Source organism: Kitasatospora sp. NPDC051702 (genome assembly GCF_040681575.1).
Lineage (GTDB): Bacteria > Actinomycetota > Actinomycetes > Streptomycetales > Streptomycetaceae > Kitasatospora.
The window spans coordinates 57,672-106,884 of record NZ_JBFAZB010000031.1; the positions used below are offsets into that span (position 1 = coordinate 57,672).

Below are 49,213 nucleotides of genomic sequence, written 5' to 3' on the forward strand. Positions count from 1 at the left end.
TGCTTGTTCTGCACCAGCTCGGCCAGGTTGCCGGAGTTCAGCCGCTTGCGGCTGAGGTCGTCCAGCCAGATCGCCACGCCTTCGTCGCTGAGGCGCTTCAGTGCGTCAGTCATGGTGCTCAGTCCTTCGTCTTCTTCTGCTTCGTGGGGTAGTCAGAGGGGCCGGGCCTTCGACGTGCGGGTCTCGGGCCCGGCCCGGAACGCGTCAGCGGTTGACGGCCTCGAGGGAGCGCAGGGCGTTGTGCGCCTCGGCCACCACGCGCTCGGCGGTCAGGCCGAACTCCTCGAACAGCACCTTGTAGTCGGCGGAGGCGCCGAAGTGCTCCAGCGAGACGATCCGGCCGTGGTCGCCGACCAGCTCGCGCCAGCCCTGGGCGATGCCGGCCTCGACCGACACGCGGGCCTTGACCGACGGCGGCAGCACGCTGTCGCGGTAGGCCTGGTCCTGCTCCTGGAACCACTCGAACGACGGGACCGAGACGACCCGGGTGGCGATGCCCTCGGCCTCCAGCACCTCGCGGGCGTTGACCGCCAGCTGGACCTCCGAACCGGTGCCCAGCAGGATCACCTGCGGGTCGCCGGTGGACGCCTCGGCCAGGACGTACGCGCCCTTCGCGGTGCCCTCGGCGGAGCCGAAGACCTCGCGGTCGAAGGTCGGGACGTTCTGGCGGGTGAGCGCCAGGCCGACCGGGCCGGGGTGGCTGGTCTGCCGCTCGATCACGGTGCGCCAGGCGACGGCGGTCTCGTTGGCGTCGGCCGGGCGGACCATGGCCAGGCCCGGGATGGCGCGCAGCGAGGCCAGGTGCTCGACCGGCTGGTGGGTCGGGCCGTCCTCGCCCAGGCCGATCGAGTCGTGCGTCCAGACGTAGGTGACCGGCAGCTTCATCAGCGCGGCCAGGCGCACGGCCGGGCGCATGTAGTCGGCGAAGACCAGGAAGGTGCCGCCGTACACGCGGGTCTTCCCGTGCAGCGCGATGCCGTTCATGGTGGAGCCCATGGCGTGCTCGCGGATGCCGAAGTGGATCGTCCGGCCGTACGGGCTCGCGCTCTTCAGCGGGTTGCCCTCGGGCAGGAACGAGCTCTCCTCGTCGATGGTGGTGAGGTTGGACTCCGCGAGGTCGGCCGAGCCGCCCCACAGCTCCGGGATCACCGCGCCGATCGCCTTGAGGGTCTCGCCGGAGGCCTTGCGGGTGGCGACCTCCTTGCCGGCGGGGAAGGACGGGACGGTCTTCTTCCAGCCCTCGGGCAGTTCGCCGGCCTGGATGCGGTCGAACTCGGCGGCGCGGTGCGGGTTGGCGGCGCGCCACGCCTCGAAGGACTGCTGCCACTGGTCGCGGGCGGCCTTGCCGCGCTTGATGACCAGGCGGGCGTGCTCGATCACCTTGTCGGCGACCTCGAAGGTCTTCTCCGGGTCGAAGCCCAGGACCTTCTTGGTGGCGGCGATCTCGGCGGCGCCGAGCGCGGAGCCGTGGGCCTTGGCGGTGTTCTGGGCGTCCGGGGCCGGCCAGGCGATGATCGTGCGCATAGCGATCATCGACGGGCGGGAGGTCTCGGCCTTCGCGGCGTCCAGCGCCTCGGCCAGGGCGGCGACGTCGATGTCGCCGTTGGCCTTCGGGACGACCCGCTGGACGTGCCAGCCGTACGCCTCGTAGCGCTTGAGGACGTCCTCGGAGAAGGCGGTCTCGGTGTCGCCCTCGATCGAGATGTGGTTGTCGTCGTACAGGGCGACCAGGTTGCCCAGCTTCTGGTGGCCGGCCAGCGAGGAGGCCTCGGCGGAGATGCCCTCCTCCAGGTCGCCGTCGGAGACGATGGCCCAGATCGTGTGGTCGAAGGGGCTCTCGCCGGCGGCGGCGTCCGGGTCGAACAGGCCGCGCTCGTAGCGGGCGGCCATCGCCATGCCCACCGCGTTCGCGATGCCCTGGCCGAGGGGGCCGGTGGTGGTCTCCACACCCGCGGTGTGGCCGTGCTCCGGGTGCCCCGGAGTGCGGCTGCCCGCGACGCGGAAGGCCTTGAGGTCGTCCAGCTCCAGGCCGTAGCCGGACAGGTAGAGCTGGGTGTAGAGGGTCAGGCTGGTGTGCCCGGGGGAGAGGACGAACCGGTCGCGGCCGACCCAGGACGGGTCGGTCGGGTCGTGGCGCAGGAACCGCTGGAAGATCAGGTACGCGGCCGGGGCCAGCGACATGGCCGTCCCGGGGTGTCCGTTGCCGACCTTCTGGACGGCGTCCATGGCCAGGACCCGCGCGGTGTCAACCGTGCGCTCATCCAGCTCGGACCACTCGAATGCGTTCGTCGGCGTCGTGCTCACCCTGTCTCAGGGCTCCTTCCATTGAAGAGTGACCCCGTGAATGGGGACCGGGTCGGCCACGGCGCTGTGGTCTCGACACTGGATGGTGCCGGTCACGGAGGGTAGATCCCGCTTCTGCGTGCGAGCCTACCGCCCGGGCCGGGGCTCACCCTCCGTGCTGAGACAACCGGGAATTCCGTATGGTGATTCCCACCAGGGCGTTCTGCCTGCTTATGTCCAAGGGTCTCCTGGTTTGTCGGCCACTGCCGCCCAGGTGGTCAGGACGGGGGACCGCGGGCGCGCCGGAGCGGGTTCGTCGGTTCACCCAGTCGGTTCACCCGGGGGTGTGCGTTCGGCCTCGCCGGGGGACCCCGGAGCCGGTGGGGAGATATGGAACGTCTATGGTGTCGTGGTACGCGCAGAGCGGACGATTTCGGGACCCTTCGTTCCTGTGGACGCCTGCGAGGATTCATCTTCAGTTGGGGTGTTAGTGACCGCCGTCGAAACCCGTCCCGCCGGGGTCACCGGGGCGACGCCTGCGCACCGGCCGATCGGGGCCCGTGTCGGCGCGTTCGTCGCACTGACCAAGCCCCGGATCATCGAGCTGCTGCTGATGAGCACCGTGCCGGTGATGTTCCTGGCCCAGCAGGGCGTCCCGAACATGCTGCTGGTGCTCAAGGTCGTGGTCGGCGGCTACCTCTCGGCGGGCGGCGCCAACGCCCTCAACATGTACATCGACCGTGACATCGACGCGGTGATGTCGCGCACCGAGCGCCGTCCGATCGTCACCGGCATGGTGTCGCCGCGCGAGGCGCTGGTGTTCGGCGTCGTCCTCGCCGTCGTGTCGACCCTGCTGCTGGGCTTCGGCGTCAACTGGCTCTCGTCCGGCCTGGCGCTGGGCGCCCTGCTGTTCTACGTCTTCGTCTACACGCTCGGGCTGAAGCGGCGCACCTCGCAGAACATCGTCTGGGGCGGCATCGCCGGCTGCATGCCGGTGCTGGTCGGCTGGTCCTCCGTCACCAACTCGGTGTCCTGGGCGGCGGTCGTGCTGTTCCTGGTGGTGTTCTTCTGGACGCCGCCGCACACCTGGGTGCTGTCGATGAAGGTGCGCGACGACTACCTGCGGGCCGGCGTGCCGATGCTGCCGGTGGTCAAGGGGAACGTGGCCGTCGGCAAGCAGGTCGTCGCCTACTCCTGGGTGATGGTGGCCGTCTCGCTGGCCCTGTGGCCGCTCGGGCACATGAGCTGGCTGTACCCGGTGGCGGCGGTCGTGCTGGGCGCGGCGTGGCTGCGCGAGGCGCACGCCCTGTACGCCCGGGCCAAGGCCGGGGTGGTGGGTGCCAAGCTCAAGGAGATGCGGCTGTTCCACTGGTCGATCACCTACCTGTCGCTGCTGTTCGTGGTCTGCGCGATCGACCCGTTCGTGAAGTAGCGCGCGCAGCGCGGAGGAGCCCCGGTCCGGTGGACCGGGGCTCCTCGGCGTTCGGGGGGTCTCGCGTTTCGGCGGCTCGCACGTTCGGGGGGCTCTCGCGTTTCGGTGGCTCTCGCGTTTCAGCGGGCGGGCAGCCCGGAGGGGCCGACGCGCTCGTCCAGCCAGTCCTTCAGCGGCTGGGAGGCGCGCAGGAAGGCGGTGATCCGGGTGTAGGCGGAGCGGGTGCCCAGCCACTTCGCCGGCTCCCACTCCTGCCAGGCCACCAGGCCCTTGTGGCGCAGCAGCTCGATCCTCGGGTGGTCCTTGGGGTAGCCGCGCGGGGCGGACTTGAGGCTGTCCCGGCCGAACACCTGCGGGCCGTCCTTCTCCACCGCGGCGATCACCCGCTCCAGGTCGGCGCCGCTCACGTCCTCGGCGACGGCGGCGCGGTAGCGCTCCAGCTGGTCGGAGGCGAGCTGGTACATCCCGTTGCCGCAGGCGAGGCCGTCGGCGGAGAGCTGGACGTAGCCGCCGGCCTCCAGGTGCGCGCCGATGTGCGTCTTGTACGGGGACTTGTCGGCGCTGAACCGGACGTCCCGGTTGGGGCGGAAGATCTTCGCGGGCCCGAACTCGGGCTCCAGGTCGGCGAGCAGCAGCTCCATCGGGGCCCGCACGGCGTCCTCGTACCGGTCCTTGTGGGCCTGCCAGTAGGTCTTCGAGTTGTCGGCCTCCAGGTGCTCGTAGAACTCGAGCGCCTCGGCGGGCCAGCCTTGGAACGTCACCCCTCCAGTATGTGGCCCGGTGCACAGGCCGCTCCCGTCGCCAGCGCCACTACCGGTGGGTAGCATGCGGGCATGAGCAGCGCAGAGACCGCCACCGCCGCCGCGCCGGACGCCCGCACCGAGCGCCGCGCCAAGCGCATCGCCAAGAACCTGACCAGCTTCGCCCGGCAGCACGGCGGCAGCGCCGACGCGGTCGTCGAGTACGTCGGCGCCGTGGCCACCCGGATCGCCGTGGTCGGCGCGGACGGCGCCTGGGGCGACCAGGTCGCCCCCAGCTACGCCGTCGGCCGCCGGGCCGTCGAGATCGCGGGCCTGACCCTGCACGACTCCTTCGAGGGCGAGCTGGGCCTCAGGGTGAAGACCGGCTCCTACGAGTGGAAGCGGATGGCCGGCATCCAGCTCGGCGGCTGAGCCCCGCCCCCACGACACCGGCGGCCCGGTTCCCCCACCCGGGGGAACCGGGCCGCCGCGCGCGGTGCCCGGGCCTGGCCGGACACCGCCCGCCACGCCCGGCCGGACCGGTGCTCCGGCATCGCTCAGATCAGGCTCGGCAGGACTCCTCGGGGCCATCGGCCGAGCCAGAACGCCGCGGTGGACGGCTCCGGCTGGTCCTCGGTGGAGCCGTCGTGTGGCATGAGCTCGGTCGGGGCGATGTAGCCCTCGCCGGGTGCGAGGCGGATGCGGAAACATCGCAGCGGCTCGTGGCGGGCGACGTAGCTTCGAAGATCGTCGGTGTGCGGGTACTGACGTTCGTGGTCGTCGTGGACGGTGCGACAGATGGCCTGGATGTCGACATCGCCGAGCAGGATGTACCGGGTGCCCGGGCCGAGGTTGAGGCAGAGTCGTCGCCGGCCCCGGTGCTTCTCGCGGTACGGCAGCTTGTCCCAGTTGTCGACGTGCAGGCCGATCCGTCGGCCGTCCTGGTGATGATCCCCTCGGCCTCCTCGATGTTGATGCCGATGCTGTGACATCCGAGCCCGGCGAGGAATTCGAGGAGTTCCTCGGGGTGGCCGATGCTGTCCGTCGTGACCACGGCGATCACCGAGAAGGCGATGCCTGCCGCACGCAGTCGGGCGATGCCTTTCACGATGCGGTCGAAGGCAGCCTTGCCCCTGCGGTCGATGCGTTGGGCGTTGAGGGTGGCCGGGCCGTCGATGCTGACGCCCACGCGGAACCGGTGTGCGGTGAGGAAGTCGCACCAGGCGTCGGTGACCAGCGTGGCGTTGGTCTGTACGTAGTGATGCACCAGGCCGGCCCGTCGCAACGGCTCGAACGGGGCGAGCAGCTCGGCGAAGCGGCGCACGCCCAGAGTCAGCGGCTCACCGGCATGCCAGACGACGTCCAGGGGCCGGTCCGGGTCGCGGCCGGCGAACTCGGCGAGCGAGTCGGCCACGGCGCTCGCGACCTCGACGGTCATGTGGTTCCGCCGGTCACGGTGCGGCAGGTAGCAATAGGTGCAGTCGAGGTTGCAGAAGCTGGTCGGCTGGAGCATGGCCGAGGTCTATGCCGTCCGGGTCCTGGATGCGCTTCGGGACGACGCGGCGGAGATGATCCGTACCCATGACGGCCGACGGCTGCTGTGATGACGGCGAAGGCCCCCATCCCGCTCGGATGGGGGCCTTCGGCGTGGGTCCTGCTTCTGCTCAGGCGGTGGCGGTCTCGGGGGTCCGCGGGGCCGGGGTGGCGGCCGCGGTCTCCTCGGCCTCCCGCACGCGCAGGGCGAGGGGGATCCTCAGGGCGGCGATCCAGGTGAGGCTCGCGCCGAGCATGTGGAGGCCGACCATGAGCTCGGGGGCGTCGGTGAAGTACTGGACGAAGCCCAGCACACCCTGGAGCAGCAGTACCGCCAGCAGTTCCTTCGTGCGGGCCTTGGCCGCGGGCGGGGCCTTGACGGCGGCGAGGACGAAGATCAGCGCGATGGTCAGGCCCACCGACACGAAGGCGAAGTCGGCGTGGAACTGGGCCAGCCTGTCGTAGTCGATCGGGATCCGCGGGACGATCTTGTTGTCCTTCGGCGTGCCCGGGTGGTGGCCGGCGCCGGTGACCAGGGTGCCGGCGGCGACCAGCAGGCCGACGACCGCCACCAGGACGTAGGACAGCCGGTGGATCGGGCGGGCGACCGACAGCTTCGCCGGGCCGTCGCCCTCCTTGCTCCGCTCCCACATCAGCAGTGCGACCCAGACCAGCGCCATCGCGGCGATCATGTGCAGCGCCACCGTGTACGGGTTCAGGCCCGTCAGCACGGTGATGCCGCCGAGCACCGCGTTGCTCATCACCAGCCAGAACTGCGCCCAGCCGAGCCTGGTCAGGCTGCTCCGCCAGGGCTTGGAGGTCCCCCCGGCCGAAGGCCAGGGGAGGCAGCGGGCGGCCAGGATGGCCCAGCCGACCGCGGCGCTCAGCACGTAGGTGAGCATCCGGTTGGTGAACTCGACGACGCCGTGGAAGCCCATCTCGGCGGTCGGCGTCAGGCTCTCGTCGGTGCAGCGGGGCCAGGTGGTACAGCCGAGGCCGGAGGCGGTGAGGCGGACGGCGCCGCCGGTGACGACGATCACCACGCTCATCACCAGCGCGGCGAACGCGGCGCGCCGGACCATCGCGGCGGAGGGCTGCCAGCGGTCGGCGAGCAGGGAGAAGGGGTTAGGCACGGGGTCAATCGTAGGCGGCCTTACAGGCGATCTTGGGGCGGGGCGGGGGCGGCGCGCGGCGTCGGTGGGGTGCCGTGTCGGGCGGGGCCGGCGACACGCAGACCGAGACACGCGGGACAGAAGGTGCATTCCGGTCACGGCGTGCAATGGTCTTGACCAATTGCGGTCGGGGTCGAGAGAGTGCGGCTTTGGTCCATACCATTTCGGGCCTCTCCCATCGACGCCCGCACGCAAGCGGAGATTCTGCACATGCGCATACCCACGTCCGCCGCCGCGCTCGCGGTCGGCGGTTCGCTCGCCCTGGCCGGTCTCGCCGCCCCGGCCGCCCACGCCGCCGGCCCCGCCCCCGCCCAGGAGTGCCGCAGCCTCGGCGTCGCCAACCTCTACGGCGAGTTCGTCGAGGGCGACGACACCCACACCCCCGACGCCGAGGGCGCCGTCGCGGTCGGCGGCAACGCCGACTTCACCGGCGGCTTCTCGGTCGGTCAGGAGCTCTCCGCCGCCGAGGTGGACGCCCTGCCCGGCAAGAACGCGCTGGTCGTCGCCGGCCGGATCACCGGCCACAACACCCAGGTCATGAAGGGCAACGGCGTCTACGGTGCCAAGGCCGAGGGCGCCGTCGTCCAGGCGCACCAGGGCGCTATCACCCAGGGCGCCTCGCCGATCGACTTCAAGGCCGAGTTCGCCAAGCTGCGCGCCGCCTCGACCGCGCTGGCCGCCGCCCCGCAGACCGCCGGTGCCACCGTGCGGGCCGAGGGCGTCAAGCTCACCCTCACCGGCGCCGACGCCGCGTACAACGCCTTCACCGTCGACGCCGCGAAGCTGCAGGGCGCCAAGGAGGTCTACGTCAAGGTGCCCGTCGGCTCGGTGGCCGTCGTCAACGTGACCGGTGGCTCCTACGACATGGCGGCCGCCGGGACGAGCGGGTTCTTCCTCTGGGACGAGGGCAAGTCGGCCTTCGTCCTGGACGACAAGAGCCAGAGCGCGGCCGGCGGCGCGATCCGGGCCAAGCTGCTCTGGAACTTCCCCACCGCGACCAAGGTGACCAAGAAGGGCGACACCGCCTGGGCCGGTACCGTCCTGGCGCCGAACGCCGCGCTCTCCCTGAACACCCCCGGGGTCAACGGGGGGAAGCCGTCCGGCGGGGCCCCGGTCAACGGGTCGGTCATCGTCGCCTCGCTGACCGGCACGGCGGGCGCGGAGACGCACCACTACCCCTTCACCGGCTGCCTGCCGGCCGTCCTCCCGACGCCGACCGCCACGCCCACCGTGCCGCCGGTGGTGCCGAGCGGGTCGCCGTCGGCGACCACCGCGCCGAGCGCGAGCGCCACCCCCGGCGCGTCGGGCACCCCGACCGCCCCCGGCGGCTCGGCGAGCCCCTCGGCCACGTCGTCCGCCCCGGCGGGCGGCAAGCCCGGTGCGAGCGGCAGCCCGGCCGCCCCGTCGGCCACGGGTACGGCGGGTGCGCCGGCCGTCCAGGCCTCCGCGTCGGGCAGCCCGTCCCCGCGGACCGACGCGGGCGGCAACCTCGCGCACACCGGCTCCGGCCCGGTCCTTCCGCTGGCGATCGGCGGTGCGCTGGTGCTCGCGGCCGGCGGCGGGATCGTCGTCGCCACCCGGCGGCGGGCGGCCCGGAAGGCCTGACCGTTCGTCGACCGGCACCAGGGCCCCGGAATCCCCGCCCGCGGGGATTCCGGAGCGGTCCCGGCCCGGCGCCCGCGGTGACTGAACCCGATCACCGCGGGCGCCGTTCTGTCTGGAGGTGACGAAGTTCATTCAAGTCCGCCGATTCCGCGTTCTGCGAGGTGGCGGCTGTGATGGGCTGGTCATGCACATCAGGGATCGGACCGACAGACGAAATCCGGTCGTGCGGCGGGGTGTGGTGAGGTGCGGAAGTGCCGGTAGAGTCCCCCGGACAGTCGTAGCGGGCCACCGCGATCCACTCAACACGCCTGCTGCACAAGACCGTTCGGAGGGGAACAGCGTAATGGCGCGACAGCGGCGGCACATCGGGATCGGGGCGGCGGCACTCGCCGGTACGGCGACGGCCGGTTTTCTCCTGCCCCTGGCTCTGGCCGGCAACGCCTCGGCCCACGTGCCGACTTGGAAGGTGACCTGCGACAAGGTCGTGGTCGACCTGATCAACTACAGCGACAAGGCCGGCGTGACGAACACCGTCAGCCTCACCATCGACGGCGAGAAGGTGCTGGACAAGACGTTCCCCAAGGAGTTCCACGGCACCTTCCCGGTGAAGGACCACTCCGCCCCGATCAAGGCGACCCTCGTGGTGAAGACCACGGAGACGCCCAACGAGAAGGGTTGGAACCTCGACGAGACCAAGACGATCGAGCCGTGCCACACGCCGACGCCGACGCCGACGCCGACTCCCACGCCGACGCCCACGCCCACCAAGACCACCACCCCGACGCCGACCCCGACGCCGACGGTGACCCCCACGCCGACCCCGACGCCGACCGTGCCGCCCACCACCCCGAGCAGCAGCCCGTCGGCCACCCCGAGCCCGTCGGCCACGCCGACCCCGAGCCGGACCACCACCGCGGCCCCCGTCCCGGTGCCCACCACCAACGGCCCGGTGCTCGCGCAGACCGGTAGCAGCGACGCCACCCCGATGATCGCGGCGGCCGGCGGCGGCGTGCTGCTGGTCGGCGGCGCGCTCGTCCTGCTGGCCCGCAAGCGCCGCAACGGCAGCCAGGGCTGACGCCCTCGCGAACCGCTCACTGCTGACGGCTCACCGCTGACGGCGGACAGCGGACCGCCCCCCGGCCAGCCTGGCCGGGGGGCGGTCGCGTGTCGTCGCGGGGGAGGCGGGCGGACCCTGCTCCCCGCCGGAGAAGCGGGCCCTACTCCCAGCGGAAGAACCGGGCGGCGGCGGCCAGTCCGAGCACCGACCAGCCGGCCAGCAGCCCGAGGTCCGACCACGGCACCCCGGCCCCGTGCTGCAGCACCGAGCGCAGGCCGTCCGAGAGCGCGGAGATCGGCAGCAGCTCCAGCACCGACCGCACGGCGTCCGGGAACCGGCTCAGCGGCACGACCACCCCGCCGGCCAGCAGCAGCAGGACGAACACCAGGTTCGCGGCGGCCAGGGTGGCCTCGGCCTTCAGCGTGCCGGCCATCAGCAGCCCGAGCCCGGAGAAGGCGGCGGTGCCGAGGACCAGCAGCGCGGCGACGCTCAGCGGGTCGCCCTGCGGGGACCAGCCGAGCGCCAGCGCGATCACCGACAGCAGCGCGACCTGCAGCGCCTCGGTGACCAGCACGCAACCGGTCTTCGCGGTCAGCAGCGCCCAGCGCGGCAGCGGGCTGGCGCCGAGCCGCTTCAGCACGCCGTAGCGGCGCTCGAACCCGGTGGCGATGGCCTGGCCGGTGAAGGCCGTGGACATCACGGCGAGCGCCAGCAGGCCGGGGGCCAGGAAGTCGACCCGCTCGCCGGGGCCCTCCACCGCGACGATGTCCACGGCCGAGAACAGCACCAGCAGCACGGTCGGGATGACCACGGTGAGCAGCAGCTGCTCACCGTTGCGCAGCAGCATCCTGGTCTCGAAGGCGGTCTGGGCGAGCAGCATCCGGCCGACCGGGGCCGGACCGGGCGCGGGGGAGTAGTCGGTGGCGGCCGCGCGGGCGCCGGTCACGTCGGTCGTGCTCACGAGCGGAGGTCCCGTCCGGTCAGGTCGAGGAAGACGTCTTCGAGGCTGCGGCGCCGCACGGACAGCCGCTCGGGCAGGATGCCGGAGGCCGCGCACCAGCCGGTGACGGTGGCCAGCAGCTGGGGGTCGACGGCCGCCTCGACGCGGTAGGCGCCGGGGCCGGTCTCGACGGCGGTGGCGCCTTCGGGCAGCTCCTTGAGCAGCGGGCCGAGGTCGAGCCCGGGCGGGCCGTCGAAGCAGAGCGCGTTCTCGGAGCCGCCGCGGCACAGTTCGTCGGGGCTGCCGGTGGCGATCACCCGGCCGCGGTCGACGACGGCCACCTGGTCGGCGAGCTGCTCGGCCTCGTCCATGTGGTGGGTGGTCACGACCACGGTGACGCCGTCCCGGCGCAGGTCGCGGACCAGCTCCCAGGTGGCGTGCCGGGCCTGCGGGTCGAGGCCGGCGGTGGGCTCGTCGAGGAAGACCAGTTCGGGGCGGCCGACCACGGCCATGGCCAGCGCGAGCCGCTGCTGCTGGCCGCCGGACAGCCGGCGGTAGGTGGTGCGGCCGCAGGAGCCCAGGCCGAGCCGTTCGACCAGCGCGTCGACGTCCAGCGGGTGGGCGTGCAGCCTGGCGGTGTGCCGCAGCATCTCGACGGCGCGCGCGCCCGCGTACACGCCGCCGGACTGCAGCATGACGCCGATCCGCGGGCGCAGGGCGGCGTTCTGGGCGACCGGGTCGAGGCCGAGGACGCGGACGGTGCCGGCGTCGGGCCGGCGGTAGCCCTCGCAGGTCTCGATGGTGGTGGTCTTGCCGGCGCCGTTGGGGCCGAGGACGGCGGTGATCGCGCCGGCCGCGATGGTGAGGTCGAGGCCGTCCACCGCGGCCTTGTCACCGTAGCGCTTGACCAGCCCGGCGATCTGGACCGCGGGTTCGGAATGCATACCGGCGAGTGTAAGAGGGCCGAACGCCCGGCCCCCACGCCGCCCTCGGTGATCGTTTTCCCAGGTCAGGTAAGGCTTACCTGCGTGACAGATGACACGGGTGAGGCCTGGATCACGGCTTGTCCTGTCGGAAGTAATTACGCAACACTGGTGTTGTGAAAAACATGCGCGAGCACGCCACCCAGCAGGAGGCCGAGTCGGCCCCCGGCTGTGACGTGCCCGTGACGGCCGCCGAGGTGCTGCTGGACGGCCACCGGGCCACCCGCGACCGGGTCGCCCGGTCGATCCTGGACCACGGCCCCTCCTCGGCCGCCGACCTGGCGAGCCGCCTCGGCCTCACCGCCGCCGCCGTCCGCCGTCACCTGGACGGGCTCGCCGCCGCCGGCCTGGTCGAGTCCCGCGAACAGCGGGTCTACGGCAGCCGCGGCCGGGGCCGTCCGGCCAAGGTCTTCGCCCTCACCGACGGCGGCCGGGACGCCTTCTACCAGGCGTACGACCAGCTGGCCGCCGACGCCCTGCGCTGGATCTCCGACTCGGTCGGCGGCGGCACCGCCGGCGAGGAGGCGGTCGCCGCCTTCGCCCGGGCCCGGTTCGGCAAGCAGGGCGAGAGGTACCTGGAGGCCGTGCGGAGCGCCGGGGCCGGGGAGCGGGCCGAGGCCCTCGCCCAGGCCCTGAGCGCCGACGGGTACGCTGCCACGGTGCGGCGGGTCCCGTCGGCCGTGGCGAAGGCCCCGGCGGGCACCCAGCTCTGCCAGCACCACTGCCCGGTCGCGCACATCGCCGAGCAGTTCCCGCAGCTCTGCGAGGCGGAGACCGAGGTCTTCTCCCAGCTCCTGGGCACCCATGTGCAACGGCTGGCCACCATCGCCCACGGCGACGGGGTCTGCACCACCTATGTGCCGGCACCCGGTGCCGCATCGTCGCCCGCCCAGCGTTCCGCGGGCCACGGCTCCGATGCAGCGCCGACTGCCGGTACGTCCACCGAAGATTCAGCGTCCGCGCGTTAGGAAGCTCGCATGACTGACACCGTTTCGCACCCCGAGCTCGAAGGCCTCGGCAATTACGAGTACGGCTGGGCCGACCCGGACACCGCCGGTGCCGCGGCCAAGCGCGGGCTCAGCGAGGACGTCGTCCGCGACATCTCGGCGAAGAAGAACGAGTCCGAGTGGATGCTCAACCTGCGCCTCAAGGGCCTGAAGCTCTTCGGCAAGAAGCCCATGCCGACCTGGGGCTCCGACCTCACCGGCATCGACTTCGACAACATCAAGTACTTCGTCCGCTCCACCGAGAAGCAGGCCGAGTCCTGGGAGGACCTGCCCGCCGACATCAAGGCCACCTACGACAAGCTGGGCATCCCGGAGGCCGAGAAGCAGCGCCTCGTCGCCGGTGTCGCCGCCCAGTACGAGTCCGAGGTCGTCTACCACCAGATCCGTGAGGACCTGGAGGAGCAGGGCGTCATCTTCCTGGACACCGACACCGCGCTGCGCGAGCACCCGGAGCTGTTCCACGAGTACTTCGGCACCGTCATCCCGGCCGGCGACAACAAGTTCGCCGCGCTGAACACCGCGGTGTGGTCCGGCGGCTCGTTCATCTACGTGCCGAAGGGCGTGCGGGTCGACATCCCGCTGCAGGCCTACTTCCGGATCAACACCGAGAACATGGGCCAGTTCGAGCGGACGCTGATCATCGTCGACGAGGACGCCTACGTCCACTACGTCGAGGGCTGCACCGCGCCGATCTACTCCTCCGACTCGCTGCACTCCGCGGTCGTGGAGATCATCGTCAAGAAGGGCGGCCGCTGCCGCTACACGACGATCCAGAACTGGTCGAACAACGTCTACAACCTGGTCACCAAGCGCGCCGTGGCGTACGAGGGCGCGACCATGGAGTGGATCGACGGCAACATCGGCTCCAAGGTCACCATGAAGTACCCGGCCGTCTACCTGATGGGCGAGCACGCCAAGGGCGAGACCCTGTCGATCGCCTTCGCGGGCGAGGGCCAGCACCAGGACGCCGGCGCCAAGATGGTGCACATGGCGCCGAACACCTCCTCGCACATCGTCTCCAAGTCGGTGGCGCGCGGCGGCGGCCGGACCTCCTACCGCGGCCTGATCGAGATCGGCGAGGGCTCGCACGGCGCCAAGTCCAACGTGCTGTGCGACGCGCTGCTCGTCGACACCGTCTCCCGCTCGGACACCTACCCGTACGTGGACGTCCGCGAGGACGACGTGTCCATGGGCCACGAGGCGACGGTCTCCAAGGTCAGCGAGGACCAGCTGTTCTACCTGATGAGCCGCGGCCTCACCGAGACCGAGGCGATGGCCATGATCGTGCGCGGCTTCGTCGAGCCGATCGCGCGCGAGCTGCCGATGGAGTACGCGCTGGAGCTCAACCGGCTGATCGAGCTGCAGATGGAGGGTGCGGTCGGCTGACGTCCGCCGCAGACCGCCCCACCGACTTTTCGAGGAAGAGAGCACGACGAACAGCCATGGCTGACACGCCCCTGAATGTCCCCGCGAACACCCCCGGCTCCACCACCGCCGGCTCGATCGAGGTCGGCACCGCCGGCGCCGGCGCGCAGCTCGCCGGCCCGGGCACCGGCCGCAGCACGGTCAAGCAGCCGATCGACGCGCGCGTCGCGGTCAAGCCGTCCTTCGACGTCAACGACTTCCCGGTGCCCACCGGCCGCGAGGAGGACTGGCGGTTCACCCCGCTGCACCGCCTCGGCGGGCTGCACGACGGCACCGCGGCCCAGGCCGAGCAGGGCAGCGACAAGGTCGAGTTCGTGCTCCCGGACGGCGTCACCGCCGAGACCGTCGGGCGCGACGACGCCCGCCTGGGCAAGGCCGGCACCCCGGTCGACCGGGTCGCCGCGCAGGCGTTCAGCGGGTTCGAGCAGGCGCTCGTGGTCACCGTCCCCAAGGACGCGGTGCTCACCGAGCCGGTCAAGATCGACGTCCGCGGCGAGGGCGGCGTCCGCTTCGCCCACGTGGTGATCGACGTCAAGCCGTTCGCCGAGGCCGTCGTGGTGATCAACCACGCCGGCACCGGCACCCGGGCCGCCAACGTCGAGCTGCTGGTCGGCGACGGCGCCAAGCTCACCTTCGTCTCGGTCCAGGACTGGGACCGCGACGCCGTCCACGTCGCCCAGCACAACGCGCTGGTCGGCCGGGACGCCTCGTACAAGTCCGTCGTGGTGACCTTCGGCGGGGACCTCGTCCGCCTCCACCCGCGGGTCAACTACGCGGCCCCCGGCGGCGAGGCCGAGCTGTTCGGCCTCTACTTCGCCGACGCCGGCCAGCACCTGGAGCACCGCCTGGTGATCGACCACGACACGCCGCACTGCCGGTCGAACGTGGCCTACAAGGGCGCGCTGCAGGGCCAGGACGCGCACGCCGTCTGGGTCGGCGACGTGCTGATCCGTGCCGCCGCGCTCGGCACCGACACCTACGAGCTCAACCGGAACCTGGTGCTCACCGACGGCGCCCGGGTCGACTCGATCCCGAACCTGGAGATCGAGACCGGCGAGATCGTCGGCGCCGGCCACGCCTCGGCGACCGGCCGCTTCGACGACGAGCAGCTCTTCTACCTGCAGGCCCGCGGCATCCCGGCCGACGAGGCCCGCCGCCTGGTGGTGCGCGGCTTCTTCGCCGAGCTGCTCCAGCAGATCGGCGTCGCCGAGGTGCAGGAGCAGCTCATGGAGAAGATCGAGTCCGAGCTGGAATCGGCGGTCTGACACCCATGACGTTTCTCCGTGCCTGCGCGCTGAACGACCTCCAGGAGGACGTGCCCAAGCGCGTGGACCTCAACGGCGTGCCGGTGTCCATCGTCCGCACCGACGAGGGGGTGTTCGCGATCAACGACACCTGCTCGCACGCGAACGTCTCGCTCGCCGAGGGTGAGGTCGAGGACTGCATGATCGAGTGCTGGCTGCACGGCTCCAGCTTCGACCTGCGCACCGGCAAGCCCTCCGGCCTGCCCGCCACCAAGCCGGTCGCTGTCTACCCCGTAAAGATCGAAGGGGACGATGTGCTCGTCTCCGTCAACCAGGAGTCCTGAGTACACATGGCAACCCTTGAAATCCGCGACCTGCACGTCTCCGTCGACGCCGAGAACGGCCCGCGCGAGATCCTGAAGGGCGTCGACCTGACCGTGAAGCAGGGCGAGACCCACGCCATCATGGGTCCGAACGGCTCCGGCAAGTCCACCCTCGCCTACTCGCTGGCCGGCCACCCCAAGTACACCGTCACCGGCGGCACCGTGCTGCTGGACGGCGAGGACGTCCTCGAGATGTCCGTCGACGAGCGCGCCAAGGCCGGCGTCTTCCTGGCCATGCAGTACCCGGTCGAGGTCCCCGGCGTCTCGGTCAGCAACTTCCTGCGCACCGCCGCCACCGCCGTCCGCGGCGAGGCCCCCAAGCTGCGGCTGTGGGTCAAGGAGGTCAAGGAGGCGATGTCGGCCCTCCAGATGGACCCGGCGTTCGCCGAGCGCAACGTCAACGAGGGCTTCTCCGGCGGCGAGAAGAAGCGCCACGAGATCCTCCAGCTGGAGCTCCTCAAGCCGAAGATCGCGATCCTCGACGAGACCGACTCCGGCCTCGACGTCGACGCGCTGCGGATCGTCTCCGAGGGCATCAACCGGGTCCGCTCGACCGGCGAGGTCGGCACCCTGCTGGTGACCCACTACACCCGCATCCTGCGGTACATCAAGCCCGACTACGTCCACGTCTTCGCGGGCGGCCGCATCGTCGAGTCCGGCGGTGCCGAGCTGGCCGACAAGCTGGAGAACGAGGGCTACGAGGCTTATGTGAAGGGGGGCGCGTCCGCGTGACGCACGCGTTCACGGGTCTGCTCGACACCGACGCGATCCGGAAGGACTTCCCGGTCCTGCAGCGGCTGCTGCACGACGACAAGCCGCTGGTCTACCTGGACAACGCGGCGACGTCGCAGAAGCCGCGCCAGGTGCTGGAGGCGCTCAACGCCTACTACGAGCGGCACAACGCCAACGTCCACCGCGGCGTGCACGTGCTCGCCGAGGAGGCCACCGCGCTGTACGAGGGCGCCCGGGACAAGGTCGCGGCCTTCGTCAACGCGCCGAGCCGCAACGAGGTGATCTTCACCAAGAACGCCTCGGAGTCGCTCAACCTCGTCGCCAACATGCTGGCCTGGGCCGACGAGCCGTACCGGGTGGACGCCGACTCCGAGATCGTCATCACGGAGATGGAGCACCACTCCAACATCGTCCCGTGGCAGCTGCTCTCGCAGCGCAGCGGCGCGAAGCTGAAGTGGTTCGGGCTCACCGACGAGGGCCGGCTCGACCTGTCGAACATCGACGAGCTGATCACCGAGAAGACCAAGGTGGTCTCCTTCACCCTGGTCTCCAACCTGCTCGGCACCGTCAACCCGGTCGAGACGATCGTCCGCAAGGCCCAGTCGGTCGGCGCGCTGGTCGTCATCGACGCCTCGCAGGCCGCGCCGCACATGGTGCTCGACGTCCAGGCGCTGGAGGCCGACTTCGTCGCCTTCACCGGCCACAAGATGCTGGCCCCGACCGGCATCGGCGTGCTCTGGGGCCGCCAGGAGCTGCTGGAGGACCTCCCGCCGTTCCTCGGCGGCGGCGAGATGATCGAGACCGTCACCATGGGCTCGTCCACCTACGCCCCGGCGCCGCACAAGTTCGAGGCCGGCACCCCGCCGATCGCCCAGGCGGTCGGGCTCGGCGCGGCCATCGACTACCTGTCCGGCATCGGCATGGAGAAGATCGCCGCCCACGAGCACGCGATCACCGAGTACGCCGTCGAGCGCCTGCTCGAGGTCCCCGACCTGCGGATCATCGGCCCGCGCACGGCCGTCGACCGCGGTGCGGCGATCTCCTTCACGCTCGGGGACATCCACCCGCACGACGTGGGCCAGGTGCTGGACGAGCAGGGCATCGCCGTGCGCGTCGGCCACCACTGCGCGCGGCCGGTCTGCCTGCGGTACGGAATTCCGGCGACCACGCGGGCGTCGTTCTACCTGTACTCGACGCCGGGCGAGGTCGACGCGCTGATCGACGGCCTGCACCACGTCCGGAACTTCTTCGGCTGACGGGACGGCCCAGGACATGAAGCTCGACTCGATGTACCAGGACATCATCCTGGACCACTACCGCAACCCCCACGGCAAGGGGCTGCGGGACGGCGACGCCGAGGTGCACCACGTCAACCCGACCTGCGGTGACGAGATCACCCTGCGGGTGAAGCTGGACGGCTCGACCGTCGTCGACGTCTCCTACGAGTCCCAGGGCTGCTCGATCAGCCAGGCCAGCGCCTCGGTGCTGAACGACCTGGTCGTCGGCCGGACCGTCGGCGAGGCGCAGGCCGTCCAGGAGGCCTTCCTGGAGCTGATGCAGAGCAAGGGCCAGGGTGAGGGAGACGAGGAGGTGCTGGAGGACGCGGTCGCGTTCGCCGGCGTCTCCAAGTACCCGGCCCGGGTCAAGTGCGCCCTGCTCAGCTGGATGGCCTGGAAGGACGCCACCGCCCAGGCGCTCGCCCAGCACCCCGCCGTGAACGACTGAACCCGCAGAGGAGGACAGACCATGAGTGACGAAACCACCGGCGCCCCGGCCCCCGCTGCGGAGGAGGCCCAGGGCGGCATCGTCGGCACCACCGCCGGCACCGTCTCCGTCGAGGACCTGACCGAGGCCCTGATGGACGTCGTCGACCCCGAACTGGGCATCGACGTCGTCAACCTGGGCCTGATCTACGGCGTCCACATCGACGAGGACGACGTGGCCACCATCGACATGACGCTCACCTCGGCGGCCTGCCCGCTGACCGACGTCATCGAGGACCAGGCCCGGACCGCCACCGACGGCCTGGTGAAGGACCTGCGCATCAACTGGGTCTGGATGCCGCCGTGGGGCCCCGACAAGATCACCGACGACGGCCGCGAGCAGCTCCGCGCCCTCGGCTTCAACGTCTGAGGTCACCGGTCGATCGTCGTTCCGCTGCCGCGCGAACCCCCCCGGGGTTCGCGCGGCAGCGGCGTTTCCGGGGTGAACACCCGCGCGTGATCTGCTTCGTTGAGCAGGTTCACCGCCGTTCCCCACCGGCCACCCCCCACCCGCCTGTCGGCGGGTGCCCGCCCCGGGCCTCGCCGCGTGCTCCTGCGGGTGCCCCTTCGGGCCGGTGGGACAGCGTGTCTCAGGCGGCGATGTGTGCAGGTCGGCTGCCGGTCATCGCGGAGTGCAGGGCAGCTCGGACTCGGGCGGCACCTGCTGTGGCCACGTCCGTGCCCTTGTGGGCCGTGAGGGTTCGGGTGGTCAGACCGGCGCACGGGCGGCAGACGCCCGGTCGTGGCACTGGGTCGTGGCACTCGGCGCACTCGACGTACCGGGCCGGTGGCCGTCCAACGGGCCGGGCGGGCGGCACCTTGTGCTCCAGGCGGTAGCGGAGCACGGCGGCCGCCGAGTGCACCGGGGTGGGCAGGCCCGGCAGCAGGGCGTGGGCGAGGTCGGCGTGGGTCGCGCCGCGTTGCAGCCACTGTGCGACGAGGGGCGCGAGTTCGGCGGCTTCGGCCTCGCCCAGGCGCAGTCGGGGCTCGGGGCGGATCACCCGGAACAGGGTGGCGACCGCCTCGCGGATCTCGGGCGGTTCCTCCCCTCCTCCTCGGTCGCTTTCGTCTGCCGGGCCTGCGGGGAGGGAGGGTTCTTGCTGCCGGTTCTTTACAACAGGGCTGCCAGCAGGGCCGGTTGCCGCTTCACCGGGCGCCGGACGGGTGGTACCCGGCGGCGCCATGGGGTGTGGGGTGTCGTAGACGTGGGTTTCGGTGATGATCGTGCCGTCGGGCATGCGGATCTTCTCGACCCGGTAGTACCCGGCCTCGGTCAGCTCCTTCAGGGCCTTGCGGACGGCGCCACGCCCCTGCGGACTGCTGTCGGCCATGTGTCGTCCGTCCTCGCGCCAGCCGTCGGGGCGGGAGAGGAGGTCCGCGAGCAGGCCTCGGGCGGTGTAGCTCAACCGCCGGTACTGGAGCACGGCGTTGGGTAGCACGGTGAAGTTGCGCACGTGGGCGCTACGATGGACGCGCATCGGGAGTGTCAGCTCCTGTTGCCGGACCCCGGAGCGTTGGCGCGCTGCCGGGGTCGCCTATTTTCTGTTCGGTTGCAGAACGTACCACAGCCGCCAGGTAGGAAAGCCGCCTTCGGGAAAGCCTGCTTGACGGGTAATCAGTCACCGGCGTTGTCGGGTGGAACCGTGTCCGATGGCTGTTCGGGTCTGACATGCTGAAGGTCCGTCGAGAGGGGCCGCAGCGATGCAGTGGAAGATCCATGGGGAACGTCCGATCTACGAAAACCCCTGGGTGAACGTGTGGCTGGTCGATGTCGAGCAACCGGACGGGCATCGCTGGGAGCACCATGTGCTCAAGCTGCGGCACCTGGCGGTGGCGGCAGTGGTGAACGACCGGAAGCAGGTGCTGATGATGTGGCGGCACCGGTTCATCACCGACTCGTGGGCGTGGGAGTTGCCCATGGGCCTGATCGAGGCAGGCGAGTCGCCCGCCGAGGCCGCTGCTCGTGAGGTACTGGAGGAGACCGGCTGGACGGTCGGGAAGGTCAAGTCGCTGATTTACGCTCAGCCGGCGAACGGGATCACCGACTCGGAGCACTTTGTCTTCCGAGCCGACGCCATCGAGTGCGTCGGGCCGCCGACTGAGCGCAACGAGTCCGACCGGATCGAGTGGATCCCGCTCTCCGAGCTGCGCGGCATGATCGATCGCCGGGAGATCGTCAGCAGCGGCTCGCTGGTCGGGGTGTTGTACCTGCTGCTCGACGAGGCTGGCTCGTAGCTCAGTCGCGCATCTCCTGGATTCGCGCCGATATCTCGGCGGCCGGCCGGGTGCTGCGGTAGGGCGCCAGTAGATGACGGAACTCCTGAAGGTGCGCGGCCACTCGCGGAGACCCCGCCCTGGTTGCCGAGCTGAGCGCTTCACTGGCCGTATTGCACGCCAACTCGACTGCTCCGCGTTGAAGTTGGATGCGCGCTAGCCAGTAGGCGTGGAACGCCCGTCCGCGTTGGTTGGTGCTCACTTCGGTTCTCAGGGCTTCCTCGATGAGTGGTTCGGCGGCTGCGGCGTCGCCGAGCTGTCCCAGTGCGATGCCCGCATCGACGGTGAGCTTCGTCCGATCGAAGTACTGGACCCATGCCGGATCGTCGTCTGCTGGATCGATTCGATCGAAGTGGCGCCCCGCATCCTCGATCGCGCGGTGGGCGGCTTCCTGGTCGTGTGCGCTGGCGTGGCCGAAGGCTTCCCGCATGGACAGCATCGCCATCAACCGCGGCGTGCCGCCGTCAAGTCGTGCGCTGTCCTGGGCGGCCCTGGCCAGGATGATCGCTTCGCGTGTCTTGTCCTCGTAAGTGGCCTGAAGGCTGAGGCAGGAGAGCACGTTGGCGATGAACGGCCGGTCGTCAATCTCGCGCGCCAGGCGCAGCGCCTCGGTGAAGTAGCTTCGGGCCGTGCTGTACTGGCAGGCATCGAAGTACGTCCAGCCGGTGAGGCGCGCGAGTTCGGCCGCGATCCCGCGCAAGCTGCGCTGGTGGCTCGGATCGGCCGTGTCGCGCAGAACACTCAGAACGTATCGCAGTTGACCCATGACGGCGGGCCGGAGGGCTTCGCCACCGTGCTCGTCGTCGCGTCGCCAGTAGTCCTCGATCGAGGCTTGGAGGGACCGGAGAACCGTTGGCGTGACTCGGGCGCTGGCCGCTATGGCGAGGATGTCGTCCAGCTCTCGGCCTGGCAGCACCGAATCCGCGGGTGGGGTCGCTGACAGTCCGGCCAGTGGTACGGGGTGAACCGCGGCCTCTCGGCGTTCCCAGGCGCGGGGAGCAAGGCCGACCATGTGCCCCGGGATTCGGAGACCGTCCGCGATGCGCTCGACGACGTTCATGTTGGTGATCTCTCGGCGTCCCGCGATGACCTCGCCGACGCGGCTGGGGGTCAACTCACAGGCCCTGGCGATGCGGGACGGGTGGAAGCCACCTCTGGCCTTGGCCAGTCGAAAGATCTCGGTGAAGTTCCGGGACCGGCAGGCTGCCGCCATCTCGGGGTCGGCCAGCAGTCGGCTCGACAGGCCGGGTCCTGGTGTCGAGTGGGTCATGTCCGGTACCCCCAGCACCGCGAAAATCATCACTCCGTGTCACGCACCTTAACTGAATGCGAGTTTACCCACGGTGGGTAATCATCTGGCCCTTATCGCGGAACTGCTCGACCGGAAATCCTGGGAGTCCTCCGGGGCAAGCCCGGGGACCTGGGGGAGCCAGAGGGGGTGGTCCGTGTTGGTGGACGTGGGCTGATCCGGATCGAAGGACTCTCGGACTCGTGGGGATGGCAGCCGCTCGGGACAGGCAGGGTCATGTGGTTCGAGTCCGCCGCTGACCAGCTGGTGACGACGCCGCCCGGCCCATCTGACCCACTTCAAGCTCCACCTGGCCACGTCCGGAATCTCGGCCAGGAGGATCGGCGGCGCCGACCGCGTCATCCCCCGCGGTCGGTGTCGTCGACAGCCCCACGCTCAAGTATCCGAACGATTCACCTCGGATTTTCCGCTCAGGGAGGCGGAAGCCATGACGGAAGGAGCACCACATGGAGAACCGCACGGATCGGCCGGCGCCTGAGGAGAACGGACTCTTGGTCGCGGTCGAGGAGTTGACCGCGGTCCAGGACAGGTACGACAGCCTCCGTTCCGACAACGCCGGTTCCTCGGGCGACGCGCCGTGGCCCGGCGGTGACGGCAACCTGACCGACGTCGCGTAGGCCCCGGTCATCCCAGGGGCGGGGGTGCGCACCGAGCGGGCTCCCGCCCCGCGTCCAGAACTCTCCACGGAGGTAGCAGTGGAACACCGCTTGGTCACCGCCATCGAGACGGCCCTGCGCTGGGACAGCTCCGAACCGATCGGCACGGGTTTCGCGCTTGGCCGGATCGAGGACTGTGCGCTGCTGTCGCGCATCCTCACCCCGAACAAGCTCCTCGACATCGCCATGCGGCGCAGCCTCAACCGGCCGCAGTTCCGGGCCTTTCAGAAGGGCGAGGAAGTACATCCGGCCGTGTACTTCACCGACACTGTCAGCCCGCGCGGGCAGTCCGTTCCCATGGCCAACATGCACCGCCTCGGCGACCTGCTCCGCGACGGCGCGACGCTGATCATGGACCAGGTCAACGTCTTCGATCCCACGATGGAAGTCACCTGCCGCGCCTTGCAGTGGTGGGCGCGCGAGCGCGTGCAGGTGAACGCCTACCTCACCACCAACAGCGCCGCCGGCTTCCCGCTCCACTGGGACGACCACGACGTGATCGTCGTGCAGCTCTCGGGGGAGAAGGACTGGGAGGTTCGGACCGCCTCGCGCACTGCGCCCATGTACCGCGACGCTGATCCCAACAACACTCCCAGCGACACCGTGCTCTTCAAAGGGACTCTCCGGGTCGGCGACGTCATGCACATCCCGCGCGGCCACTGGCACCAGGCCACCCGCACCGGGAGCGGTACCGGCCACAGCCTCCATGTCACCTTCGGCATCACGAAGCGCACCGGCGCCTCCTGGATGGCCTGGCTGGGCGACTGGTGCCGCGAGCAGGAGGTCTTCCGCTGCGACCTCGACCGCACCGACACCGACACCACGCCCTTGGTGGAGGCCGCCACCCGACTCGTCGGCCGGCGTGGCCCGGAGGAGTTCCTGACCGCCTGCGAGCAGCAGGCCGCCCCCGGCCGCCAGGTGCCGTTCCTGGAGATCTTCGGTGGGCTCGACGCCGTGGTGTGCACCACCCACTTCGCACCCCGGATCACGGAGCACGGGGACACCGTAGGCGTCACAGCGGCTGGGAGGCAGCTCACCTTCGCGGCAAAGGCGGTGACCGCCCTGCGACTGCTGCTCAGTGGCCAGCCCGTCGTGCTCGAGCAGGCGGCGGCGAGTGTCGGGGATGAAGTTCGTGAGGTGGCCGCGATCTTGATCAAGGAGGAACTGTGCGCGCCGCTGACCGACGAGTTGTCCTCGGGCTACACCGGTCTCGTCACCGCCGTGACATCCTGACCGGCGCACTGGACCTCGGCGTCACCGCGATCGACACCGCCTCGAACTACCTCCACCACCGATCCCACCGTGTTCTCGGTGAGGTGGCTGGTGACCTGCTCACGGAGTTCGTGATCTCCACCAAGGTCGGCTACTTCAAGGACGGACACAGCCTTGCCCCGACGCGGTTGCGGAAGGCGCTCGACGCGGCGTTGGCCGAGCTTGGCTGCGAACCGGACACGGTCCTCCTGCACAACCCCGAGCACTCCGCTCCGGACAGCGAGGTTCTCTCGCATGCATGCGCGGTCCTGGCCGGTGCGGCGGAGCAGGGGCGCTGCGCTTCGTGGGGGATCTCCACCTGGGACCCGCGCCCGTTGGTCGGCCTCGACACGCCTTGCCCGGACGTCCTCATGGTCCGCTCCGGCCTGCTGGTCAGCAGCAGTGTCCTCGACGCCGCCGAAGCACTGGTGGCCGCGTGGGGGCCGACCCAGGTACGGGGGATGAGCCCCTTCGGTGGCAGCGCCACCGACCCCGTGTGGCAGAAGATCGATCCGACGATGTTCCTGAGGTCATCCGACGCCACACCGGTGCAGGCGGCATTTCGTGTCGCCTTCGCGCTGCCGGGGGCCGAGGCGGTGGCGGTCGGCAGCGACGACGCCGAGCACCTGCGGGAACTGTGCGGCGGCCTGGGGCACGAGATCGACACCGATGTCCTCCAGACCTACCGGCAGCTCCTGCGTCAGTCGGTCTGAAGGTCCTTCGCCACCTGCTCAGCCAGGACGCGGGCGCGCTCAAGGCGAGGGTCCTCGGGATGCGCGTGCGGCCCGAGGATCTTCGCCGCGACGAACAGCGTCATCAGCTTTCCGTCCCGGCTCGCGAAGTCGGCGCTCCGCTCGGTGCGGACGCGATCGGCCAGCGTCGGCACGGCGAGCGACGCACCCCACAGCGTGGCCGCGTCCAGGCCGCGCGGGGCCATTCCCCAGTCCTCCCAGTCGAAGACGCAGAACTCCGGTGCCGTCACGTTCGCCCAGTTGAGATCGGCATGCGCCGGACACCACCGGCTCACCGTCGCGTCGAGGGCCGGGAACACCCGGTGGATGGTCCGGTTCACCAGTTCCTGCGTGATGGTCTCCGTGTCGGGCGTAGCGATCCGGTTCGTCCGTTGCCGAGAGAGCGCGTCGAGCGAAGCGTTCAACTGCGACCACCAGCCGGGAGGCAGCTCGGGTTCGTCCGCCAAGACCGCCGATCCCACGGGTTCGGCCGGCAGGAGCCCGGTTTCGTCGGCCCGCCACATCACCGGCTCGGCCGCGTCCCGCCATGCGATGCCCGCCAGCCACGCGGGCTTCGCGATGCCGTTCAGCGCCTCGGCTGCGGGTGTGCCGTCCCCGCCCTGGACACCGATCCGATCCAACCCGCGCCGCTCGATCCGCACCCACGTGCCGCGCTCGGTGCGAGTGCCTACGGACCGGCGTTTGCGGACCACCGACGCACGATCGAGGTGGGTTCCCAACGCGGACTCGACCCGTTCCAGCACCCCGTCAACCGGTACCCGGCGCAGATCTGTCATGGGACAACGGTAGCGAGAAGCGGGCGAGTTGGAGGTGCATCGCCGGTTCGCTCAGCCCCGGTCCACTCTCGTGGCGCCGGGGCTGGAGCGGCCGCCGTCAGCTGACCCTGTGGGCCGCCTGCGGAGCCGGCGGCCCACAGGGTCAGGAGGCCAGGCCAGGGGCGGGCACCCGCCGCTTGGCGGGTGGGGGGTGGATGGTGGGGAACGGTGGTGGAACCATTCGACGGAGCGGCTGGTGCGCGGGTGTTCAGCCCGGCGCCGGAAACGCCGCTGCCCGGGACGTCCGAAGGGGAAGTCCCGGGCAGCGGCGTTCTGGTGTGCGGGTCAGGCCGCCCTGGGCTTGCGGGCGACGGCCACGGCGAGGCCGGCGCAGAGGAGGGCGGCGAGGGTGGCGAAGCCGCTGACGGCGGGGAGGAGGCCGTAGCTCCTGACCAGGGCGCCGACGGCGACGATGGGGAGGGAGCTGCCGAGGTAGACGATGACCCAGAGGGCCGAGAGCTCGGAGCCCCGGCGTTCCGGGTCGAGTGCGGCGACGGCGGTGGTGAAGAGGGAGCGGAAGGCCACGCCCTGGCAGATGCCGCCGAGGACGCTGCCGATGAAGAGTAGCGCCGGGGTGCCGGTGTAGCCGGCGGCGACGACCAGGGCGAGGCCGGCGGCCAGTCCGGTCATGCCGAGGGCGATGACCTTGCGGTCGGCGGTCGGCGGGACGATCAGCTGGGCGGCGGCCGAGGAGCCGAGCAGCAGGGCCGCGACCACCGCGCCGGTCAGGTGCGAGGGGGTGTTCAACACCTTGGCGGCGAAGGCCGGGGCCAGGCTGAGGTAGACGCCGAAGACCGCGTAGGAGATGAAGCCGGCCGAGGCGGCGAGCAGGAACTCGCGGCGGCCGGTGCGCGGCAGCCGCAGGCGCTGCGGGCGCAGGTGGGCCGGGGTGGTGATGCGCGGCGGGGAGGCCGGCGGGCGGTTGCGGCCGGGCATCCGGGGGTGGACGAGGGCCAGCGGCACGCAGAGCGCGAGCAGGGCGACGGCGTGCAGCAGGAAGGGCGTCAGCAGGGGGTCGGAGCCGTTCGCCAGCAGGGCGCCGACGATCGGGCCGAGCGCGACGCCCCCGGCGGAGCAGGCCAGGGTGAGCTTGGCGGCCAGGGTGGGGTGGTCGGGCAGCAGGTCGCCGAGGGCGGCCCCGGCTGCGCCGGTGGACAGACCGACGGCGATGCCCTGGACGGCCCGGCCGATCGCCAGCTGCCAGAAGCTGCCGGAGGTGGCGAACACGACGTCGCCCGCGGCGGCCAGCCCGACGGCGGGCAGGATCAGGGCGCGGCGGCCGAGGTGGTCCGACCAGTGACCGACCACGGCCAGCACGGGGACCAGCGCGAACACGTAGATCGTGAAGAGGATCGTGGTGTCGAGGGGGCCGAGCCCGAGGCGCTGCTGGAGCAGGGGGTAGATCGGCGTCGCCAGGTTGGCACCGATGAGCATGAACAGCAGGGCGGCGGCCACCAGGCCGACGCGTACGCCGCGCAGCGCGTTCCAGCGGCTGATCGCGGAGAGCTGGAGCTGGGCGCGTGGAGCGAGCTCCAGGGGGAGCAGGGCCTCCGACAGTCGGCGTCCGTCGAGCTGCGCGGTGCGCAGGCCGGGGCCGGCGGGGGAGAGGTCCGCCATGAAAGGGATCTCCTGTGGCAGGGCACCACCGGGTCGGCGGGGTGTGCCGGCGCGCCCGTCCTGAGGCGCTGTGGTGGTGGCCGCGGTGCGGGGCTCCCTGGTGGAGCGGATGAGCTGAGGATTCGGGCTTCGTTGCCCGGCGGCCCGCGCGGGGTTGTGCACGGCGCCACTGCGAAGGATAAGGGGTGGGCGCACGGATTCGGCGCGCGCCCCTGCGTGCGCCCCTTGAGGCCGGGCATCGGGGGTGTCGCACCTATACGCTGAGGTCGTGGATCGGGACGCTGAGCTGATGGGCGGACCGCTGGCTGAGGGAGAGCGCACAACGATGGCCGGACGACGTCGGAAGAACGCCGGGGCTTCGGCGGGAGAGAGTGCGGCCGAGGCGGTCCTGCCCGCCGACCTGGAGCTCCAGGACCTCTACGGGGCGTTCGCCGCGCACGGGCTGGACGACGAGGACCTGGACGACGCGGCCGTGCTGGTGCCGCCGGTGCGGCTGCCGGGCGAGGAGGAGTTGACCGCCCAGGCGAAGGCCGTGCCGATGTTCGGGTACGCGCTGGCGCTGGCCCGCTGGGCCGCCCCGCACCGGGCGGTGGACGAGTTCGGCGACCTCGTGGAGGAGGACCGGGCACCCGCGGCGCGGCTGCTGGGCCTGGCCCCCGCCGAGGGCGAGGTGCCGGAGGAGGCCGAGATCGAGGCGATGCGGGCCTGGTCGCTGGCCTGCGACCTGGACCTGGTGGAGATCGGGACGACCGCGGCCGGCGAGCACGTGGCCGTCCCGGGCCCCGACCTGGAGCCGGCCGAGCAGGGTGACCCGGAGACCGTCCTGGAGCTGTGGCTGACCGCCGCCGGGATCGTCCGGGAGCTGGCCGTGGAGGCCGACTCGCTGCCGGAGGAGGAGCCCGGCGAGGGGGCCGCGGACGAGGAGGGCGAGGAGGACGAGGACGGCCTGAACGAGGTCGAGGAGGCCAGGGACGCAGCCGCCGAGCTGCTGGACGAGGCGCTGCAGGTGCTCTACGAGACCACCGCCTTCGCCGACCCGGGCCAGGAGACCGTGCCGCTGGGCGTGCTGGCGGCACTGCTGGTGGTGCCGGAGGGCGAGGAGCCGAGCGAGGAGCTGCTGGGCGACATCACCGACGTGATGGTCTCCCTCGACCCGATGCTGGGCGACCTGGCCGAGCTGGGCCTGCTGGAGTACCGGCCGATCGACCCGGAGCTGTTCGACGAGGAGGAGGGCGCCGGGGACGAGGCGCCCGCGCTGGTCGGCGAGGCGCCGCTGGACGAGGAGGAGTCGGCCCGCTTCGGGCTGGTCCGGCTCACCCCGCTCGGCCAGTACGGCATCCGGCAGTGGCTGCTGGAGGACGGCTACGACGCGCCGCTGGTCGGCGAGCTGGCCCAGGGCGACGCGGCGGAGCTGCTGCGCGCCGTGTGCGAGTCGGCCAACGTGCTGCCGGAGGAGGAGCTGCGGGTCTGGATCACCGGCCGGGAGCCGGTCGCGGCGGCGCGCGAGCTGCTGGCGGCGGCCCGCGGCGGTGACGCCTACGGCCCGATGCGGCGGATGCTCTGCGTCACGGCGCTCGACATGCTGGGGGCGCCTGCGGAGCCGGCCGTCCGGGACGTGCTGGACGACCCCGAGCTGGGGGGCGCCGGACGGGCCTGGCTGACCTCGCTGGGTGCCGCGGACGTGCCGGCGCCGGAGCGGTCGATGGCGCTGTGGGCGGTGGTCGACACCTTCGCCGCCCAGCTGCTGGACAGCGGCGGCGACGCCGGGCAGCTGCGCGAGCTGATCGCGGACCTGCCGGTGACCGGCGATCCGGCGTCGTACTTCGGCGAGCTGTGGCGGGTCGACCACCCGTACACGGCGGACGTCCTGGAGGCCGTCGGGGAGCTGCACCTGGACCGGGCGGTGGCCAAGGAGGCGCGCAAGGCGGCCTTCAAGGCGCGGTCCAGGGGCTGAGGCCCCGGGCCGGGCGGGGCCGACGGTCCGCACGCGGGCACCGTCGGACCCGCCTCAGGGCAGGTCCAGCGAGCCGTCCTCGGCGAACGGGAAGAAAGGGTTGTGGGCCAGCTCCCACAGGTGGCCGTCCGGGTCCTCGAAGTAGCCGGAGTAGCCGCCCCAGCCGGTGGTGACCGGGGGCTTGACCACGACGGCGCCGGCCTCGACCGCCGTCTTCAGCGCGGCGTCCACCAGCGCCGGGGACTCGAGGTTCACCGCCAGGGTGACGCCGCGGAAGGCGGGCTCGCCGGTGGCGGGCACCCCGGCGTCGGCGGCCAGCTCCTCCGTCGGGAAGAGGCCGAGCACCGAGTCGGCGGTGCGGAACCAGACGATCTCCGGGCTGGAGGCGGTGGACCGCCGCCAGCCGAGGTCCTCGTAGAAGCGTGCGCTGCGGTCGAGGTCGGAGACCCCGAGGGTGACGATGCTGATCCGGGCGGGGAAGCTGCTCTCTGCTGTCATGCCGCCAGGGTAGGGAGGGCGGCTGACAACCGCGCTCCCTGACACGGCCTGCGCCGGTGCGCGGGCCATGAGCTGATGACCGGGCAGGCCCGGGCACGTAAGGTGGCGTCGGCGGTGCGGGCGCGAGGACTCGGGGGTGCGGCACAGGTGATGCGGGAGAGCGGCGGCAGGCCCCAGGAGTGGAACGCGGAACGGACGGACCGTGCGCGCGTCCCGGACCCGAGGGGCCGGGCGGATCGTTTCGCCGCCGTCGAGGAGTTCTCCCGCCGGGCCCTGGCCGCGGCCGACTTCCCGGTGTACGGGGTGGCCTCCGCGCTGGAGCACCGCGGCGACGCGCTGGGCGCCTTCGAGACCTCCGGCGACTCGCTCAGCTGGGTCGAGGTGCAGTCCGGCGACCGGAGCTCGGTGGCCGGCCCGTACGTGACCGTGCGCACCTACCGGCCGGGCGCAGAGCTCGACGAGCGGCTGCCGGAGCTGGAGGACGTGGTCGAGGACGAGCGCGACCGCGTGTACGAGCAGCTCGGCGTGGACGAGGGCGACGGCCCCGGCCGGGTGCGGGCCCTGCGCGAGTGGATCACCGTGGACGGCGTGCCGCACCCGGTGGAGGTGCACGAGGACCGGCCGGTGCCCTGGCCGGGGGCGGCGCTCGGCGGGCCGGGCCCGGTCTGGGCCGGGCGGCTGCGGGTCGGCGGGCTGACCGTGACGGTCTGCGGGCGCGGGGTGGCCCCCGGCTGCGTGGAGCTCGCGGGGATCGCGGACTTCGAGCCGTACCTGCGCGGCCGGACCGAACTGCTGGGCGAGCTGGCCTCCCGGCGGGCCCGGCAGGTGCCCGTCGAGGAGCGCGAACTGCCGCCCGCCGTCGGGCTGGAGGCGCACCGCGAGCTGATCGCGCAGAGCGTCGCCGAGGCCGCCGCGATCGAGGCGCAGGTCCGGGCCGGGCGGACGCCGCGGCGGCCGCGCGGGCTGCGCGGGGACGCCTACGCGGTGCGCTGGGAGAAGGCGGTGCGCCAGCAGATGCGGCTCGCCACCGAGACCCGGGACGAGGCGACGGCGGCGGTGACGGCGATGGTCAACCACCTGGACCGGTTGTCCCGGCAGACGAACTGGCTGGTCGGCACGGGGGAGGGGGCGGCGGCCGTCGAGGAGGTCGTCCGGTACACCGTGTTCGCGAGCGAGGTGGCGAGCCTCCCGGCGCAGCGGGCCTGGGCGCAGGTCTGGCGGGAGCGTCCGGGCGGCGGCGGGCCGGGGGCCCGGGACGGGGAGCGGCTCGCCGAGCAGCTGTGGCTGGCGGCCTGGGAGCAGTGGCGGGCGGCGCGCTCGGGCTGACCTCCGCCGGGCGGCCCGGTGGCACCGCCGCCCCGGCGGGTCTCCGCGGCCCGGCGGCACTCCCGCCTCCGTGGCCCCCGCCGCCCCTCGGCTGGCAAAGCGGAGGTCATGTGTTCGTCATCGGTTGGCAAATGGCCGCCTGGCCGTGAGGTGGGCGTCACGTCCGGTTCACCCCTGCGGCGGAGTCTGCTGGGCGTCGACACAACCCGCCTCGACGCCCCGTACGCCGGACACCCGGGCCCGCCCGGTCCGACGGCCGATCCCCCTGGAGTTGTCACCATGTCGCTGTCCCGTCGGGACTTCGTCAACCGTTCCACCCTCGTCGGGGCCGGCGTGCTGATCGCCGGCAGCGCCGAGGCGCTGGCCAGCGCGCCGGGCGCGATCGCCGCCCCGGCCGGCGGCGAGGCGCCGGCCGCCGCGGCCGCCGGGACCAACGCGGCCGGCGGCACCGCCGTCGGCTACGGCCCGCTGGTGCAGGACGCGGCCGGGCTGCTGTCCCTGCCGAAGGGCTTCTCCTACACCGTCCTCAACCGGGCCGGCGTCACCAGGCTGCGCACCGGCGAGTTCACCCCGAGCAACCACGACGGCACCTCCGCCTTCGAGGACGAGCACGGCGGCAACTACATGGTCGTCAACCACGAGCTGTCCGGCGCCCGCGCCAACTGGCCGCACCCGGTGCCGCTGACCGAGGGCCACGTCTACGACCCGGGCGCGGCCGGCGGCTGCACCATCGTGCACGCCAAGCGGGACGGCTCGGTCGAGCAGTGGGTCGGCATCGCCGGCACCGCCACCAACTGCGCGGGCGGCGTCACCCCGTGGGGCACCTGGCTGTCCGGCGAGGAGACCGAGGACAAGGCCGGCAAGAACGGCTTCACCAAGGACCACGGCTACGTCTTCGAGGTCGACCCGTTCGACGACGACTACAACCGCGACCCGCAGCCGGTGAAGGCCTTCGGCCGCTACGCCCACGAGGCCGTGGTCGTGGACCCGAAGCGCGGCCAGGTCTACCTGACCGAGGACGCCTCGAACCCCAACGGCCTGCTGTTCCGCTGGACCCCGCCGGCCGGCTTCAAGCACGGCCGCCACCAGCTGCGCAAGCTCGCCGCCGACGCCGGCGTGCTCGAGGCCTTCAAGGTCTTCGACGCGCAGGGCAAGCTCGTCGACGACCTCTCCCGCGCCACCAAGGTCGGCACCACCTACGGCGTGGACTGGGTCAAGGTCCAGGACCGCGACGCGAGGACCGTCTCCGTCCGCAAGCAGTTCAAGGACGGCGAGGTCACCCGCGCCCGCAAGCTGGAGGGCATGTGGTGGGGTGACGGCGGCTTCTACTTCGTCTCCAGCTTCGCCCGCTCGGAGAGCCCGCTGCAGCACGACGGCCAGGTGTGGTTCTACAACCCGGCCCGCCGCACCATCACCCTGAAGGTCCTGCTGGGCGTCAACAGCGACGTCTGGGGCGACCACGACAACTACGACGGCCCGGACAACATCACCGTCTCGCCGTACGGCGGCATCGTGATCTGCGAGGACGGCGAGGGCGTCTCGCACCTGTTCGGCGCCACCGAGGACGGGCTGGTCTACCCGATCGCCCGCAACGAGCTGAACATCGGCACCGCCGAGAAGCCCGAGTTCAGCGAGTTCACCGGCGTCACCTTCTCGGACGACGGCAAGACCCTGTTCGCCAACATCCAGACCCCGGGCATCCAGCTCGCCATCACCGGCCCGTGGCGCCGGCTGAACGAGCACAAGCGCGGCCAGGGCTACGGCGCGTGACCCTCGGAGCGTGACCGGCTGCCCGCGGACCACTCGTCCGCGGGCAGCCGCAGCTGCAGCATCGCCAGCAGCCGCTGCTGCGGCTGGGCGAGGTCGATGCCGGTCAACTGCTCGGCCCGGCGCACCCGGTAGCGCAGGGTGTTGGGGTGGATGTGCAGCGCGTCCGCGGCGACCCGGACCTCGCCGAGCGCGTCCAGCCAGGCCAGCACCGACTCGGCGAGCCGGGTGCCGTGCCTGTGGTCGTAGTCGGTGAGCGCCGTGAGCCGGGGGTCGCGCAGGCCGGAGCGCTCCTGCAGCAGCGCGAGCACCTCGCTGACCAGCACCTCGGCCTGGACGTCGATCAGCGCCGCCACGTCGAGGTCCACCCCGCCGCGGCCCATCGCGTCCAGGATGCGGTCCGCCTGCGCGCGGGAGTCCGGGACCCGGGCCAGGCCGTCCACGGTGGAGCCGATCGCGGCGCGCAGCGGCACCCCGAGGTGGTCCCGGGCGGCCGTCACCACCTCGTCCGCCCAGCCGCGGACGGTCGCCATCGGCAGGTTGGCCGGGAGCTCCGGCAGCAGCACGTAGACCCGGGACTCGATCGGTGCGAGCAGCGCGGTGCGGTGCCGGGCGGCGGTGTGCACCGAGATCAGGCCGGTGACGTCGGAGCGGTGCAGCGCCTCGGTGGTGTGCGCGCTGTACGCCAGCACGGTGGCCGGGCGGCGCACGTCCAGGCCCAGGTGGGTGGCGAGCGACTGCGGGCCGGTGGAGCCCTCCAGCAGCCCGGTGAGCAGGGTCTGGGTGAGCCGGACATCGGCCGACAACTCGCGTCGCCGGCGCACCAGTTGGGCGGCCGCCACCCGTGCGGCGCCGACCAGGGCCTGCTCGGCCAGCGGCGCCAGCGGCCGCGCCCCCTCCTGCACCCAGATGGTGCCGAGCGGCTGCGCCCCGGCCCGGATGCCGACCGCCAGGCGCCGGCGCAGGCCGAGCTCCGGGTGCGGCTCGACCGCGATCGGCGCGTCCGAGGTGCGCAGGTGCTGGAAGATGCCCCACTCGCGGAGCTTGGACAGGTACGGCTCGGGGCCCTGCCAGCCGAGGATGGACAGCCGGCGCAGGTCGTCGACCTCGTCCGAGTCGGAGGAGCGCGAGTAGGCCAGCACCCGGCTGGAGGTGTCCTCGATCGAGACGATGCCGTTGGTGAGCACGGCGACGGTCTGCGCGAGCGAGAAGAGGTCGCCGGCGTTGGGCTCGGGGGCGCCGGGGGTGTCGGGGGCGTCCGGGCCGGCGATGATCGCGCGGGCCAGCGAGTCGAGGTGCTCCCAGCGGGTCTCGCGGCGGACGGACAGCAGGGCGACGCCCGCGTCGGTGGCGGCCTCGCGCAGCGCGTCCGCCTGACCGGGGCCGTCCAGCTTCACCGCCACCGCGGCCGCGCCGGCCCGCCCGGCGGCGCGCAGGGCCGGCAGGGCGGCCCGGCCGCGGGCGCCGATGGCCAGGACGAGTTCGCCGGGGGCGGCGGTGGGCGGATCCTCCGGGTCGAGGATGGCGACGTCGCGGACCGGCACGTCCAGGCCCTGCGGGGCGGCCTGGAGTTCGACCAGGGGCTCGCCGAGGGACATCAGCAGCTGGCGGAGCGGGAGACCGGGGGTGGTCATCCTGGCCTCCTTCATCCGCTCTTCGCCATCCGCTCTTCATCCGCCCGGACAACGCCGCGAGGCCGATTTTAGCCGGGCGGACAGCGCTGCGGGCCGGTGTGCGCGGGCGGTGGGCGCAAGGGCCCGCGGGGGTCCACCGGCGCCGCGCCGTGACCGCGCCGTGACCCCCTTCGTCGGGCCGGACAACGCCGTACGGGGGAATTTAGCCGCCCGGCCAATCAAGTGGCCCCGCGGGCAGGAATAGCGTTCGTGCTGTGGCCGGTGTGCGACCCACGCCGGCATCCCCCGCAACGACGAAGGAGAGCGTGCGCTCTATGGACGCTGTGACCCAGGTCCCCGCGCCGGTGAACGAGCCGGTCCACAGCTACGCCCCGGGCAGCCCGGAACGGGCCCGTCTGGAGGCCAAGCTGAAGGAGCTGGGCGGCCAGGAGCCGGTCCAGCTGACCATGACGATCAACGGTGAGCGCCGCATGGGCGGCGGCGCCGAGATCCACGTCGTCCAGCCGCACAACCACGCGGCGAGGCTCGGCACCCTGCGCAACGCCACCCAGGCCGACGCGCAGGACGCCATCGACACTGCCCTGGCCGCCGCCCCGGCCTGGCAGGCGCTCTCCTTCGACTCCCGCGCCGCGATCTTCCTCAAGGCCGCCGACCTGCTCGCCGGCCCCTGGCGCGAGACCCTGGCCGCCGCCACCATGCTCGGCCAGTCCAAGACCGCCCAGCAGGCCGAGATCGACACGCCCTGCGAGCTGGTCGACTTCCTGCGGTTCAACGTCCACTTCGCCCGCCAGATCATGGCCGAGCAGCCGATCTCCTCGGACGGCGTGTGGAACCGCAGCGACCACCGCCCCCTCGAGGGCTTCGTCTACGCCATCACCCCGTTCAACTTCACCGCGATCGCCGGCAACCTGCCGACCGCGCCCGCGCTGATGGGCAACGTGGTGCTCTGGAAGCCGTCCCCGACCCAGCAGTACTCCGCGCACCTGCTGATGCAGCTGCTGGAGGAGGCCGGCCTGCCCAAGGGCGTCATCAACATGGTGACCGGCGACGGCCTGGACGTCTCCGCCGTCGCGCTCAAGCACCCGGCGCTGGCCGGCATCCACTTCACCGGCTCCACCGCCACCTTCCAGCACCTGTGGCGCGAGGTCGGCACCAACATCGCCGGCTACCGCACCTACCCGCGGATCGTCGGCGAGACCGGCGGCAAGGACTTCCTGGTCGCCCACCCGTCCGCCGACCCGGCCGTGCTGAAGACCGCGATGACCCGCGGCGCCTTCGAGTACCAGGGCCAGAAGTGCTCGGCGCTCTCCCGCGCCTACGTCCCCGCCTCCCTCTGGGCCGGCCTCCAGGACGAGTTCGCCGCCGAGGTCGACGGCCTCACCATGGGCGACGTCACCGACCTGTCGAACTTCATGTCGGCCGTCATCGACGACCGCTCGTTCGCCAAGAACAAGGCCGCCATCGACCGCGCCCAGGCCGACCCGAAGGTCCGGGTCCTGGCCGGCGGCACCTACGACGACTCGGTCGGCTACTTCGTCCGCCCGACCGTACTGGTCTGCGAGGACCCGGCGGCCGAGTACTTCCGCGACGAGTACTTCGGCCCGATCCTCGCCGTGTACGTCTACGAGGACGAGAAGTACGAGGAGATGCTGGCCCAGATGGAGTCGGTGTCGGCCTACGGCCTGACCGGCTCGATCATCTCCCAGGACCGCGCGGCCGCCCAGGACGCCATGCACAAGCTGCGCTTCGCGGCCGGCAACTTCTACATCAACGACAAGCCGACCGGCGCCGTCGTCGGCCAGCAGCCCTTCGGCGGCGGCCGCGCCTCCGGCACCAACGACAAGGCCGGTGCCAAGCAGAACCTGGCGCGGTGGACCTCGACCCGCTCGGTCAAGGAGACCTTCGTCCCGCCGACGGACTACCGCTACCCGCACATGGGCTGAGTGCCCCACCCGACCACAACGGTCACCCCGACGCCCGGCCCCGCAGCCGGCGTCGCCCGCCGGGGCGACGGGCCCACCCGCCCGCCCGTCGCCCCGGCCCCTCCGGGGGACGCGCTGCGCGCGGCACGCCTGGTGCCGTCGCCGGCCGTCACCCCGCTCGGGACGTGCGGCACGCCTGATGCAGGCGCCCCGGCCCCCTTCTGCCACCCTTAGAAGCACCAGCTCCAGGAGTCACGATGCTCCGTACCGCCCTTCTCGCGGCCTCCCGGTCGCCGCAGGTCCGCACCGTGGTCGAGAAGTTCCCGCCGACCCACGCGATAGTCGAGCGCTTCGTCGCCGGCGAGGCCCTCGACGACGCCGTCACCGCCTGCGACGACCTGGTCGCCACCGGCCGCAAGGTCACCCTCGACCACCTCGGTGAGGACACCCAGGACGCCGCGCAGGCCGCCGGCACCGCCGAGGCCTACGAGCACCTGCTCAAGGCGCTCAAGGAGACCGGCCTCGCGGCCGGTGCCGAGGTCTCCGTCAAGCTGTCGGCCGTCGGCCAGTTCCTCCCGGTGGACGGCGAGAAGATCGCGCTGGAGAACGCCCGCCGCATCTGCGCGGCCGCCGCCGACGCCGGCACCACGGTGACCCTCGACATGGAGGACCACACCACCACCGACTCCACCCTCGCCATCGCCCGCGAGCTGCGCGCCGACTTCCCGTGGCTGGGCGTCGTGCTGCAGGCCTACCTGCGCCGCACCGAGGCCGACTGCCGCGAGTTCGCCGGCGCCGGCTCCCGCGTGCGCCTGTGCAAGGGCGCCTACAAGGAGCCCGAGTCGGTCGCCTTCCAGGGCAAGCACGAGGTCGACCTCGCGTACGTCCGCGCCCTGAAGATCCTCATGGCCGGCGAGGGCTACCCGATGATCGCCTCGCACGACCCCAACATGATCAAGATCGCCGGCCAGCTCGCCCAGTGGAACGGCCGCAAGCGGGACTCCTTCGAGTACCAGATGCTCTTCGGCATCCGCCCCGAGGAGCAGCTGCGCCTCGCCGGCGAGGGCAACACCATGCGCGTGTACCTGCCCTACGGCCAGGAGTGGTACGGCTACTTCATGCGCCGCCTCGCCGAGCGCCCGGCCAACCTGACCTTCTTCCTGCGGGCCATGGCCACCCGCGGCTGACGCGTCCGGCGCCACGACCAACGGCTCGTACCCCCTGTGTGGGAGGGGGTGCGGGCCGTTTCCGCGTTCCCGGGCTCAGAGGAACGGTTTCAGGCGGCTCTCCAGCAGGATGTCGGCCTGCGATGGGGAACCCGTGATCGGTTGCTCATGCGCCAAAGCACTCATGATGCCCCTCCTTCAGATGGGCGTCACGCTGATCGCGGTCGGTCGTGGTTGTGCAGGACACGGTGGATGTTCACTCGATGGTGTGGGTCCGAGGGCTGCCCTAGGATCCGGTGCTGGTGAACTGGGGTTTCGGCGGGAGGAGTTGGGGATGCTGAAGGAGTTCGAAGGGCTGTCGACGCCGTTGGTGGCGGACGCGTGCGTGCGCCTCGGGGTGGCGCTGCGGGCGGCGCCGGTGGGGGTGGCCGGGGTGGTGGCGGGTGGCCGGGTGGCCGGGCCGGTGCTGCCGGTGCGGCACTACGGCAGCGTCGACGTGTTCCTGGAGGCGTACGGCGCCGCCCGGGACGGGGACGTGCTGGTGATCGACAACGGCGGGCGGACGGACGAGGCCTGCATCGGGGACCTCGCGGTGCTGGAGGCGCGCGCCGCCGGGGTGGCCGGGATCGTGGTGTGGGGGCTGCACCGGGACACCCCGGAACTGCTGGAGATCGGGCTTCCGGTGTTCAGTTACGGTGCGCTGCCGCTCGGGCCGCTGCGGTTGGACGACCGGGAGCCGGAGGCGCTGCTGACGGCCCGTTTCGGCCCGCACGTGGTGAGCGCCGGCGACGTGGTGTTCGGCGACGCGGACGGAGTGCTGTTCGTCCCGGCCGACCGGGCCGCGGAGGTGCTGGAGACGGCCGCCGCGATCGCCCGGACGGAGCGCGCGCAGGCCGGGCGGATCGCCGCCGGGGACACCCTGCGCCGCCAGACCGCCTTCGAGGACTACCTGGAGCGCCGCGCGGCCGACCCCTCGTACAGCTTCCGGCAGCACCTGCGGCGGGTCGGCGGGGCGATCGAGGAGTAGGCCCGGGCCTACAGGGGCCGGTGCATGACGTGCAGGCCGACGTAGCCGTCGACCGGGTGGAGGAAGGCCTCCGGGACGGTGCCGACGATCGTGAAGCCGAGGGACTCGTAGAGCTTCACCGCGTGGCGGTTGTTGGCGACCACGGCGTTGAACTGCATGGCGCGGTAGCCGGATCGGCGGGCCCAGTCGAGGGAGTGCTCGACCAGGGCCCGCCCGATGCCCCGGCCGTGGTGCGCCGGGTCGACCAGGTAGCTCGCGCTGGCCACGTGGGCGCCGTTGCCGGGGCGGTTGCGGTTCATGGCGGCGGTGCCGACGATCCGACCGTCCTCGTCCACCGCGACCACCGTGCGGTCCGGGGCGGTCTTCATCCACCACTCCCGGCCGAGCTCGGACGACATGTCGAGGGGGTAGGGGAAGGTCTCGCCGGCGGCGATGACGGTGTGGAAGAACGGCCAGACGGCCGGCCAGTCCTCGGGGGTGGCTTCGCGGATCAGCATCCGCTCAGGATGCCCCGGGCCCGGGTGGTGGGCCCACCGGTTTTCCGCTCAGGTGCCGCGGACGGCGGCCCCGACCCGGGTGGCGGCGAAGGACTGGCCGTCGGCGTTGGGGTGCACCAGGGCGTACTTCAGCGGGATGACGCTGGTCAGGACGCCGTCCAGCCAGTGGTCGGCGTCGCAGACGCTGTGTTCGGCGGAGCCGGCGTAGAGGTCGACGAAGGTGTCCTGCCGGGCGGAGGCGATCTGCTCGATGGCCTGGTTGAGCGGCTCCAGGATGCTGGTGCGGGCCCAGGCCAGGTCGCCGGTGGTGAAGGTGGCGAACTGCAGCGGGTCGCCGAACCGGCAGCGGGTGGCGTCCTCGGGGACCAGGTGCGGGTAGCCGACGGTGATGATCCGCGCGGAGGGGGCCTTCTGCCGGAGCGCGGTGAGCATGGCGCCGTAGCCGGTGCGCAGCCGGTCGAAGCGGCCGGCCAGCTGGGCGTCGTACTTGTCCTTGCAGGGGCTTCCCAGGCCGAGGTGGGTGGCGCCGAGTGCGATGCAGTCCCCGAGGATCTCGCCGAAGCCGAGGTCGTTGCCGCCGACGCCCACGGTGATCACGTCCTCGTCCGGGTCGACCGCGTCGATCTGCGCAGGGACGGGCGGGTACGGGGCGGCGGGGTCGACGCCGAAGGGAGGGAGCGGGCGGCCGATCGGACTCTGCTTGTTCGTGTCGACGTCCGCGCTGGTGGCGCCGCTGCAGCTGACGTTGTGGAGGTCGACCAGGGCGCCCAGGCCGCGGCGGACGATCTCGGGGTAGGAGCCGGTGGTACGCGCGCAGCCGTCCCGGGGCGCGGTGAGGCCGCCGGTGGCCTCGATGACGCCGGCGGTGTAGGAGTCGCCGAGGGCGGCCCACTTCAGCGTCCGGGCGGGGTCGGTCGGTCTGGCGGCGGCCTCGACAGCGGTGGGGGTGATCAGGCCGGCGGCGAGGACGGCGGCGGTGCCGGTGACGGCGAGGCGGGACAGGAAGCGTGGCACGGGCTCTCCTCGACGGGCGCGGGGAGAGTGCGAGTCACCCCCCTGAGTGTCAATCGAGTCGGTCCGTGGACGACTTGATGCCCCAGGAGGGTGAATTCGCGGTCAGGGATGTGACGAACGCGGGGGCTCAGAGCAGGGCGGCCGAGGGGTCGACCATCGCCCGGGCGGTCTTGGCGTCGACGTACTCGCCGAGCGCGGTCATCACCCACTCGCCGGAGGTCTGGCGGACCAGCTTGCACATCACCACACCGGTGCGGGCCTCGGAGTGGGTGAGGTCGAAGCGGACCAGCTCCTCGTTCGTCCCGGCGTCCAGCAGGCGGCAGTAGGCGTTCTTCACGTCGGTGAAGCGCTGGCCGGAGAAGGAGTTGACGACGAAGACCAGGCCGGTGACCTCGGCCGGGAGGCCGTCCAGGTGGACGGTGATCGACTCGTCATCGCCCTCGCCGCCGCCGGTGAGGTTGTCGCCGGAGTGGGCGATCGCGCCGTTGAAGACGGTCAGCTTCATGAACCAGGCCGTCTCCAGCTTGTTGCGCCGGCTGTCGAAGGCGATGCAGGAGGCGTCCAGGTCGACGCTGCGGCCGCGGCCCGCGGGCTCCCATCCGAGGGCCATCCGGACCGAGGAGAGGAACGGGCGGCCGTTCTTGACCAGGGAGACGGAGCTGCCCTTGACCAGGCTGACCCGACCCTTGTCCAGGGTGATCTTGGTGGGTGCGGGCGGGGCCGGCGGTGCGGCCGGGGGCGCCGGGGGCACCGGTGCGGAGGCGGCGAGTGCGATCCGCGGGTCGACCGGCGGGGCGGCGGGGGCGGCCGGTACGGGCGGGGTCACCGGGGGAGCGGCGGGGGGTGCCGGCGGGGCCGCGACCGGGGCCGACGGGGCGGCCTGGGCCGGCGGCGGTGCGGGGGAGTCGTCGACGGTGACACCGAAGTCGGTGGCGATCCCCGCCAGCCCGTTGGCGTACCCCTGGCCGACCGCGCGCACCTTCCAGGCGCCGCCGCGCAGGTAGACCTCGACCACGATGAGCGCGGTCTCCCGGCCGAGCTGCGGCGGGGTGAAGGTGACCAGCACCTGGCCGGTGTCCGCGTCACGGACGGTGGCGGTCGGCTCCATCCCGGCGAAGGTGGAGGACTGGTCGGCGGGGCTCGCGGTGACGACGATCTTGGTGATCCCGGCCGGGACGGCGAGGGTGTCGACGGTGATCGCGTCGGGGGCCCCGGAGGTGGCCGGGCGGTGGCTGACCCCGGGGCCGTGCGGGGCGTTGAAGAAGACGAAGTCGTCGTCCGAGCGCACCTTTCCGGCGTCGGTCAGCAGCAGACCGGAGACGTCCAGTGCCTTGGGCGCGGTGACCTCGACGGTCACCCGCGCGGCGGACAGCGGGGCGTTGCCGCCTTGGGTCAGGACGGTGGACACGGGACTCCTCCTCGGGTGCGGGACGACGGCGGGACGGGGCCGCTGGGGCCGCCGGGCCGGTAGCTGCCCACAGTAACGAACAGTGGTGCCGGGATGAGCCCGTCCAGGGCGGTGACCTGTCGGATCGTCGGACCGTCCGACCGGAGCGGCGGGGCCTCAGCGGGTCGCGCCGACCGGCGGTGCGGTCGTCGGCGCCGGGGCGGCCGGTGGTGCGGGGACGAAGGCCGGCGCGGTCGTCGGCGCCGGGGCGCGCGGCGGGAGACCGGGCGGCTGGGCCGCGTTCTGCTGCGCCGCGTTCTGCTGGGCCGCCGGGGCGAAGGTGCCGAGTGCCGCGACCGCGCGGGGGCGGTCGATGCCGAAGGCGGCGGCGCTCCAGCTCTCCGTCGCGGCGGCCTTGCCGGTCCCGGCGCCGTCGGTGGACCCGGCACCCCGGCCACCCCCGGTGGCCGGCCCGGACGGGCCGTCGGCCGGGCGGGTGCCGCGCACGCCGAAGGTGTAGTGCCCCGGTGCGACGTCGGTGCCGGGCGGGGTGGTGAAGCGGTAGACGAGCGTGCCGCGGTCCTGCTGGACGGTCACCACCGCGCCGGGCAGGTCGGTCCAGGCGGTGCCGGTGCCGGGGGCGAGGTCGCCGGGGGAGAGCCGGAACTCGGCCTGCAGGGCGGTGACCCGCTCGGTGACGGTGAGGTCGAGCTGGTGCCGCAGGCCGTCCCGTCCGACCGGGGTGACCAGGGCGACGCCGGTCAGCACCCGGTCGGCGTCCGGGTCGGAGTCGGTGTCCGGGGCGGTGCCCGGTCCCGGGGTGGCGGGCTCGCCGGGGGCCGGGTCCGTCGGCGGGGCGTCGGTGCCGGGCACCACGGCGGCGGGCGGCCGGGTGGGCTGGTCCGGCGCGGTCGGGCGGGGCCCGGGCGGAGCGGTCGGCGAGGTCGGCGGGGTCGGTGAGGGGGAGAGCGACGGCGAGGCGGTCGGCCGGTCGGCGGCGGCCGGGTCGGTGCCCGGCTGCCCGGCGGCGGGGCGGGCCGCAGGAGTGGGACCGGCCGAGGGGGTGGTGCCCGGAGTGCCGGGCTCCTCGCTGCCGGCCGTCCAGGAGTCGGCCTCGTGGCCGTGCCCGGTGGAGGTCCGTCCGCCGGTGGCGTCCGGGGTCGCCGAGCGGTCGCCGGTGGCCTCGGGCGACGCGGAGCCGGCGGCCGCGACCGGCGCCGCCCCCGAGGGGTGCGGTGAGGGCCGGGAGCCCGCGGGGCGGCCGGTGGCCGCGTGGTCGGCCGGGGCGTCGGTGGGCGTCGGTGCGGCCGGGGTCCGGGCGGAGGCCGCCTCGGCCTGGTCGCCCGGGGTGGGGGTGGCCGGCGGGGTGGTGCCGACCCGGGCGACCCCGGCCCGCCGGCCCACGCCCTGCTGCTCGTTGAGCAGCAGGGTGGTGGCGATGCTGATGCCCACGACGGTCGACATCGCCATCGCGGCGCCGGAGAAGCGGAGGGTGGGCAGCCGGAGCCGGCCGCCGAACGGGCGTGGCCGCCCGTGCCGGCCGTGCCGTGCGGGCTCGTGCTGCACGTCCCGCGCGGTGTCCTCGCGCACAGCCACCGGACCCCTTCCCTCCCCGAAGTCGCCGTAGCGGTCGCCGTATTCTCCCACGCGCCGTCGGCCGGCCGTGCCGGCCGCCCGGGGGCGGTCCGCCCGGGTGCGGGCGGGCCCGTGCGGGGAGGGGGAGAGCGTACCAGCGGCTGCCAGGACCTCGGACCGATTCCATCCATTCCACGGACATCCGTTCGACAGACGGAAGTTGACGGTCCGTCTGACAAGCTGGGGTAAGGGTCGGCCAGCGCGGTCGGGGGTTATTGCAACCTCCTTGCAACCCTTGCCCGCCCGGGCGCGGGTGGCGCAGGCTGAGGTCATCCCACGCCGTCCCGGAGAGACCGTCATGCCGCCCGACCCGCTGTCCGCAGCCTCCAGTGCACCCCTCGCCGCTACCCCCACGGGCGGCGATGGGGTCGGCTCCACCGCCGCTCCGGCGGCGGTGGAGGAGGTGCTGACCCTGCGGATCTCGCTGGGCGAGGAGGTGGTCGGCGAGGTGCGCACCCGGTTCCGCTTCGAGGCCGCCCGCCCCTACGAGGTGCTGCTGACCTTCCACCAGGGCCGCCCCGACGAGGCCGACTGGGTCTTCTCGCGCGAGTTGCTGCGCGACGGCCTGTGCACGCTGAGCGGCCAGGGCGACGTCAAGCTGTGGCCGGCCTACTGCCCCTGCCACGGCTCGACGTTGCACCTGGCGCTGGAGTCGCCGCACGGCAGCGCCCTGCTGGAGGCGTCCAAGCCCCGGGTGCAGGCCTGGCTCGACCGCACCTACGCGCTGGTCTCCGCCGAGGCGGAGCGCGACTGCGGCCCGACCGACGCCCAGCTGGCCGCGCTGCTCGCGGGCGGCTGAGCCCCGCTCAGGGCCTCTCCGCTCAGGGCCCCACCGGCCAGGACCTCCCCCGCCAGCGGCTCCCCGGGCCCGCGCGGCGGCGGGACGGCCGGAGCCGCGCCGGGCAGCCGGACCGTCCCCGCGGCCAGCCCCGCCCGCAACCGGCGCACGGCCGGGGCGGAGGAGGCCGGCAGCAGGTCGTACGGATCGTCCGGTCCGTCCACCGCGACCAGCACCGACTCGGCGAAACGGTACGGCCGGTGGGCCAGCAGGCCGCCCAGGTAGCGGCGCAGCCGGGACAGCTCGGCGCGGACCGTCACCGTGCGGCCCGGGTCGCCGAACAGCGCCTCCGCGAGCTGGGCCGCACTGCTGCCCTCCCGCCCGGTGGCGAGCAGCAGCAGCAGTTCGGCGTGGCGCGGGCTGAGCGCCTGCGACCAGCTGCCGGCCGCGCCCCGCACGGTCAGCTCCGGGCGGTCCGGGCGGCGCAGGTCGAGCCGGAGCCGGGCGCCCTCGGCCTGCTCCGCGGTCACCGTGCCGGAGCCGTCCTCCTCGGGCGGGCGCACCGGCCGGACCAGCCAGCCGTCCGCGAGCGGCTCCAGCACGCACTCGCCGAGACCGGGCACCCAGTGCACGGCGGTGGTGCCCCAGCCGTCGACCGGCACCCGCAGCCGCCCGGGCGGCGGCAGACCGGCCGCGGCGGCCGTCCAGCCGGCGGCGTCCACCACCAGGGCCGGGCCGGCCACCCGGGCCAGCAGCGGGGCGGCCAGGGTGCGCAGCCGGTGCAGCGCCTCCAGCCGGTGGGCGCGCAGCTCGGTCTCGGCGAGCCGGGCCGCGGTGGCGGTGAGCTGGAGCAGGTACGGGCGGACGCTGCGGGCCGGGCCGCTGAGGTTGATCGCGCCGACCAGCCGGCCGGTGCCCGGGTCGTGGACGGGGGCGGCCACGCAGGTCCAGGAGTGGTGGCTGCGCAGGTAGTGCTCGGCGGAGTGGACCTGCATCGGGCGCTGGGCCCGCAGGGCGACGGCGATCCCGTTGGTGCCGACGCTCTCCTCCGTCCAGCGGGCGCCGGTGAGGAAGCCGATCCGGTCGGCGCTGCGGCGCAGCCCGCGCTCGCCCTCCTGCCAGAGCACGTGGCCCTCGGCGTCGGCGATGGCGAGGATCAGCGGGGTCTGCCCGACCGGCTCCAGCAGGGTGTCGCGCAGCACCGGCATGACGGAGTCCAGGCCGCTCGCGCGGCGCCGCTGCTCGATCTCGGCGGGGCCGAGGTGGACGGCGGCCGCGCCGGCGTCGGGGTCGAGGCCCAGGCGCCGCAGCCGGGCCCAGGAGTCGCCGATCTCGGGGCGGGGGTCGAGCAGGCCGGTGGTGCCGGCCTCGGGGAAGGCGGGCTGGGTCAGTTCGCGGGCGGCGGCGTCGGCGAGGGTGCGGTCGTGGACCTTGGCCAGCTCCGTCGCGGTCGGCGGGGTGCGGCGCTCTGGTCGTCGGGACTGCCGTCCGGTCTGCCGCACTCGCGTTGCTCCTCGCCGCCGTTCGAGGTCGCGCCGGGGCCGACGCGCTGACGAAAGAGTACGGGTGCGGTGGGTTCCTGGGGATGGGGTCTGCCAACTCGGCATACCGGGCCGTACGGGAGTGGACATGCCGGGCCGGGATGGCTACGCCGTGCCCCCGGACGGTCGTGGGGCGCGGTGGCCGGGGGGTGGTTGCGGGGGGCGGGGCGGCGTGCGCGGGTGGGCCGGGACGGGGTGGCTGCCGGGGGTGCGGGTGGGGTGCCGGTGTGGTGCCGGTCGGGCCTGACGGCGGGGTCGTGCGGGTGCCGGGTGCCGGGTGCCGGGTGCCGGGTGCCGGGCCCGGGGTCAGCGTTCCGCGTCGCTGCCGCGCTGGGCCGCCTCGACCGTGTGGTGCAGGTCGGCGGTGGCGTCCAGCGTGGCGGCGGTGCTCAGGGCCAGGCAGGCCGCCAGCGCGAGCGCGACCGCGCGGCGGCGGGTCCCGGCGGCGGCCGGGCGGGGCTGGAGCAGGGCGGCCACCCGGCGGGGGACCGGCCCGGAGTGCGCGGCGGGGACCAGCCGGGGCCGGGCCGGCCAGGGGGAGCGGCCGGCGGCCAGGGCGGCCCGGCCGACCGCGTGGGCCGTCACCGTGCGGTCGCCGACCCGGGCCGCCGCCACCTCGTCGGCCCAGCGCTCCAGGTGGAACCCGAGCGGCGTGCGCAGGGCGCCGAGCGCGGGGTGGAGGTCGGCGGCGTGTTCGGCCAGGGCGAGGAAGACGTGGTGGCGGGCGGCCAGGTGGGCCCGTTCGTGGGCGAGCAGGGCGGCCCGCTCGGGCCCGCTGAGGGCGCGCAGCATGCCGGAGGTGACGACGATCCGGCCGGGTTCGGCGGGCCGACCGGGCAGCGGCAGCCGTCCGGGCAGGGCGAAGGCGTCGGCGCGCTCGTCGTCGAGGACGGCGAGCGGGTGCTCGCCCGGCTGGAGCAGCGCCCGGGCGCGGGCCAGCGCGGCCCGCGGAGTGCGTGCCCGGCGCACGGTGGCGCGTCGAGGGCGCGTGTCCGGATGCCGGTCGTCGGTCGTGGTGGCGGTGGCGGTGGCGGTGGTGGCTTGGGCGGCGGCCGGGGACGCGGCGGGGACGGCGGCGCGGGCCGTGCGCAGCTCCAGCCGGTGGCGGCGGGCCGTGCGGACGGCCCGGGCGGTCAGCACGGCGAGCACCAGCCCGGCCGCGGCCGCGGCCAGGGGTGCTCCGGGGGCGGCGGCGGTGAGCCAGGGCAGCGACAGGTGGCCGAGCGCGGCGACCGGCGGCAGCTGCAGCAGCCCGGCGGCCGCGAGCAGGCCGAGCGAGCAGAGGGTGCCGCCGGCCAGCACGGCGGCCGTGCCGGCCAGGGTCCAGGCGGCGGCCCGGGGCGGCAGGGCCTCGGCGAGGCGGCGGGCGAGCGGAACGGCCAGGAACGGCAGCAGCAGCGGGGCCCAGACGGCGATCAGCACGGGCGGCCCGCCCCGGTGGCGTCCGGGCCGGGCCCGGTGGCGTCGGGGCCGGGACCGGTGCCGGGGTGGCCGTCGCCCAGGAGGGCGCGCAGCAACTGCTCGTCCTCGGCGGAGAGGTCGGAGACGAAGCGGGCCAGCACGGTGGAGCGGTCGGCCTCGCGGCCGAGCTCGGTGTGCATCCGGCGGGCGGCGAGCCCGGCCGGGTCCTGGACGGTCGGGGTGTAGGCGTAGGCGCGGCCGGCGCGGGTGCGCTCCACGGTGCCCTTGTCGTGCAGCCGGGCGAGGATCGTGGCGATGGTGGTGCGGGCGAGGTCCCCGCCGAGCGCCGTCTGGACGTCCTGCGGCGTCATCGGCTGCCCGGCCGCCCAGAGCGCGGCCAGCACCTCGGCCTCCAACTCGCCGGCGGGCCGGCGGGCGGACGGTACGTCGGACATGGCGGCGCTTCCTCCAGGTTTCGTCTACAGTCATGTAGACCGTCTACGTCACTGTAGACGGTCGGGGCGGGTTCCGCTGCGAACCGCCCCCCAACGTACGGGAGGTCCGCCAGCCTTGCTCCAGTTCCCCCCCGATCCGGCCGTCCACCTCGCGGTGAACCCGCTGGACGCGTCCTCGCTGCTGTCCGCCTTCGGCGCGCTCGGGATCGCCGTCGTCCTCTTCGCGGAGACCGGCCTGCTGGTGGGCTTCTTCCTGCCCGGAGACTCGCTGCTGTTCACCGCCGGCCTGCTCTGCGTCCCCGGCGCCACCAAGGGCCCGCAGCTGGAGCTCTACCAGGTGCTTCCCGCGGCCCTGGCCGGGGCGCTGCTCGGCGCACAGGTCGGCTACCTGATCGGCAGGCGCGGCGGCACCGCCCTGCTGCGCCGCTCCAAGCGCCGGAGCCTCCAGGAGGGCGCCCGGCGGGCCGAGGAGCTGCTCGCCAAGTACGGCCACGGCAAGGCGATCGTGCTCGCCCGCTTCATCCCGGTGGTCCGGACGGTGCTCAACCCGCTCTGCGGCGTGCTCGACGTGCCGGTGCGCTCGTTCACCCTCTGGCAGGTGATCGGCGGAGCGGTCTGGACCGTCGGGGTGGTGCTCGCCGGGTACGCGCTCGGATCGTCCGTCCCCAGTATCGACCAATATCTGCTACCGATCATCGGTCTGGTAGTAGTTGTCTCCGTGCTCCCCATCGTTCTCGAACTGTTCCGCGCCCGTAAGGCGCGCCGTCACGGAGGTGACGTGTGATGTCCTCCCGGGCCCTGGCCGTGTACGACGGCAGCGGCATCGACGGCGGCCTCTACACCCGGGTCAACGAGTGGGCCCAGGCGGCCCCGCACTGGCTCGACGAACTGATCAGACTGTGGTCCGCGGTCGGACTCGGCCTGTTCGCCGTCTTCATGCTCTACGCCTGGTGGCGGGCGCGCGGCGCCGACTCGGCGGTCATGGCCGGGGTGCTGGCCTCGCCGGTGATCGTCGTCCTCGCGTACGCCGCGAACTCCGCCCTCAAGAGCACTGTCGAGGAGGTCCGGCCCTGCGCCCAGATCCCCGGCAGCGTCTCCCTGGAGGCCTGCCCGGGCACCGGCGACTGGTCGTTCCCCAGCAACCACACGGTCATCGCCTTCGCGGCCGCCACCGCGCTCTGGTTCGTCGACCGGCGGCTCGGCTGGATCGCCGGGCTCTTCGCCGTGCTGATGGGCGCCTCCCGGGTCTGGGTCGGCGTGCACTACCCGCACGACGTGGCCGTCGGCGCACTGGTCGGCGTCCTCGTCGCCCTCGTGCTGGCCGCGCTCGCCCGGCGCTGCGGACCGCTCGTCGAGCGGATGCGGGGCGGCGCGCTGCGCCCGTTGCTCGGCCCCGGCGCACTGCCGCTGGTGGCCCGCGGGCACTCACCGTACGAGACGCCGCGGCACTGATTCCGTAACCCGCCCGACCCTTGTTCGGCCGGGGCGGCGGGTAGAGCATGTGAGCCGGGCGTGGGACCCCTCCGCGGGGGCCCCGCCCGGCTCAGTCGTGCCGGGGCGCGGGAGCGCCGGGCGTGCCAGCGGAGGGAGTGCCGATGCCGTACCGACTCGACATCACGCAGGGGGAGTGGCCGGGCGGGTCGCCGCACAAGGGCGTCGAGGGCCTGCTCCAGGAGACCATGGTGCTCACCCTCGCCACCGCCGGGCACGAACACGGCCCGCACGCCAACCTGGCCTTCTTCGCGTACGACGACGACCTCGTCCTCTACTTCGTCAGCGAGCGCTCCACCCGGCACAGCCACCACCTCGCCGAGGAGGCCCGCGCCGCCGCCACCGTCTTCCTGCCGCCGCCGGCCTTCGGCGAGCAGCTGCGCGGCCTCCAGCTGACCGGCAGCGCGGGCGAGGCCTGGGGTCGGCAGGCGGAGGCGGCGCTGGCCGCCTACCAGGGGCGCTACCCGGCCTTCGCCCGGGACGAGGCCGTCCGGCGGCAGTTCCTCACCGGCGGCGGCGCGGCGGCGCTGTACCGCTTCCAGGTCGAGGAGCTGACGGCGGTCGACGAGCCCAACTTCGGCCGCCGCAACTACCTCCGCGCCCGGGTCCTGCGGGGCTAGGGGTGTCCTCGGGAGTGTCCGGCGTGGGAAGTCGGCCCGGCCACTCCCCCTGCGTGATGTCGAGTCGGTACGGCATCGGCACTCCCTCCGCTGGCACGCCCGGCGCTCCCGCGCCCCGGCACGACTG

The 49,213-nt window shown here is 72.9% G+C and carries 46 protein-coding genes (1 of these 46 running past the window's edge); 26 read left to right on the forward strand and 20 right to left on the reverse strand.

Going from position 1 to position 49,213, the window contains the following annotated elements:
• Both tal and tkt read right to left on the reverse strand, forming a co-directional pair.
• Positions 1-113 carry the 5' portion of a transaldolase gene (gene tal / locus AB0N04_RS24415; protein ID WP_360216050.1) on the reverse strand. The gene continues 1,030 nt to the left of window position 1, outside the view, so 113 of the gene's 1,143 nt are visible here — the first part of the coding sequence; its start codon is at positions 111-113; the stop codon falls past the left edge of the window.
• Positions 114-204: 91 nt separating this feature from the next.
• The gene (gene tkt, locus AB0N04_RS24420) at positions 205-2,304 is read right to left on the reverse strand and encodes a transketolase (protein ID WP_360216053.1); all 2,100 of its coding nucleotides are present in this window, start codon (positions 2,302-2,304) and stop codon (positions 205-207) included.
• A gap of 463 nt (positions 2,305-2,767) precedes the next feature.
• On the opposite strand from tkt, the gene AB0N04_RS24425 reads away from it, so the two are divergent.
• A complete protein-coding gene (locus tag AB0N04_RS24425) occupies positions 2,768-3,715 on the forward strand; it encodes a heme o synthase (RefSeq protein WP_360216056.1) in 948 nt (315 codons plus the stop codon).
• Positions 3,716-3,834: 119 nt separating this feature from the next.
• Here the strand turns inward: AB0N04_RS24425 and AB0N04_RS24430 are convergent, their stop codons facing one another.
• The gene (locus AB0N04_RS24430) at positions 3,835-4,476 is read right to left on the reverse strand and encodes a DUF2461 domain-containing protein (RefSeq protein WP_360216059.1); all 642 of its coding nucleotides are present in this window, start codon (positions 4,474-4,476) and stop codon (positions 3,835-3,837) included.
• A 72-nt stretch (positions 4,477-4,548) separates the two neighbouring features.
• Here AB0N04_RS24430 and AB0N04_RS24435 point away from each other — a divergent pair, with 72 nt between their 5' ends.
• Positions 4,549-4,887 carry a hypothetical protein gene (locus AB0N04_RS24435; protein WP_360216062.1) on the forward strand — a complete coding sequence of 113 codons (339 nt, stop codon included), beginning with the start codon at positions 4,549-4,551 and terminating at the stop codon, positions 4,885-4,887.
• Between the two features lie 130 nt (positions 4,888-5,017).
• On the opposite strand, the gene AB0N04_RS24440 is transcribed toward AB0N04_RS24435, so the two are convergent.
• Together AB0N04_RS24440 and AB0N04_RS24445 are read right to left on the reverse strand one after the other, a co-directional pair.
• Positions 5,018-5,968 (reverse strand): radical SAM protein, encoded by a 951-nt coding sequence (locus AB0N04_RS24440; RefSeq protein WP_360222664.1) that lies wholly within the window; start codon positions 5,966-5,968, stop codon positions 5,018-5,020.
• A 151-nt stretch (positions 5,969-6,119) separates the two neighbouring features.
• Positions 6,120-7,070 carry a COX15/CtaA family protein gene (locus AB0N04_RS24445; RefSeq protein ID WP_360222694.1) on the reverse strand — a complete coding sequence of 317 codons (951 nt, stop codon included), beginning with the start codon at positions 7,068-7,070 and terminating at the stop codon, positions 6,120-6,122.
• A 300-nt stretch (positions 7,071-7,370) separates the two neighbouring features.
• Here AB0N04_RS24445 and AB0N04_RS24450 point away from each other — a divergent pair, with 300 nt between their 5' ends.
• Positions 7,371-8,765, forward strand: coding sequence for a choice-of-anchor A family protein (locus AB0N04_RS24450; protein ID WP_360222667.1), 1,395 nt, complete (start codon positions 7,371-7,373; stop codon positions 8,763-8,765).
• Positions 8,766-9,108: 343 nt separating this feature from the next.
• The gene (locus tag AB0N04_RS24455; protein WP_360222670.1) at positions 9,109-9,840 is read left to right on the forward strand and encodes an LAETG motif-containing sortase-dependent surface protein; all 732 of its coding nucleotides are present in this window, start codon (positions 9,109-9,111) and stop codon (positions 9,838-9,840) included.
• Positions 9,841-9,982: 142 nt separating this feature from the next.
• On the opposite strand, the gene AB0N04_RS24460 is transcribed toward AB0N04_RS24455, so the two are convergent.
• Both AB0N04_RS24460 and AB0N04_RS24465 read right to left on the reverse strand, forming a co-directional pair.
• Positions 9,983-10,702, reverse strand: a complete 720-nt coding sequence (locus AB0N04_RS24460) for an ABC transporter permease (protein ID WP_360222697.1) — start codon at positions 10,700-10,702, stop codon at positions 9,983-9,985.
• Between the two features lie 77 nt (positions 10,703-10,779).
• Positions 10,780-11,706, reverse strand: a complete 927-nt coding sequence (locus AB0N04_RS24465) for an ABC transporter ATP-binding protein (RefSeq protein WP_360222673.1) — start codon at positions 11,704-11,706, stop codon at positions 10,780-10,782.
• Between the two features lie 164 nt (positions 11,707-11,870).
• Between AB0N04_RS24465 and AB0N04_RS24470 the strand changes: the two genes are divergently transcribed.
• The 8 genes from AB0N04_RS24470 to AB0N04_RS24505 are packed head-to-tail and all read left to right on the forward strand — an operon-like array spanning position 11,871 to position 18,669.
• Entirely contained in the window at positions 11,871-12,713 is an 843-nt protein-coding gene (locus AB0N04_RS24470) for a helix-turn-helix domain-containing protein (protein WP_360222700.1), read from the forward strand.
• Between the two features lie 9 nt (positions 12,714-12,722).
• Positions 12,723-14,138 (forward strand): Fe-S cluster assembly protein SufB, encoded by a 1,416-nt coding sequence (gene sufB / locus AB0N04_RS24475; protein ID WP_360222676.1) that lies wholly within the window; start codon positions 12,723-12,725, stop codon positions 14,136-14,138.
• A 56-nt stretch (positions 14,139-14,194) separates the two neighbouring features.
• Positions 14,195-15,442 (forward strand): Fe-S cluster assembly protein SufD, encoded by a 1,248-nt coding sequence (gene sufD, locus AB0N04_RS24480; RefSeq protein WP_360222679.1) that lies wholly within the window; start codon positions 14,195-14,197, stop codon positions 15,440-15,442.
• 5 nt (positions 15,443-15,447) lie between these two features.
• Positions 15,448-15,765 (forward strand): bifunctional 3-phenylpropionate/cinnamic acid dioxygenase ferredoxin subunit, encoded by a 318-nt coding sequence (locus AB0N04_RS24485; protein ID WP_360222682.1) that lies wholly within the window; start codon positions 15,448-15,450, stop codon positions 15,763-15,765.
• 6 nt (positions 15,766-15,771) lie between these two features.
• Entirely contained in the window at positions 15,772-16,536 is a 765-nt protein-coding gene (gene sufC / locus AB0N04_RS24490; protein ID WP_360222685.1) for a Fe-S cluster assembly ATPase SufC, read from the forward strand.
• Complete coding sequence (locus tag AB0N04_RS24495) at positions 16,533-17,792, forward strand: cysteine desulfurase (RefSeq protein WP_360222688.1); 1,260 nt, start codon at positions 16,533-16,535, stop codon at positions 17,790-17,792. Before sufC ends, AB0N04_RS24495 begins: the two co-directional genes overlap by 4 nt.
• Positions 17,793-17,808: 16 nt before the next feature.
• Complete coding sequence (gene sufU / locus AB0N04_RS24500; RefSeq protein WP_360222691.1) at positions 17,809-18,261, forward strand: Fe-S cluster assembly sulfur transfer protein SufU; 453 nt, start codon at positions 17,809-17,811, stop codon at positions 18,259-18,261.
• A gap of 21 nt (positions 18,262-18,282) precedes the next feature.
• Positions 18,283-18,669, forward strand: coding sequence for a metal-sulfur cluster assembly factor (locus AB0N04_RS24505; protein ID WP_363365260.1), 387 nt, complete (start codon positions 18,283-18,285; stop codon positions 18,667-18,669).
• Between the two features lie 220 nt (positions 18,670-18,889).
• Here AB0N04_RS24505 and AB0N04_RS24510 read toward each other — a convergent pair whose 3' ends face one another.
• On the reverse strand, positions 18,890-19,777 hold the full coding sequence (locus tag AB0N04_RS24510; RefSeq protein WP_360218489.1) for a hypothetical protein: 888 nt from the start codon (positions 19,775-19,777) through the stop codon (positions 18,890-18,892).
• 223 nt (positions 19,778-20,000) lie between these two features.
• Between AB0N04_RS24510 and AB0N04_RS24515 the strand changes: the two genes are divergently transcribed.
• Entirely contained in the window at positions 20,001-20,534 is a 534-nt protein-coding gene (locus AB0N04_RS24515; protein WP_360218486.1) for an NUDIX hydrolase, read from the forward strand.
• Position 20,535: 1 nt separating this feature from the next.
• Here AB0N04_RS24515 and AB0N04_RS24520 read toward each other — a convergent pair whose 3' ends face one another.
• The gene (locus AB0N04_RS24520) at positions 20,536-21,873 is read right to left on the reverse strand and encodes a hypothetical protein (RefSeq protein WP_360218498.1); all 1,338 of its coding nucleotides are present in this window, start codon (positions 21,871-21,873) and stop codon (positions 20,536-20,538) included.
• Positions 21,874-22,328: 455 nt separating this feature from the next.
• Between AB0N04_RS24520 and AB0N04_RS24525 the strand changes: the two genes are divergently transcribed.
• From AB0N04_RS24525 to AB0N04_RS24535, 3 genes are all read left to right on the forward strand, one after another.
• Complete coding sequence (locus AB0N04_RS24525; protein ID WP_360218483.1) at positions 22,329-22,499, forward strand: hypothetical protein; 171 nt, start codon at positions 22,329-22,331, stop codon at positions 22,497-22,499.
• A gap of 78 nt (positions 22,500-22,577) precedes the next feature.
• Positions 22,578-23,771 (forward strand): cupin domain-containing protein, encoded by a 1,194-nt coding sequence (locus tag AB0N04_RS24530; protein WP_360218480.1) that lies wholly within the window; start codon positions 22,578-22,580, stop codon positions 23,769-23,771.
• Positions 23,705-24,502 carry an aldo/keto reductase gene (locus AB0N04_RS24535; protein ID WP_360218477.1) on the forward strand — a complete coding sequence of 266 codons (798 nt, stop codon included), beginning with the start codon at positions 23,705-23,707 and terminating at the stop codon, positions 24,500-24,502. Before AB0N04_RS24530 ends, AB0N04_RS24535 begins: the two co-directional genes overlap by 67 nt.
• Here AB0N04_RS24535 and AB0N04_RS24540 read toward each other — a convergent pair.
• On the reverse strand, positions 24,490-25,317 hold the full coding sequence (locus AB0N04_RS24540; RefSeq protein ID WP_360218474.1) for a phosphotransferase: 828 nt from the start codon (positions 25,315-25,317) through the stop codon (positions 24,490-24,492). The genes AB0N04_RS24535 and AB0N04_RS24540 overlap by 13 nt on opposite strands.
• Positions 25,318-25,641: 324 nt before the next feature.
• Entirely contained in the window at positions 25,642-26,973 is a 1,332-nt protein-coding gene (locus tag AB0N04_RS24545) for an MFS transporter (protein WP_360218471.1), read from the reverse strand.
• Positions 26,974-27,298: 325 nt separating this feature from the next.
• On the opposite strand from AB0N04_RS24545, the gene AB0N04_RS24550 reads away from it, so the two are divergent.
• Positions 27,299-28,927 (forward strand): hypothetical protein, encoded by a 1,629-nt coding sequence (locus AB0N04_RS24550; protein ID WP_360218468.1) that lies wholly within the window; start codon positions 27,299-27,301, stop codon positions 28,925-28,927.
• Positions 28,928-28,981: 54 nt separating this feature from the next.
• Here the strand turns inward: AB0N04_RS24550 and AB0N04_RS24555 are convergent, their stop codons facing one another.
• Positions 28,982-29,425, reverse strand: a complete 444-nt coding sequence (locus tag AB0N04_RS24555; RefSeq protein WP_360218465.1) for a VOC family protein — start codon at positions 29,423-29,425, stop codon at positions 28,982-28,984.
• A gap of 147 nt (positions 29,426-29,572) precedes the next feature.
• Here AB0N04_RS24555 and AB0N04_RS24560 point away from each other — a divergent pair, with 147 nt between their 5' ends.
• Both AB0N04_RS24560 and AB0N04_RS24565 read left to right on the forward strand, forming a co-directional pair.
• Positions 29,573-30,751 carry a hypothetical protein gene (locus tag AB0N04_RS24560; protein WP_360218462.1) on the forward strand — a complete coding sequence of 393 codons (1,179 nt, stop codon included), beginning with the start codon at positions 29,573-29,575 and terminating at the stop codon, positions 30,749-30,751.
• Between the two features lie 279 nt (positions 30,752-31,030).
• Positions 31,031-32,521: an alkaline phosphatase PhoX gene (locus AB0N04_RS24565; RefSeq protein WP_360218459.1), complete on the forward strand. Its 1,491-nt coding sequence runs from the start codon at positions 31,031-31,033 to the stop codon at positions 32,519-32,521.
• On the opposite strand, the gene AB0N04_RS24570 is transcribed toward AB0N04_RS24565, so the two are convergent.
• Positions 32,509-34,152 (reverse strand): helix-turn-helix domain-containing protein, encoded by a 1,644-nt coding sequence (locus AB0N04_RS24570; RefSeq protein ID WP_360218456.1) that lies wholly within the window; start codon positions 34,150-34,152, stop codon positions 32,509-32,511. The two genes, AB0N04_RS24565 and AB0N04_RS24570, sit on opposite strands and share 13 nt — an antisense overlap.
• A gap of 314 nt (positions 34,153-34,466) precedes the next feature.
• On the opposite strand from AB0N04_RS24570, the gene pruA reads away from it, so the two are divergent.
• The 3 genes from pruA to AB0N04_RS24585 all read left to right on the forward strand — a co-directional run bounded on the left by pruA (position 34,467) and on the right by AB0N04_RS24585 (position 38,267).
• Positions 34,467-36,095: an L-glutamate gamma-semialdehyde dehydrogenase gene (pruA, locus tag AB0N04_RS24575; protein ID WP_360218453.1), complete on the forward strand. Its 1,629-nt coding sequence runs from the start codon at positions 34,467-34,469 to the stop codon at positions 36,093-36,095.
• Positions 36,096-36,331: 236 nt separating this feature from the next.
• Complete coding sequence (locus AB0N04_RS24580; protein WP_360218450.1) at positions 36,332-37,261, forward strand: proline dehydrogenase family protein; 930 nt, start codon at positions 36,332-36,334, stop codon at positions 37,259-37,261.
• Positions 37,262-37,574: 313 nt separating this feature from the next.
• Positions 37,575-38,267, forward strand: coding sequence for an RraA family protein (locus AB0N04_RS24585; protein ID WP_360218447.1), 693 nt, complete (start codon positions 37,575-37,577; stop codon positions 38,265-38,267).
• 8 nt (positions 38,268-38,275) lie between these two features.
• On the opposite strand, the gene AB0N04_RS24590 is transcribed toward AB0N04_RS24585, so the two are convergent.
• The 4 genes from AB0N04_RS24590 to AB0N04_RS24605 form a co-directional block, all read right to left on the reverse strand.
• Positions 38,276-38,764, reverse strand: a complete 489-nt coding sequence (locus AB0N04_RS24590) for a GNAT family N-acetyltransferase (RefSeq protein ID WP_360218444.1) — start codon at positions 38,762-38,764, stop codon at positions 38,276-38,278.
• A 48-nt stretch (positions 38,765-38,812) separates the two neighbouring features.
• A complete protein-coding gene (locus tag AB0N04_RS24595) occupies positions 38,813-39,778 on the reverse strand; it encodes an SGNH/GDSL hydrolase family protein (protein WP_360218441.1) in 966 nt (321 codons plus the stop codon).
• Positions 39,779-39,905: 127 nt separating this feature from the next.
• Entirely contained in the window at positions 39,906-41,174 is a 1,269-nt protein-coding gene (locus AB0N04_RS24600) for a TerD family protein (RefSeq protein ID WP_360218495.1), read from the reverse strand.
• A gap of 168 nt (positions 41,175-41,342) precedes the next feature.
• On the reverse strand, positions 41,343-42,761 hold the full coding sequence (locus AB0N04_RS24605; protein WP_360218438.1) for a hypothetical protein: 1,419 nt from the start codon (positions 42,759-42,761) through the stop codon (positions 41,343-41,345).
• Positions 42,762-43,098: 337 nt separating this feature from the next.
• Between AB0N04_RS24605 and AB0N04_RS24610 the strand changes: the two genes are divergently transcribed.
• Positions 43,099-43,599 carry an SsgA family sporulation/cell division regulator gene (locus tag AB0N04_RS24610; RefSeq protein WP_360218435.1) on the forward strand — a complete coding sequence of 167 codons (501 nt, stop codon included), beginning with the start codon at positions 43,099-43,101 and terminating at the stop codon, positions 43,597-43,599.
• Here the strand turns inward: AB0N04_RS24610 and AB0N04_RS24615 are convergent.
• The 3 genes from AB0N04_RS24615 to AB0N04_RS24625 form a co-directional block, all read right to left on the reverse strand.
• Positions 43,518-45,080, reverse strand: a complete 1,563-nt coding sequence (locus AB0N04_RS24615; protein WP_360218433.1) for a GAF domain-containing protein — start codon at positions 45,078-45,080, stop codon at positions 43,518-43,520. The genes AB0N04_RS24610 and AB0N04_RS24615 overlap by 82 nt on opposite strands.
• Positions 45,081-45,425: 345 nt before the next feature.
• On the reverse strand, positions 45,426-46,541 hold the full coding sequence (locus tag AB0N04_RS24620; RefSeq protein WP_360218430.1) for a M48 family metalloprotease: 1,116 nt from the start codon (positions 46,539-46,541) through the stop codon (positions 45,426-45,428).
• Complete coding sequence (locus AB0N04_RS24625; protein WP_360218427.1) at positions 46,535-46,975, reverse strand: BlaI/MecI/CopY family transcriptional regulator; 441 nt, start codon at positions 46,973-46,975, stop codon at positions 46,535-46,537. The genes AB0N04_RS24620 and AB0N04_RS24625 overlap by 7 nt, the downstream gene beginning before the upstream one ends.
• Before the next feature lie 115 nt (positions 46,976-47,090).
• Here AB0N04_RS24625 and AB0N04_RS24630 point away from each other — a divergent pair, with 115 nt between their 5' ends.
• From AB0N04_RS24630 to AB0N04_RS24640, 3 genes are all read left to right on the forward strand, one after another.
• Entirely contained in the window at positions 47,091-47,759 is a 669-nt protein-coding gene (locus AB0N04_RS24630; protein ID WP_360218424.1) for a DedA family protein, read from the forward strand.
• Positions 47,759-48,427, forward strand: a complete 669-nt coding sequence (locus AB0N04_RS24635; RefSeq protein ID WP_360218421.1) for a phosphatase PAP2 family protein — start codon at positions 47,759-47,761, stop codon at positions 48,425-48,427. The genes AB0N04_RS24630 and AB0N04_RS24635 overlap by 1 nt, the downstream gene beginning before the upstream one ends.
• A gap of 143 nt (positions 48,428-48,570) precedes the next feature.
• Entirely contained in the window at positions 48,571-49,086 is a 516-nt protein-coding gene (locus AB0N04_RS24640) for a pyridoxamine 5'-phosphate oxidase family protein (protein ID WP_360218418.1), read from the forward strand.
• Positions 49,087-49,213 lie beyond the last annotated feature (127 nt).

Excerpts from the sequence above, each read along its gene's own strand:
- AB0N04_RS24435 (WP_360216062.1), top strand. The coding sequence starts at position 4,549 with ATGAGCAGCGCAGAGACCGCCACCGCCGCCGCGCCGGACGCCCGCACC.
- AB0N04_RS24440 (WP_360222664.1), bottom strand. The coding sequence starts at position 5,968 with ATGCTCCAGCCGACCAGCTTCTGCAACCTCGACTGCACCTATTGCTAC.
- AB0N04_RS24445 (WP_360222694.1), bottom strand. The coding sequence starts at position 7,070 with ATGGTCCGGCGCGCCGCGTTCGCCGCGCTGGTGATGAGCGTGGTGATC.
- AB0N04_RS24450 (WP_360222667.1), top strand. The coding sequence starts at position 7,371 with ATGCGCATACCCACGTCCGCCGCCGCGCTCGCGGTCGGCGGTTCGCTC.
- AB0N04_RS24455 (WP_360222670.1), top strand. The coding sequence starts at position 9,109 with ATGGCGCGACAGCGGCGGCACATCGGGATCGGGGCGGCGGCACTCGCC.
- AB0N04_RS24460 (WP_360222697.1), bottom strand. The coding sequence starts at position 10,702 with ATGCTGCTCGCCCAGACCGCCTTCGAGACCAGGATGCTGCTGCGCAAC.
- AB0N04_RS24465 (WP_360222673.1), bottom strand. The coding sequence starts at position 11,706 with ATGCATTCCGAACCCGCGGTCCAGATCGCCGGGCTGGTCAAGCGCTAC.
- AB0N04_RS24470 (WP_360222700.1), top strand. The coding sequence starts at position 11,871 with ATGCGCGAGCACGCCACCCAGCAGGAGGCCGAGTCGGCCCCCGGCTGT.
- sufB (WP_360222676.1), top strand. The coding sequence starts at position 12,723 with ATGACTGACACCGTTTCGCACCCCGAGCTCGAAGGCCTCGGCAATTAC.
- sufD (WP_360222679.1), top strand. The coding sequence starts at position 14,195 with ATGGCTGACACGCCCCTGAATGTCCCCGCGAACACCCCCGGCTCCACC.
- AB0N04_RS24485 (WP_360222682.1), top strand. The coding sequence starts at position 15,448 with ATGACGTTTCTCCGTGCCTGCGCGCTGAACGACCTCCAGGAGGACGTG.
- sufC (WP_360222685.1), top strand. The coding sequence starts at position 15,772 with ATGGCAACCCTTGAAATCCGCGACCTGCACGTCTCCGTCGACGCCGAG.
- sufU (WP_360222691.1), top strand. The coding sequence starts at position 17,809 with ATGAAGCTCGACTCGATGTACCAGGACATCATCCTGGACCACTACCGC.
- AB0N04_RS24505 (WP_363365260.1), top strand. The coding sequence starts at position 18,283 with ATGAGTGACGAAACCACCGGCGCCCCGGCCCCCGCTGCGGAGGAGGCC.
- AB0N04_RS24510 (WP_360218489.1), bottom strand. The coding sequence starts at position 19,777 with ATGCGCGTCCATCGTAGCGCCCACGTGCGCAACTTCACCGTGCTACCC.
- AB0N04_RS24515 (WP_360218486.1), top strand. The coding sequence starts at position 20,001 with ATGCAGTGGAAGATCCATGGGGAACGTCCGATCTACGAAAACCCCTGG.
- AB0N04_RS24520 (WP_360218498.1), bottom strand. The coding sequence starts at position 21,873 with ATGATTTTCGCGGTGCTGGGGGTACCGGACATGACCCACTCGACACCA.
- AB0N04_RS24525 (WP_360218483.1), top strand. The coding sequence starts at position 22,329 with ATGGAGAACCGCACGGATCGGCCGGCGCCTGAGGAGAACGGACTCTTG.
- AB0N04_RS24540 (WP_360218474.1), bottom strand. The coding sequence starts at position 25,317 with ATGACAGATCTGCGCCGGGTACCGGTTGACGGGGTGCTGGAACGGGTC.
- AB0N04_RS24545 (WP_360218471.1), bottom strand. The coding sequence starts at position 26,973 with ATGGCGGACCTCTCCCCCGCCGGCCCCGGCCTGCGCACCGCGCAGCTC.
- AB0N04_RS24550 (WP_360218468.1), top strand. The coding sequence starts at position 27,299 with ATGGCCGGACGACGTCGGAAGAACGCCGGGGCTTCGGCGGGAGAGAGT.
- AB0N04_RS24555 (WP_360218465.1), bottom strand. The coding sequence starts at position 29,425 with ATGACAGCAGAGAGCAGCTTCCCCGCCCGGATCAGCATCGTCACCCTC.
- AB0N04_RS24565 (WP_360218459.1), top strand. The coding sequence starts at position 31,031 with ATGTCGCTGTCCCGTCGGGACTTCGTCAACCGTTCCACCCTCGTCGGG.
- AB0N04_RS24570 (WP_360218456.1), bottom strand. The coding sequence starts at position 34,152 with ATGACCACCCCCGGTCTCCCGCTCCGCCAGCTGCTGATGTCCCTCGGC.
- pruA (WP_360218453.1), top strand. The coding sequence starts at position 34,467 with ATGGACGCTGTGACCCAGGTCCCCGCGCCGGTGAACGAGCCGGTCCAC.
- AB0N04_RS24580 (WP_360218450.1), top strand. The coding sequence starts at position 36,332 with ATGCTCCGTACCGCCCTTCTCGCGGCCTCCCGGTCGCCGCAGGTCCGC.
- AB0N04_RS24585 (WP_360218447.1), top strand. The coding sequence starts at position 37,575 with ATGCTGAAGGAGTTCGAAGGGCTGTCGACGCCGTTGGTGGCGGACGCG.
- AB0N04_RS24590 (WP_360218444.1), bottom strand. The coding sequence starts at position 38,764 with ATGCTGATCCGCGAAGCCACCCCCGAGGACTGGCCGGCCGTCTGGCCG.
- AB0N04_RS24610 (WP_360218435.1), top strand. The coding sequence starts at position 43,099 with ATGCCGCCCGACCCGCTGTCCGCAGCCTCCAGTGCACCCCTCGCCGCT.
- AB0N04_RS24625 (WP_360218427.1), bottom strand. The coding sequence starts at position 46,975 with ATGTCCGACGTACCGTCCGCCCGCCGGCCCGCCGGCGAGTTGGAGGCC.
- AB0N04_RS24635 (WP_360218421.1), top strand. The coding sequence starts at position 47,759 with ATGTCCTCCCGGGCCCTGGCCGTGTACGACGGCAGCGGCATCGACGGC.
- AB0N04_RS24640 (WP_360218418.1), top strand. The coding sequence starts at position 48,571 with ATGCCGTACCGACTCGACATCACGCAGGGGGAGTGGCCGGGCGGGTCG.